Raw genomic sequence first — 57671 nt, 5'->3', positions numbered from 1 at the left:
TCGGCGGTGGCGCCCGGCGGATTGGTGCTCAGCGCGTACAACTGGCCGAGCCCGCCGGTGGCCAGCAACACAGCGGGTGCGTGCACGACCCCGAAACCTCGGTCCGACAGCGCGACCACGCCCCGCACACCGTTCGGCCCCGTGACGATCTCGCCGACGGCCGCGCCGAACAGCACCGGCAAGCCGGCTTCGTTCAGCGCCCGCTGCACCTCGGCGCCGGTGGCGTCGCCCCCGGCGTGGATGATCCGGCGGGTGCTGTGGCCGCCCTCGCGGGTCCGCGAGATCTGGCCGTCGCGGCCGAGGTCGAACACCGCGCCCAGGTCGGTCAGCGCGGCCACCGCGTCCTGCCCGCCCTCGACGATGGAGCGCACGGCGTCCACGTCGCACAGGCCGACGCCCGCCTCCACCGTGTCGTGCACGTGTGACTCGACCGAGTCACCGTGCGGCGCCACGACGGCGATGCCGCCCTGGGCGTACTGGGTGGACGTATCCGTCGGCCCGCCCTTGCTGAGCGTGAGCACCCGCAGCCCGCGCAGTGACGCGGTGCGCGCCGCGGTCAGTCCCGCGACGCCACCGCCGATCACGACCAGATCGGCCTCGGCCTCCCAGTCGATGGAAACCCGGGTTGTCATCGCCCCGCGCCTCTCTGTCTTCCGATCCGCGAACGTTCTGCGGCGCGGGCGCTGTGGTCAGCGCGTTGCGCCGGAGAGCGACCCGCCGCCGCGAGGGCAGCGGTCGGACTCATTCACCGCCGCCGGGATTGCCGATCGCGATCATCCGCTGCACCGAGTTGCGGCCCAGCGCGGCGGTTTCCGGATCGACGTGGACCTCGTCACGACCCTCGACCAGGCAGCGAAGCAGGGCCGCCGGAGTGATCATCTTCATGTACTTGCACGACGCCCGGTCGTTCACGGCCTGGAAGTCGATGCCGGGGGCGGCCTTGCGCAGCTGGTGCAGCATGCCGACCTCGGTGGCCACGAGCACCTGATTCGACTTCGCCGCCTTGGCCGCGTCGATCATGCCTCCGGTGGACAGGATGTGCACCCGATCGGCCGGGAACGCGCCCTCGCCCGCGAGGTACAGCGCCGAGGTGGCGCACCCGCATTCGGGGTGCACGAACAGTTCCGCGTCCGGGTGGGTACGCGCCTGCTCGGTGAGCTCGTCGCCGTTGATGCCCGCGTGCACGTGGCACTCGCCCGCCCAGATGTGCATGTTCGTGCGGCCGGTGACCCGCTTGACGTGCGCGCCGAGGAACTGGTCCGGCAGGAACAGCACCTCGCGGTCCGGGTCGATCGAGGCGACCACGTCCACCGCGTTGGAGGAGGTGCAGCAGATGTCGGTGAGCGCCTTCACCTCCGCCGTGGTGTTCACGTAGGAGACGACCACCGCGTTCGGGTGCTCGGCTTTCCAGGCGCGCAGTTCGTCGGCGCTGATCGAATCCGCGAGCGAACATCCCGCACGCTGATCGGGGATGAGCACGGTCTTCACCGGGCTCAGGATCTTGGCGGTCTCGGCCATGAAGTGCACGCCGCAGAACACGATGGTGTCCTCGGGCGCCTCGGCCGCGATCCGCGACAGCGCCAGCGAGTCGCCGACGTGGTCGGCCACGTCCTGGATCTCCGGCAGCTGATAGTTGTGCGCCAGGATCGTCGCGTTGCGCTCCCTGGCCAGACGCTTGACTTCCTGCGCCCACTCCGGCGTCGCCTCGACACCCGCGAACCCGGAGGGTCCGTCGAACACCTGCCCCATCAGCGGGGGCGCCAGTTTCGCACCCGTCGTCGCCATGGATGGCTCCCTTCCTCGTGCGGTCGGCTACACCGCCGATTCGCACCAAACCAGGTTTTCGACTTATAATCGAAAACGTGGCCCATAGTAGCACCATCCACGAATCGCTCACCGCGGTGTTCCAGGTTCGTCGCTTCCCCCGGGACATCGCCGCAGGTCACGCCCCCGCCGACCGGGCAGAAGGCATGCCGCTACGTTGCCCGCCCGACCAGCGGACCGAACTCGCGGTGTTGTTGTGGGAACGCGCACTCGACCCGCAGAAGGGCACCTGGTCGCTCCCCGGCGGACGTCTCGGCGACGACGAGGACCTCGACGCCTCCGCGCGCCGCCAGCTCGCCGAGAAGGTCGACGTGCGCGAGCTGAGTCATCTGGAACAGCTCTCCGTGTTCAGCGCCCCCGACCGGGTGCCGAGCCCGCGCCGCATCGCCTCGGCCTACCTCGGGCTGGTCCCGCTGACCGCCGACCCGCAGCTGCCCCCGGACACCGCCTGGCACCCGGTCTCGGCACTGCCGGACATGTCCTTCGACCACCGCACGGTAGTCGACCACGCCCGCACTCGGCTGGCGGCGAAACTGTCCTACACCAACATCGCCTTCGCTCTCGCGCCGGACCGGTTCACCATGTCGACACTGCGCGAAATCTATTGCGCCGCACTCGGTTACGACGTGGACACGACGAACCTTCAGCGAGTTCTGTCCCGCCGCAAGGTGATCACCCCCACCGGAGCCACCGCCGCCCCCGGCCGCGCGGGCGGCCGCCCCGCCGCGGTGTACCGCTTCACCGACTCCGGCCTGCGCGTGACAGACGAATTCGCGGCGCTGCGCCCACCCGGCCCTTCGTAACCGGCCGGAAAGCCGGCGATATCGGCGGGTACGCCAGATGCCGGCCGCGGAAGCGGCGGTCAGGCATTGCTCAGCCTTCTGCCGCAGTCTTGCGATGCTTGTCCCGGCGACGGTACTGCCGTTTGCTCGGAATGGGCCGCGCCGCATTACCGCGCCGCAGCGCATCCCGCCGCCGCCACGCCGCCAGATCGGCCCGTTCGCCCCGCGCAGAAGCCGCCCCGTCCTCCACCGCGTGCGCGGTCTTCACCACCCAGCCCCTTTCCGACAACCCTCGGCCACTCCGGCCGCCCACCATATCCTCGCGCCCACGTCGGCTCCAACGGGTTTTCAAGATCAGCGGCACATGGTTGCGGCATTTCGCGAGAAGGCCCTCCGTCGTGTGCCGTTGATCATGAGGAGGCGTCGAGGAAGGCGACGATCGCCGGGATGTCGGGGCGGTAGGCGGAGGTGGTGTCGACCTCGAGTGTCGGCGCGTCGAGGGAGATGCGCTGGAAGGCGGCGGGTGCGGGGTGGTCTGGATCGTCGTGGGCGCGGCGGAGCGGATTCGAACGGTGGCGCTGGTGGATTCGCTGTGTCGCGAGAGCTGGATCGATCGTGCAGTGCACGATGCGGAGCTGGGCGTGGGCGCGCAGCGGTGTGAGGCCGGGACGCCACAGCCGGTCTTGGAAGGCGGCTTCGGCCACCACCGTGACACCGGCCCGCAGGAGCAGTTCCAGCGTCTGGAAGAACACCGGCAGCGTGCGGAGGTTCAGCTCGTTCGAGCGGCTCGGGGCGTAGTTGTCCGTCGCGTGGACCATGCCCTCCTTGATCTCGTCCCGGCAGATGGCTGGGCAGCCGATCGCCCGGGCGAGAGCGTGCGCGAGCGTCGTCTTGCCCGACCCCGGCGGGCCACTGACGACGACGAGGGTGGGGAGCCTGGGCGATCCGTCGCTCATATCGGCACCGTAACTCGTGCGCCGCTGCGGCAGCCGAGAACTCGTCCGCGCCGGTGGCGGGTTGCCCGCGCGGATCCGGCGACCCGGCCGGGCTCGCCGGCGCGAGGCTCGCCAGCAGCGCGCACGAAGTTCGCACCGAGACCCCAGGTCGGTCAGGCGGTCTTCATCTGCGGACCGGGCGGCGGAGCTTCGGTCCGCTGCGTTAGGCGCGACCCGGCCCAGAAGGCCAACTCCACCAACCAGAACAACAGGAGGAACACCGTCACCACGGTCGCGGGAACGGCGAGGAAGAACACCGAAGGGACCGCGACGACGACGAACCGGGCGACGTCGCCCGCACTCGCGCCGCGTAACCGGTGAGCGGCGCGCACGGCCGCCCACATCATCCAGCGGCGCGGCAGCGAGACCCTGAGTTCGTGCAGGCTACGGCGGAAGATGCCGTCGGCGTCGGCCACGCTCACCGCGTTCGAGCTGAGCAGGTAGTCGTGCAGGATCGCGGCTCGGGTGTAGACGCCGTAACGCGGAATCAGCCAGATCAGCGCCCGCGGCACCGAGGCGAAATCGGTACGGAAACCAGCTGGGACCACGAATTCCTCACTCGCACCGTGATAGACCAGTGGTTCGGTCACCCGCCAGAACTTGGCGTCGAGCTCTTCGACGACCGGACCGCCACCCACGAAGGCCACGTCCCATTCCTTCCCAGCACGCTACGAGTTCCCGACCCCGAAGTGGTTCGGAAAGCCTTCCCCGTCGCGGCGACGTGCCGGACGACGCGTCAGCGGCGCTGGCGATATTCGGGCAGCGAATATCCCTCTGGGGCAGGCTGGTAGCCACCATAGGGCAGCTCTGCGCTGCTCGCAGCGTCACCATAGGGCATGAAGGCGCCCTGGCCGTCGTAGGAGGCTTCCTCCTTCCGGGCGGCGCGGCGGCCACTGCCGAGATCCGCCGAGGTACTCAGCGCCGCGAGGAACAGCATGACGAACGACGCGATCAGCGGCTGCACGATCAGCGCGAGGTCGCTGCCGAGTTCGATCGGCAAGGTGACGATCTGGCCCACCGGCGGGTCGTGCGGGCGCGGATGCGACCACTCGGCCACCTGCTCCCCTACACCGGCCATCACGACCGCACCCAGGCCGGAACCGATCAGCAGGCCCAGCTGCAACAGCGGCCCACGCGCCGAGCGCCAGCGCCACACGGCCAGTGCGCACAGCAATCCGAGCACCGCCCCCGCGAGGACGAACAACGCCAGCGCGTCGAACTGATGCGCACTCTCCCCGGTCAGTCCGACACCGCGACCCGGTTCGACCACGAGCAGCCGCTCGGTCGGCGCGAGCAGGCCCCAGCCGACACCGGCGAGCGCGCTCACCACCACCACGGCGACGGCGACCACAGCCGCCGCCCGCACCTCACCCCGCAACGACGACGCCACTAGCGGCGTTCCAGTTCGGCCGAGTCGACGACGCCGTGCCGGGAGCACTTGGCCCACCAGCCGTCCGGGCTCACCTGCACGATCATGCGGCGTCCGCACTGTTCGCAGAAGCGCGGCGGCTCCAGGCCCAGCGCGGCGGCGGCCGGGATCGCGTCGTCGAGGCCCGGCACGATTCGCTTGCCGGTGAACGGGTTGTAGCGCTCGTCCATGTCCATGACAGTACTCATGCTCGCTCGCCTCTTCGTCGCAACCGAGCCGGTCAGAGCGTTTCGTTGAGCGCCTTGATCGGCATCTTCAGCTCGCCGAGCAGGTCCAGGTCCTGTTCGGCCGGGCGGCCGAGGGTGGTCAGGTAGTTGCCGACGATGACGGCGTTGATGCCGCCCAGGATGCCCTGCTTGGCGCCGAGGTCACCGAGGGTGATCTCCCGGCCGCCCGCGAAGCGCAGCATGGTGCGCGGCAGCGCGAGCCGGAACGCGGCAACGGCCCGCAGCGCGTCGGACGCGGGCAGCACCTCCAGGTCGCCGAAGGGCGTACCCGGACGCGGGTTGAGGAAGTTCAGCGGCACCTCGTCGGGCTCGAGTTGGGCCAGGTTCGCGGCGAACTCGGCGCGTTGCTCCAGCGTCTCGCCCATGCCGAGGATGCCGCCGCAGCAGACCTCCATGCCCGCTTCGCGGACCATGCGCAGGGTGTCCCAGCGCTCCTCCCAGGTGTGCGTGGTCACCACGTTCGGGAAGTAGGACCGCGAGGTCTCCAGGTTGTGGTTGTAGCGGTGCACACCCATGGCGGCCAGCTGGTCCACCTGCTCCTGGGTGAGCATGCCCAGCGAGCAGGCGACCTGGATGTCCACCTCGTTGCGGATCGCCTCGACACCGGCGGCCACCTGGGCCATCAGGCGCTCGTCGGGACCGCGCACGGCCGCCACGATGCAGAACTCGGTGGCGCCGGTCTTCGCGGTCTGCTTGGCGGCTTCCACCAGGCTGGGAATGTCCAGCCACGCGGCGCGCACCGGCGACTGGAACAGGCCCGACTGCGAGCAGAAGTGGCAGTCCTCCGGGCAACCGCCGGTCTTGAGGCTGATGATGCCCTCGACCTCGACCTCGGGGCCGCACCACTTCATGCGCACCTCGTGCGCCAGGGCGAGCAACTCCTCCAGCCGGTCGTCACCGAGCCGTAGCACCTCCAGGGTCTGTTCCTGGGTCAGTCCCACCCCGCGCTCGAGCACCTGCTCGCGGGCGATCGACAAGATTTCGGTGTCTACAGGTGCCTGGGTCACTGCACGAATCCCTTCGTCCGGCCGAGGTGGCCGTGCAACTTGAACGGTGTTCAGGCTAGGGTAGCGGTAGGAGTGAGTCAAAGCACGACGGGAAGGGCATCGAGTGCAGCTGCACCGGGCGGACGTGGTCGACGGAGCCATCGCGATTCTGGACCGATACGGCCTGGCCGACCTCACCATGCGCAGGTTGGCCGGCTCACTCCAGGTGCAGCCCGGCGCGTTGTATTGGCACTTTCCGAACAAGCAGGCGCTGCTCGGCGCGGTCGCGGACAAGATCCTCGCGCCCATGGAGGACCCGATCGCGGCCGAGGAATGGTCCGGGCAGATCACCGAACTGGCGCACCGGCTGCGCGACTGCCTGCTGGCCTATCGCGACGGCGCCGAATTGGTGTCGGCGACCTACGCGTCCCGGCTCACCACGAGCAAAGGGCGAGAACGGCTGGTGAGCGCCGCCATCCGCGCGGGCATGCCGCGCCAGGAGGCCGAACTCGCGGCGTTCACGCTGCTCTACTACGTCCTCGGCGAGACCGTGGACGAGCAGTCCAGGATGCAGATGGACTCGGCGGGCGCCCTGCCCGAGGGCGCCTCGCCGTTGGAGGAGACCACCGACCCCACCGCCCGTTTCGACTTCGGCCTGCAATTGTTCGTCGCGGGCGTGCGGCACTTGCTCGGCACCCGCGTCCGCTGATGCCGGGCGGGTGACCACGCCGTTCCGAACCTCAGCGCAGGTGCGTGTTCAGGAAGGCCAACGCGTCCGGGAGCGATGCCAGGAACGCGCCGCTGTGGTCCTGGCCGGGGTACTGCTGGACCGTCACCCGTATTCCGGGGTTCAGCTCTTGCAGTTTCTTCCCGTAGTTCGCGGTGTCGGTCGGAGGCACATCGATGTCCGCGGTGCCGTAGCCGATCAGGAGATCGCTGGTGAACCGGTCTTCCGGATATCCCGTCAGGGCGGCGATGTCTTCGGCGAAGGTGGGCGTCGGCCGGTCGGGGTCGGCGACGAGCGCCGAAGGTCGGCGGCCGTCGGCGCGCTCGACCAGATGCGAAAGGCATTCGTGGGCGGCCTTTTCCACGAAGTCCTTGCCGAAATCGGACAGGTACGGGGTGACGCTGCCGGGGTTCAGTTCCTCCAGCGAGGCCAGGTAGTACGCGGCGTAGGCGATCTGGTTCTTGGAGCCGGTCGAGTCCGCCCGGAACATCTCCGGCAGGCTCTTGCTCGGGTCGGTGCGCAGCCCGGTGGCCACCACTCCGCTCAACCCCGTAGCGGAACCGCCTTTCTCGGCATACAGACCGGCCGCGCTCATCACCGCGTGCGCTCCCTCCGACTGACCGACCAAGACCCATCTGCTCGATAGCGGAACCGGAGTCGTGCGCATCGCCGCGACCGCGTCGATTATCGACATCCCCTCGACGTTCGTGTTGTAGTAGCTGAACTGCCCGCGGGTGCCGAGGCCTTGATAGTCGGGAGCCAGTACCGCGTACCCGTTCTCCAGGATCTGGTCGAAATAGGTGATGTTCCGCTCGGACTGCGGGCGGCGCGACGGCGCGCAGGCATCGCCGATGCCCGCGGTTCCGTGTGCCCACACCACCAGCGGCCATCCTCCCTGCGGCGGCAGGCCCGGGGGCAGATAGAACGCACCGGATGCCTGCGCCGGTGCGCCGTGCTGATCGGTCGTGGTGTAACCGATCCCGAACGACACCGCGGCCTTGGGAAAAGTCCACGCGGGATCGAGCAGCTCGATCCCGCTCAATTGCCCGGTCGTCGGGCTTTCCGCTGTCGCAGGGGCCACCCCGAGCGTGACCGCGACGCACATGCTTATCGAGGCGGCGACCAGGCCGGATCGCCGAAGGAACGATAGGGACATGCCGCAGCACCATACCGACGCACGCCGATGACCAGACCCTAGCGACACGTGCCACCAGTGGAAATTCTCGAATCCCGCGCAACGTCGGCGAGGCCGAGCGCCTACCCGGTCTGGGCCGACCGCCGCCCTGGCGCCCCGACCACGCCCGGAAACCAGCGATGCATCGTGTAGGCGCCCGCCGCGGCGGTGAGCGCGAGCGCGATGGCCGCTCCGCCGAGCACGGTCACGGCGCTGATCGCGCCGACCGCCACCGGTCCGACGAACATGCCGATGTCGTGGGTGAGCCGCCAGGCCCCGAGGAACTCCGCCCGCTGCCCGTCGGGCGCGACATCAGCGCCGACCGTCATGATCAGCCCGTTGCTCATGCCGTTGGCCAGCCCGAGCAGCACGGCGGCGCAACCGAGCCCGAGCACCGAGGAAGTGCACGGCAGCACACCGAAACCGGCGGCGAACAGGACCATCGACGGCACGCCGGTCGCCCGCCTGCCGTAGCGATCCAGCCACACGCCCGCCGGATACGACATCAGCACGTCCACCGCGCCCGCCAGGCCGAACACCAAACTGGTGGTCGACGCGCTCAGTCCGATGTGCGCGGCCCACAACGGAAGCAGCGCCAGCCGGGCCGCACGCGCGGCCCCGACCAGCAGCGCGGCCAGGCCGAGTGTGCCGAGGGTCCTGCGGTGCTCGACCACGATCGCCGTCAGCGCGTGCCCCGCGCCCGCCTCGCCCGATCCCTCCGGCGATCGGATCGCCGCCATGGCCGCGCCGGACACCACCGTGGTCACCAACTGCAACCACAACGCGCCGTTGGGACCGAGCGAATGCACCACGGCCGCACCGAGGAACGGTCCGCAGAAGAACCCCAGCCGCATGGAACCGGCCAGCGTCGACATCGCGCGGCCGAGGTCGTTCGGGGGCACCACGGCAACCAGATAGGACTGGCGAGCCAGGCCCCACACCGCGCCCGCCGCGCCGTTGAGCAGCATGCCCAGCGCGAGCACGCCGACATTCGGCGCGACGATCGCCGCGAGCACGCCGATCGCACCGAGCACCGAACCCACCGCAAGCGCACCGCGTTCCCCGATGGTCGCGACGACCCGCCCCGCGGGCAGGTCGGTGAGCACCATGCCCAACCCGGACAGCGCGACGATGATCCCCGCCAGCCCGGCCGACGCGCCCAGGTCGAGCGCGCGCAGCGCGTACATCGGCGCCGCCGCGCCGGACCCGATGCCGTACACCACCATCGGCACGAACACCGTCCAGGTCAGCGACCGCAACCGCACCGCGCCGACGATGTCGCCCGCTACGACGGACCGCTCGCTCATCGCATCGCCGATCGATGCCGCGAGGCCGCGCTCCGCCCGATCACATCCGGCCCGAAGCCGCTGCCCGAGGCGAACCGCACAACCGGCGTGGTGGAGGCAACCCGCGACAAGACAGCACGAGACTCGGAACCGGCCGCCCACCAGTGTCCGGAGCGCACCTGGCTCGCATTGCCCTGGAACCCGACTCGCTGGTTCGAGTCGACCAGCACAGCGTGTGGATCGAAGACGCGCACGCTAGCGTGCGCGACCGACTTCGAATGCCCGACCCGTGAGCGGGGCACGGCGTCGGCCGGCCCCGCACCGAACGCGCGGGGCCGACCCATCGCACGCACCGGTGCCGTCCTGTGGCGGACAGCCCGGCGCCCAGGCGGACAGTCGCTTTCGTCGGCGCCGCTCACCGGGCCAGCGCGGGCTGCGGGGCGAAACGGCTGTCGGGGCGGGGCAGGCCGAAGTGGTCGCGCAGGGTGGTGCCGGTGTACTCGGTGCGGAACAGGCCGCGTTCCTGCAGGATCGGCACGACCGTCTCGGCGAAGATCTCCAGTCCGCCCGGGTAATACGGCGGCATGACGTTGAACCCGTCGGCCGCGCCGTTGCGGAACCATTCCTCGATGGTGTCGGCGACCTGCTCGGGGGTTCCGGCGAACACCCGGTGACCGCGCGCACCGGCGAGGCGGTGCAGCAGGCCGCGCACGGTCGGCCGTTCGCGTTGCACGATGCCCGCCACGACCTGCAAGCGGCTCTTCCCGTTGTCGGTCACATCGCCCGCCGCCTCGAACAAATCGACTGGGACCGGCTCGTCCAGCGGCAGGTGCCGCAGGCTGATCCCGACGATGCCCTCCAACTGGGCGAGGCCGTATTCCGGCACGGTGAGCTCGTTGAACTCCTGCTCCAATTTCTTGGCCGCCGCCTCGGTGTCGGCGATGAACGGGCTGATCCCCGGCAGGATCTTGATGTGCTCGGGGTCGCGGCCGAAGCCACGGGCCCGCTCCTTGATGTCGGCGTAGAACGCCTGGGCGTCGCTGAGCCGCTGATGCGCGGTGAAGATCGCCTCGGCGTACTTGCCCGCGAACGCCCGCCCGTCGTTCGACGCGCCCGCCTGCACCAGCACCGGGTGGCCCTGCGGCGTGCGCGGCGCGTTGAACGGTCCACGCACCCGCAGATATTCGCCAGCGAAGTCGATCTGGTGGATCTTCTCCCGGTCGGCGTACACTCCTGAGGCTTGGTCCAGGACGATGGCGTCGTCCTCCCAGCTGTCCCACAGCGCCACCACGGCGTCGACGAATTCCCGAGCACGGGCGTACCGTTCGGCGTGGTCGGGATGCTTGTCCAGACCGAAGTTCGCCGCGGCGAGATCGGTGCCGGTGGTGACGATGTTCCAGCCCGCCCGGCCGCGGGAGATGTGGTCCAGCGTGGAGAACAGCCTGGCCAGGTTGTAGGGCTCGTAGTACGTGGTCGACGCGGTGGCGATGAGGCCGAGATGCGTCGTCGCGGTGGCGATCGCGGTGAGCAGGGTGATCGGTTCCAGGCCGGAGGTCGCGTTGTGCTTCACGTTGTTGTGCAGGGCGGGTCCGTCGGCGAAGAACACCGCGTCCAGTTTCGCCGCTTCGGCGGTGCGTCCGATCTCCTGGTAATAGGCGACGTCGTAGATCCGTTCGGGGCTGCTCCACGGATGCCGCCAGGCCGCCTCGTGGTGGCCGGAGGGGTAGATGAAGGCGTTGAGGCTGAGTTGGCGCGGTGCGGTCATGAGGCTTTCTTCTCGTCGGTGGGCGTGTCGACGACGTCGACGCCCAGGCTGGCCAGCAGGAGGGAACGGTGCCGCAGGAAGGCGGGATCGCCGTGGCGGCGGGGGCGTTCCAGGTCGATGCGCTGGTCCACCGCGATGCGCCCGTCGTCGAGCACCAGGACACGGTCGGCCAGCAGCACCGCCTCGTCCACATCGTGGGTGACCAGCAGCACGGCGGGCCGGTGCTCGGCGCACAGGTCCTGCAGCAGTGCGTGCATCTTGATCCGGGTCAGCGCGTCCAGCGCGCCGAACGGTTCGTCCGCCAGCAGCAGCTCGGGTTCGCGCACCAGCGAACGCGCCAAGGCGACACGCTGTTGCTCACCACCGGAAAGCTCCTTGGGCCAGGCCTTCTCCCGGCCCGCGAGCCCGACCTCGGCCAGTGCCGCGCGACCGCGACCGGCGGCGTCCGTACCGCCGAGACCGAGGGTCACGTTGTCGAGCACCCGAACCCAGGGCAGCAACCGGGAGTCCTGGAACACCACCGAACGCTCGCTGGGCACGCTCAATTCGCCGGAACCCGGCACGTCGTAGTCCAATTCGGCGAGCGCCCGCAGCAGCGTGCTCTTGCCCGAACCGCTGCGGCCGAGCAGCGCGACGAACTCGCCGCGCGCGATGTCGATGTCGATGTCGCGCAGCACCACCCGGTCGCCGAAGCCACGGCGCAGCCGCCGGGCGCGGACGACGTTCAGTCCCCGAGTGTCTGCCGCCATGACAGCGCCTTCCTTTCCACCGCGCGCACCAGGATGTCGCCGAACAGGCCGAGCAGGCCGTAGATCACCAGGCCGACCACGATGATGTCGATCTGGCCGTAGGTGCGGGCCTGGGTCATCAGGTAACCGATGCCGCTGGTGGCGTTGACCTGTTCCACCACGACCAACGCCAGCCAGGAGATGGTGACGGCCAGCCGCAGGCCGGTGAAGAAGCCGGGCAGCGATCCCGGCAGCGCGATCCGGCGGACGAATCCCCACCGCGACAGGCCGACGGTTTGGGCGAGTTCCACATACCTGGCGTCGACGCTGCGCAGGTGAGCGTGCGTATTCAGGTAGATCGGGATCGCCACGCTGGTGGTGATCACCACCAGCTTCATTTCCTCGCCGATGCCGAACCACACGATGAACAGTGGGATCAGCGCGAGCGTCGGAATGGCGCGCTTGATCTGGATCGGCCCGTCCACCAACGCTTCACCGACCCGGCTCAGCCCGGCCAGCAGCGCCAGCACCAGGCCGATCGCGACACCGAGCCCGAGCCCGATCACGGCGCGCTGCACCGAGGTCAGCAGATTGCTCTGTAAACGGCCGTCGGCGAGCAGGTCACCGGCGGTCTCGGCGACCGTCCACGGCGCGGGCAGGGTCTCCGGATCCAAAGCGCCCGTGGCCGAACCGGCCACCCAGGCGGCGATCAGCAACGCCGGTCCCACCGCGATGCCGAACGGGATGGGGCGGCCAGGGCCGAGGCGCGGCCGGGTCGGTTTGCGTTTCGCCAGTATCGGTTCCGCCGTGGAGCGGCCGAGGCCGAAGCGGCGCAGCACCCCGGCGTCGAGGGTCGCCATCAGCGTGCCTTCGGTTCGAACGACGCGCCACTCTCAGTCACCGCTTGCGTGATCGCGGCGTCGAAGCGCAGGTCGAAGCCGTTGGACGCCTGCACCTTCTTGGGCAGTTCGCCCGCCTTGGCGATGGCGTCGATGGTGGCCTGCTGCCGGTCGACCAACTGCTGGTCCAGATGCGGGAAGACGTAGGTGCCCAGCGAGTCCACGATGCGCTTGGCGTCGTCGGCGCTCACCTTCTGGTTGTCCACGTAGTAGCGGCGCGCCCAGTCCTCCGGGTGGGTGTTGGCCCACTGGTAGGCGCGGACGAACGCGCCGACCAGCGCCCGGGTGGCGGCTGCCTTCGCCGGGTCCCGCACGACGGCGCGGCGGGCGTACAGGTAGGCGAGACCGCCGTAGATGCCCGCGGTCTCGGAGTCGGGGACCAGCGAGGTGCCCGGCGTGCGCAGGAACCGGGTGACGTTCGGCTCGATCAGCGGCGCGACGTCGACCTGGCCGGTGCGCACGGCATCGAGGAACTCGGCCAGTTGCAGCCGGACCAGCTGCACGTCGGAGGTGGTGAGCCCGGCCTTGTCGATGGCGCGCAGCACGGCGGCCTGCTGTGCCGTGCCCTCCGCGTAAGCGATCTTCTTGCCCTTCAGATCGGCGAGCTTCGTCACCGACTTGCCCGGCGCCACCGCGAGTTTCAAGGCCGTGGTGCTGGTCTGGTAGGACGCGATGATCGGGACGTCCTGCCCGGCCACCAAGGCGTGGATCGGCGGGACGTCGCCGACCTGGGCGACGTCGGCGGCGCCCGCCCGGAACGCCTCCAGGATGGCGGGACCGCCGACGAAGTTGGCGAACTCCACCTTGAACGGAAGCTTGTCGAGCTCGCCGGAGATGCGCAGCACCGATTGCAGGCGCTCGGATTGGTCGGCGACCACGAGGGTGGTGCCTGCGGGAACCTCGGTCGGCAGTGGTCCTTCGGCGGTGGGACCGACCGGCTTGTCGTCCTTCGCGCAGCCGGTGAGTCCGAGGGTCGCAACGGTCGCCACGGCGAGCAATGCGGCGGTCGCGCGGCCACGGAGGCCGGACCGGAACGTACTTGGTCGGAACATAAGGCGAATTAGAACAAGACGAAACCGGCGCGAAAACGGTTTGTCTCAGCCTGGTTCGAACCCCTCAGCGGGGCGGCGCTGCCACCGTCGTCGACCGGACCTGCTGCTGGTAGCGCTGCACGAACGGCAGAATCTGCTGCTCGATCACCGTGTTGTATTCCCGGGGCCGCTGCATCGGATTCGCGTGCCCGGTGTTTCGCGCCAGCACCACCAGCAGCGTGCCGTCCACTCCGCCGGACCGCTCGATCAGCACCCGATGGGAGTACTCGACGTCGACCACGCGGTCGGCGCTCGCGTCGCGCGGCCGGATGAAGACGATGGCGGGCCGTGGCTTGTCGGCCACGGGCTGGGCGAGGGCGCGCAGGTCGTCCATCGCGCCACCGGCCACGATTGCGGTGAACTGGGATTCGATCAGACCGTTGCTCGCCGCGTCGCGCGAGACGATCTTCTCCCGCATCACTTCCGCCAGCACCTGGCCCAGTTGGCCGAACCGGATGCCGGGCAGCCCGTCGCCCCGGTCGACGAAACGGTCCCGGCGAGCGTAGGTCTCCACGGCCAGCCGGAGCATGCGGCTTTCCCGCGCACCGGGCAGCCAGCCCATCCACCGCAGCATGTCCTCACCGCGCCCGCGACTCTCCGGACGGACCGCGTTCAGGTCGACCGGCGTGCAGTCCAGGATCACCCCGACCAGTCTGCGGTCGCTGTCCCGGTGGATGTGCTCGGCGACCTCCAGTGCGATCACGCCGCCCATGCTGTGGCCGACGAGCACGATGTTGCGCAGGCCCGACAGTTCGGCGGCGCGCACGACGAGGTCGGCGATCACCTTGGTGTCGATACCTTGATTGTCGTAGCGGATCGCCCACACCATGCCCATCCTGCGCAGAGCGGGCAGCGCGGCGGCGGTGTCACTGGCGTCGAGCCCGCCGAGCCCGACCAGATCCACCACGACGGTGTCCCAGTTCTGCGGGTCCACCGGCGGGGCGACGGGCAGGATGGCGGGCTCGGTGCGCGCCAGTCGCGCCTGTTCCGGCGCGACGTCGTACTTCCAGTACTGCGCGAACACCACGAGCCCGGCCAGCAGCAGTGCGGCCACCCGAAGCAGCGTCACCCTGGTGCGGCGCAACGTCTTCCACCCGTGCCCCAGGCTCGTGTCCCGCAGCCGAGATCGGCGTCGCGCGTCGTCCCAGTCGGAGACGGTGGACGGGTGCCTCTCGTCCATCGGCGACATTCATCCCACTGTAGGCACGGGTGCGGGCGGTCGCCATGAGCCCGCTATCGTTCAGCGTGCCGCCTCGGCCATGGCCGCGAGTTTGCCCAGCGAGTTCCGGCGGCCGAGTTCGTTGTCGTCGAGCGCGATTCAGCTCGACAGACCGTCGGGTACCTCCTGCACGTCGGTGCCGCCCTCGGCATAACGCAAGGTAGCTGATAGTGTGCTCCTCGTCACCGACGGATCGCAGGTCGTGAATTCGATGATCTGCACCACGTGCTCGTGCGGGCCGCGCGAAATGCTGTGCGCGGTGGCCTTGCCGCTACCGTGGGCGCGGTAGCCTTGCCGCTACCGTGGGCTCGTCGCGCAAGCGAGCGTGATTCGGAACACGCCGACCTCCCCGGGCATCGAATTCGCGCACGTGTCCGGTCCTGCCGTCTGGCACCATCCACTGCCGCACCGCTTCCACGCGCAGATGCCACCGAACACCGGTCGCGCGTCCGCACTCAGCGGGGTCACCGACAGGTTCGGGGAGACTCGCGTCGCGGAAACGCCATCGATCAGCGGAAAGGCGACCAGGCGGGCTCGAACCACCCCGGGGCGGCGGCGATGAATCGCGCACGCTCCCAGCCGCCCGCGCCTTGCGGCACCGAACCCACCAGGTCGACGCCGCTGACGCGCGGCAGGTCGATGCGATTGCATTCGGCGGCGAGATCCGGTTCGGCGGGCCAAGAGCCGATCACCAGGCCTTGGCACCGCACGCCCGCCGATTGCAGTGCGCGGGTGGTCAGTTCGGTGTGGTTGAGCGTCCCCAGCCCGGCCGCGGTGACCAGCAGGACGGGCGCGCCGAGTTTCTGGGCGAGGTCGAGCAGGGTGAAATCGCCTAGGCGCACCAGCAATCCGCCCGCGCCCTCGACCAGGACGAGGTCGGCGTCGGTCAGGGAATCGACGGCGGCGGCGGTCTCGGCGAGTGTCAGCTCCGGCAGCCCGGCCCGGCGGGCGGCGGTGTCGGGCGCCAGCGGGTCCGGGTAGCGGGCGAGTTCGAGCGTGCGGGTGACGCCGGACAATCGTTGGATCTCCGCGAGGTCTCCGGGTTCGCCCACCGCGACACCGGTCTGGCCCGGCTTGCACACCGCCACCGAACGGCCGTTCGCCATCGCCGCGGCGGCGACGGCCGCGGTGACGACGGTCTTGCCGACATCGGTGGAGGTTCCGGTGATCAGCAGGACGGTCATGCCGGCACCGCCTCTCGCGCCTGCGCCAGCACTTCGCCGAGCACCGTCGCGATGGAGTCGAGTTCGGCCGGAGTGAGATTCGCCCGCGCGGTCAAGCGCAGTCGCGACGTGCCTTCCGGAACCGTCGGCGGACGGAAGCAGCCAACGTCCAGCCCGTGCGCTCGGCACGCCTGCGCGGCGTCGAAGGCCACTTGCGCCGGACCGAGCACGACCGACACCACCGCCGAAGGCGGCGCGGGCACACCGGCGATCCCGGCGATGTCCGCGGCGCGCGCCAGCACCCGCTCGGCCAGCTCCGGCTGGGCGCGCAGCACCCGCAACGCGGCCCGCGCGGCGCCGACGGCGGCGGGCGCGAGACCGGTGTCGAAGATGAACGTGCGCGCGGCGTCGATCAGGTGGGCGCGCACCCGGCCACTGCTCAGCACCACACCGCCCTGCGCGGCAAGGGATTTCGACAGCGTCGCGGTGATCACCAGATCCGGCGCCCCCGCCAGGCCCGACTCGTGCGCCAACCCGCGTCCGCCCGCCCCGCGCACACCGATGCCGTGTGCCTCGTCCACCACGAGCACCGCCCCGTTGGCCCTGGTCACCCGGTGCAGTTCGGTCAACGGCGCGAGATCGCCGTCGGCGCTGAACACCGAATCCGTGAGCACCAGCGCACGTTCCTCGACGCGCTCCGACAGCAGCCGCTCCACGGCCGCGACGTCGCGATGCGGCGCGATCTCCACCCTGGCGCGGGAGAGCCTGCACGCGTCCACCAGCGAGGCGTGGCTGCCCGCGTCGGAGATCACCAGCGAACCGCGCCCGGCCAGCGCGGTCACCGCGCCGAGGTTGGCCGCGTATCCGGAGGCGAACACGAGTCCCGCTTCGGCGCCGACGAATTCGGCCAACTCGGTCTCCAGCAGTTCGTGCTCGGTGGTGGTGCCGGTGACCAGCCGCGACCCGGTCGACCCCGCACCCCAGCGGCGCACCGCCTCGATCGCGCCTTCGATCACCTCGGGGTGGCGCACCAGGCCGAGATAGTCGTTGGAGGCGAGATCGATCGACGGCGCCTGCGGGGCGCGCGGCCGCAGCTCGCGGCGCAGTCCCGCGGCCACGCGCGCGGAAGCGCGTTCGTCCAACCAGCTCAACGGATCGGTAGTCACAGCTCCGAAGCATACTTGAACACCGTTCAGGGCACTCTCCCGCAGGTCCGCTGGTACCGTTGAGCCCATCGTTGGTGGTGTCACCGGCCCGCGGTGACAAGCTGCACCGGGAGGTACACGGCCGGATGCCGCGGTGGGCGATAGTCGTCGAGGAAACAACGGGCTCGGGCGATCACAAGCGCTGGTCACCCCGAATCCTGACGGAAGTGGTCGGCACGCGCGCACAAGCGCTGGCGAAACTGGCCGGAGTGCTGCCCACCTACACCCCGGAGCATCCCAAGCTGCGCGGTCGCCGCGTCGTGCTCCGCGACGGTGACACCTATCTACTGATGGTGCGCGGCTGGTCGGACGACTACCACTGCATCTTCCGGGTGTGGGAGATGCTGTCCGACAGCGATCGTCCCGACCTCGCCGACGGCCGCCCTAATTCGTCCGATCGGCTCACGGACCGGTGAACCAGTTCGGCGTATCCAGCCGGAACACCTCGCCGGGCGTCAGCGAGCGCAGGTCGCGCTCCAGTTCGGCCAGCCGATCCGCGCCGAGCAGTTCCGCCCAGCGATCGTGGATCCGGTCGAACGTTCGCGCCGATCGGGTCAGCACGTCATCGGCGCGTTCGGTGAGCGTGTAGACCTTGCGCCGCGCGTCGGACGGATCGTGCCCGCGGCGAAGGTAGCCCAGCCGCTCCAACGCCTCGATATGCTTGCCCGCGGCCTGTTTCGAGACACCGAGCGCGCGCCCCAGGTCGGCGGCCGTGCAACCGTGCGGCCCGCCCGCGCGGCCGATCGCCTGGAAGACGAAGCCGTGCATCGGCCGCAACTCGGCGTGACCGTGCTCGGCCAGATCCGCGTGCACCTCGTCGATCACAGCCCGGAAGCCGAGCAGCATGCGCAGCGGCAGCTCATAGCCACCCCTGTCACTTGACATGATGGACAACCTCGTTGACTATATGGACAACCATGTTGTCTATTATAGAGGTGGTAGCCAGATGACCGTCATCCGACACTCCGACACCCGCCGCACCGAAACCCCTGGCGGTGTCATGACTACGCTCGCCTCCCCCACCCAGGGCGGCTCCGGACTCGCGTTGTGGCGGGTCGAGGTGCCCGCCGACACCGCGGGACCGCTGCACTTCATCGACGCCGAGCAGATCTGGACCGTCCTCGCCGGACGGCTCGACGTCACGCTCGACGGCACGGAACTCACTGCGACCGAGGGGGATACGGTGATCCTCCCGCCGAACACGCTGCGACAGGTGCACACCGGCGACGGCTTCACCGCCATCGTCACCGCGCCCGCGGGGGCGCGGGCAGGCACACCGGACAGCGACGGCACCATCGTCCCGCCCTGGATCGCCTGACCGGTCACCGACCGATCTGTGCGGCGACCGCGGCGCGCATGCCGGCGGTGATCGTGGCGATGTCGCCGGACGTGCTGATGAACGGCGGCATGGTGTAGACGAGGTTGCGGAACGGACGCAGCCACACCCCGGCCGCCACCGCGGCGTCGGTCGCGGCGCGCATGTCGACCGGGTGGTCCAGCTCGATCACACCGATCGCACCGAGCACACGCGCCTCGATCACGCCCGGCAGCTCGCGCGCCGGGGCCAGGCCCGCAGCCAGCTCCGCTTCGATCCGGGTCACCTCGCCGCGCCAGTCGCGCGAGCGCAGCAACTCGATCGACGCGACGGCGACCGCGCAGGCCAGCGGGTTGCCCATGAACGTGGGGCCGTGCATCAGCCCGCCGTGCGCCGCGCTGATCGTCTCGGCGATCCGCGTGGTGCACAGCGCGGCGGCCAGGGTGAGGTAACCGCCGGTCAGCGCCTTGCCCACGCACATCACATCCGGGCTCACCCCGGCCAGGTCGGCCGCGAAAAGCGTTCCGGTGCGGCCGAATCCGGTCGCGATCTCGTCGAAGACGAGCAGCACCCCGTGCTCGTCGCACAACCTGCGCAGGTCGGCGAGATAGCCGGGATGATGCCAGCGCATCCCGCCCGCCCCTTGGACGATCGGCTCCACGATGACCGCCGCGAGTTCGCCCGCGTGCGCGGCGATCATGCGCTCCAGTTCCGCCGCGTATTCCGGGTGGTACTCGCTCGGCGGCACCGGCGCGAACAGCTGATTCGCCAGGATGTCGGTCCACAGCGAGTGCATGCCGCCCTCGGGGTCGCACACGCTCATCGGGGTGAAGGTGTCGCCGTGGTAGCCGCCGCGCCAGGTGAGCAGCCGCCGCTTCTCCGGCTTGCCCAGCGAACGCCAGTACTGCAGGCACATCTTCACGGCGACCTCGACCGACACCGAGCCCGAGTCGCACAGGAACACCTTGTCCAGCCCGGCCGGAGTCGATTCGACCAGCAGCTCGGCCAGCCGGGCCGCCGGCTCGTGGGTGAGCCCGCCGAACATCACATGACTCATCCGCCGCGACTGGTCGACCAGCGCGGCGTCGAGCACCGGGTGCCGGTAACCGTGGATGGCGGCCCACCAGGAACTCATGCCGTCGACCAGCTCGCGTCCGTCGGCCAGGGTCAGCCTGGTCCCGGCGGCGGCGGCCACCACCAGCGGTTCGGTCGTCGCGGGGAAGCCGCCGTACGGATGCCAGACGTGCTCGGCGTCGAGGGCGGTGATCTGGTCGGGGGTCAGTGCCACAGGAATCCTCGCGTCACGGCCCGGGTCGCCCCGGAGCGGCTTGAACACCGTTCAAGTTAGCACCCGAGCTGGCCGGGTTCGCAAGGGTGGGCCGAGTTCGGCCGTTTCCCAGCCCGGTAGCGACGCGGCGGAATATTCTTTGACAAAGTCAAAGATTGGAGCCGCCGTGACCGCTGCCGCCCCCGCCGACATCGCCGCCGTCCGCGAGTTCAACCGCCACTACACGCGCGTGATCGGCGTGCTGCGCGAAGGACTGCACGACAGCCGCTACTCGCTCACCGAGGCGCGGATACTGTTCGAGCTGGCCGCGTCCGACGCCACCGAAGTGGTCGCGCTACGCCACGCCCTCGACCTCGACGCGGGCTACCTCAGCCGCATTTTGGCCCGGTTCGAACAGTCCGGCCTGGTGCGGCGCAACCGCTCCGGCAGCGACGGCCGCCGCCAGGAGGTCCGGCTGACCGATCGGGGCAGGGAGATCTTCGCGACGCTCGATCAGCGCTCCAGCGACGAAGTGGGCGCGCTGCTCGACGCGCAGCCGCAAGCGACCCGCGCGCGCCTGATCACGGCGATGCGAACCATTCAGCAGATTTTGGACCGGCCCACCGACGCACCTGCTTTCTCGCTGCGACGCCCGCGCTCCGGTGATTACGGCTGGGTGATCCAGCGTCATGCGGAGCTCTACGCGAACGAATACGGCTGGGACGCGACCTACGAGGAACTGATCGTGCGCATCGTGGCCGACTATCTGACTTCCCGCGACGAGCAGCGCGAGCGCGCCTGGATCGCGGAATCCGACGGCCGCCCGGTGGGCAGCGTCTTCTGCGTTCGCGAGGACGACGCCACCGCGCGCCTGCGGTTGCTCCTGGTCGAGCCGACCGTCCGCGGTCTCGGCGTCGGCTCGGCGCTGGTGGACGAATGCCTGCGCTTCGCCACGGCCGCGGGCTACCGGGAGATCGTGCTGTGGACCAACGACGTGCTCACCGCCGCGCGGCGCGTCTACCAGCGCGCGGGATTCGAGCTCGTCGACCAGAGCCTGCATCACAGCTGGGGGCACGACCTGGTCGGCCAGACCTGGCGGCGGTCGCTCACGCCCGCGACGTGAGCCTCGCGCCCGCTCACGACCCGCCGGGTCGCATGCGCTTCCGCTATGTCGAACACCACACGGCCCGTCGCTGTCAGTGGCCCGTATCGATGCACCGCGCGCCGCAGCACCTCGGACGCGTCCGGCGAGGGCTCGCGTCACCGCAACCGCCGCTACGGATGAGCTCGCGACCACCGCGCCCGCTCGAGGCAAGGCCGACGCGGCGTTGGGTCCGTTCGCCCGTGCTGTGCCGCGAGACTGCGCGGCGTTGCCACCGCGGGCCGTGCTCGGTGCTCGCACCATTCCCCGATGGCGCGAAAAATGCCTCCGACCTCGTCCGATCCGGTCACCCACAACCACCCGCACCGCTGGACGCCCGGCTGACGCTACTGTCGTTGCCATGGCTCAGCCCGACGCAGCGCCCGGTGACGCGGCACCTCTGGGTGTCTGGCCCGGCACCGCCTATCCCCTCGGGGCCACCTACGACGGCGCAGGCACCAATTTCTCGGTGTTCTCCGAGGTTGCCGACGCGGTCGAACTCTGCCTGATCGACGCCGACGGAGTCGAGAACCGGATCGCGCTCGACGAGGTGGACGGGTACGTCTGGCATGCCTACCTGCCCGGAATCGACCCTGGTCAGCGCTATGGATTCCGCGTGCACGGCCCATACGACCCCGACCGGGGGTTGCGCTGCGACCCGAGCAAGTTGCTGCTCGATCCGTACGGCAAGGCTTTCGACGGCGACTTCGACGATCACCCCTCGCTCTACACCCACGGGCTCGACTCGCTCGGCCACACCATGACCGGCGTGGTGATCAACCCGTACTTCGACTGGGGCGCCGACCGGCCGCCCAACCGGCCGTACCACGAGACGGTGATCTACGAGGCGCACGTCAAGGGCATGACGATGACGCATCCCGAGGTGCCCGAGGAATTGCGCGGCACCTATTCCGGCATCGCGCACCCGGCGGTCGTCGACCATCTGAAGGGGTTGGGGGTCACCGCGATCGAACTGATGCCGGTGCACCAGTTCCTGCAGGACCGCGTGCTGCTGGATCAGGGACTGCGGAACTACTGGGGCTACAACAGCTTCGGCTACCTCGCGCCGCACAGCGAGTACGCGACGATGGATCGCGCCGGGTCGGCGGTCACCGAATTCAAGGCGATGGTGCGCGCGCTGCACGCCGAGGGCATCGAGGTGATCCTCGACGTCGTCTACAACCACACCGCCGAGGGCAACCACAACGGCCCCACGATCTGCTTCCGCGGCATCGACAATGCCGCCTACTACCGCTTGGTCGACGACGATCCGTCGCACTACATGGATTACACGGGCACCGGAAACAGTCTCAACGTGCGCCACCCGCACACCTTGCAGCTGATCATGGACTCCCTGCGCTACTGGATCCTGGAGATGCACGTCGACGGCTTCCGCTTCGATCTGGCCGCGACGCTGGCGCGGGAACTGCACGACGTGGACCGGCTGTCGACGTTCTTCGACCTGGTGCAGCAGGATCCGGTGGTGAGCCAGGTCAAACTCATCGCCGAACCGTGGGACGTCGGCGAGGGCGGCTACCAGGTGGGCAATTTCCCTGGCCTGTGGACGGAGTGGAACGGCAAGTACCGCGACACCGTGCGGGACTACTGGCGCGGCGAACCGGCGACGCTGGGCGAGTTCGCCTCTCGGCTCACCGGTTCCTCTGACCTGTACGAGGCCACCGGCCGCAGGCCGAGCGCGAGCATCAACTTCGTCACCGCGCACGACGGGTTCACGCTGCGGGATCTGGTGTCCTACAACGAGAAACACAACGCGGCCAACGGCGAGGACAACCGCGACGGCGAGAGCTGGAACCGCTCCTGGAACTGCGGTGTCGAAGGCCCGACCGACGACCAGGACATCCTCGCCCTGCGCGACCGGCAGAGCCGCAACCTGCTGGCCACGCTCATGCTCAGCCAGGGTGTGCCGATGCTGGCGCACGGCGACGAGATGGGCCGCACCCAGCACGGCAACAACAACGTCTACTGCCAGGACTCGCCGCTGGCCTGGATGGACTGGTCGCTGCGGGAGAAGAACGCCGATCTGCTGGAGTTCACCCGCGCGGTGGTCGCGTTGCGCACCCGGCACCCCGTCTTCCGGCGCCGTCGCTTCTTCGCGGGCGGCCCGGTCCGTTCGGCGGACAACGCCCGCGACATCGCCTGGCTCACCCCGTCCGGCGAGGAGATGACCGGGGCGGACTGGGACAGCGGATTCGGCAAGTCGCTGGCGGTCTACCTCAACGGCGAGGCGATCCCCGAGCCGGGCCCGCGAGGCGAGCGGATCACCGACGACTCGTTCCTGTTGTGTTTCAACGCCCACGACGCGGCTATCGACTTCGTGCTACCGAGCACCGGCGACGGCGCGGAATGGTCGGTGGCGCTGGATTGCTCGACCCCGACCGGCATGACCGACGCCGGATATCCCGGCGGCGCTGCCGTCACCGTCGAAGCTCGCTGTCTCCTCGTCCTCCGCCAGGCCGCCTGACCCGAATGCCGATGAACGCACCCGATCCCACCGAGATGCACGTGACCGACCCGGTGTCCCTCCGACGCAAGCCCGCCCGCCAGACGACGATCCGCAGCGCCTACCGGCTACAGCTGCGACCGGACGCATTGACCTTCGCCGAGGCCCGCGCCATCGCGGAATACCTTCAGCAGCTGGGCATCTCGCACCTGTACCTGTCGCCGATCCTGACCGCGGCGCACGGCTCGACGCACGGTTACGACGTCACCGACCCGACCACGGTCTCCGCCGCCCTCGGCGGGCCGACGGGGCTCAAGGCACTCGCCGACGAGGTGCGCAGCCGCGGCATGGGACTGATCGTCGACCTGGTGCCCAATCACGTCGGCGTCGCCGATCCGCGACAGAACGCCTGGTGGTGGGACGTGCTGCGGAACGGCCAGGAGTCGCGGTTCGCGCCGTATTTCGACATCGACTGGAGCCCCGGCAACGGCGCGGGCGGCAGGCTGGCGCTGCCGGTGTTGCAGAGCGAGAACGACCCTGCCGCCCTGACCGTGGACCGCACCGGCGCCGAGCCGATGCTCGCGCTGCACGATCTGCGTTTCCCGATCGCGCCCGGCACCGACGGCGACAACGCCCTGCGCATCCACGACAAACAGCACTACCGGTTGGTGAGCTGGAAGGCCGGGCTGTGCACCTATCGGCGTTTCTTCGCGGTGAGCAGCCTGGCCGCGATCCGTCAGGAGAACCCGGAGGTCTTCGAGCTCACCCACCGCGAGCTCGCCGCGTGGTGCGAGCACGACCTGATCGACGGCGTGCGGGTCGACCATCCGGACGGTCTGGCCGATCCCGCCGGTTACCTCACCCGGCTGCGCAGGCTGATCGGCCCGCACCGGCTGTTGCTGGTGGAGAAAATCTTGGCCAACCGCGAGCCGCTGGACGCGACGCTGCCCATCGACGGCACCACCGGCTACGAGGCGCTGGCCGACTTCGGCGGCGTGCTGATCGATCCGCGCGGCGAGCACGCGCTCACCGAACTCTCGCGCCGGGTGGCCGGGCACGGCAGCGACCGGGCCTGGATCGGCGAGACCGAACACCGGATCAAGCGCGCGGTCGCGGAAACCATTCTGACGCCGGAGGTCCGGCGGCTGGTGGCCGCGATCAAACAGGACGCGAACGCCGAGAGTTTCGACACCATGGCGCTGACCAACGCCACCATCGAGGTGCTGGCGTTCATGCCGGTCTACCGGGCCGACTACGCGCCGCTGTCCGGGATGACGGGCGCGGTGATCGCCGAGGTGGAGAAGCGCAACAGCGAACTCACCGCGCCGCTGGCGGTCCTGGTGGCGGCGCTGGCGGCCGACGGGGCCGCGGCGATGCGCTTCAGCCAGGTCTGCGGCGCGGTGACCGCGAAGGCGGTCGAGGACACCATGTTCTATCAGGCCGCGCGGCTGGTCTCCTTGCAGGAGGTCGGCGGCAACCCGGCGCGCTTCGGCCACTCGCTCAACGAGTTCCACCTGTCCAACAGCCAGCGCGCGCAACGCTGGCCCGCCACTCTGACGACGCTGTCCACGCACGACACCAAGCGCGGGGAGGACGTGCGCGCCCGCATCGGCGTGCTGTCCCAGGCCGCGGAGACCTGGGCGCGCAACGTCGACTCCTGGCTGGAGACCGCCCCCGCGCCGGACGGTGCGACGGCGTTGTTCCTGCTGCAGAACATGTTCGGGGTGTGGCCCGCGGACGGGCGACCGGCCGCATCGGTGCCCGGCCTGCGTGAGCGTGTGCACGCGTTCGCCGAGAAGGCGATGCGGGAGGCGAACAGCAAAACCTCCTGGGAGGAGCCGGACGCCGAGTTCGAGGCCGCGGTGCACGCGTGGCTGGACACGGTGATCGATGGCCCGGTGGGCTCCGAACTCGGCGACCTGGTGCACGAACTGGCCCCGCACGCCTGGTCGGACGCCTTGTCGCAGAAGCTCTTACAGCTGTGCGGGCCGGGCATCCCGGACGTCTACCAGGGCTGCGAGCTGTGGGAGGACTCCCTCGTCGACCCGGACAACCGCAGGCCGGTGGACTTCGCCGCCCGTGCGGGCATGCTGCAATCGCTCACCGGCACGCCCGCGCTGGACACCACCGGCGCGGCGAAGATGTGGATCGTCGCCTACGCGCTGTGGTTGCGCCGCGAACGTCCCGAATGCTTCGTCGGCGGCACGTACCGGCCGCTGTTCGCCACCGGCGACCACGCGTCGAAGGTGGTGTCCTACGCCCGCGGCCGCGCGGGCGAGGCCCCCGAGGTCATCGTCGCCGCCACCCGCCACAGCGTGAGCCTGGCCGAGACCGGCTGGAGCGACACGTTCATCGACCTACCCGCCGGCAGCTGGACCGACCGGCTGACCGGCCACACATTCCAGGGCCGGGCCAGGCTCGAGAAGATGTTCGCCAGGCTGCCGGTCGCGCTGCTGGTGCGCTGACGGCTCGGGCACGGGCGCGCCCGCCTGCTCGAGTTTCTTGGAGAACACCCCGCGGATCTGCTCGAAAGCCGCTTCCGGGATGACACCGCCCAGTTCTTCGCGCCAGCGTCGCAGATTCGCGGGATGGTAGTCCAGCGCGTCCTGCGCGCTCGCGGACAACCGCACGCCCTGATCGGTGGGCATGGACATCCGGCGCCAGGAATCCCAGTGGAACCGGCGACTGCGCGGATTACGCAGCGTCCGAACCACGTTCAGGACGCGGTAGCCGATGCTCAGGGAATCGTGCAGCCGCATGTGGTCGCCGTCGGTGTGGTCGCAGCGCTTCGACAGCGCCGCCAGCCGGTCCCGGTCGAAGGCCAGCCCGACCGACTCCGCCTCGCGGACCATCCACTGCAGCGTGATGTCGGACAGGCCGCATTCGGTGTAGCCGCCACCGATGTCGCTGTGCACGCCGGGGAACCACACCTGCTTGACTCGCTCGAAGCCGCGCCGGTACTTCACCGTCGGTTCGACCGGCACCTCCCACACGGCCGGTTCGAAGTTGCGCCGCCGCTCGTCGATGGCCAGCGCCTGGCGGGCGCAGTGCACGTGCCGGGAGAGTTTGACGTCGTGGAAGCGGTGCCGCAGGGAGGAGATGCCAGGGACGCCGAGCGCGCCGACGGTGTCGAACACGCCGAGGAAATCGATCTTCGCTCGGTGACAATGCTTCCGGCGGAATTCCTGCCACTGCTCGGGCTCGGCCGGATCGGGGTTCTCCCGCGTCGGCGCGGGCGGTCGCTGCCGATAGATGTTCAGGGCGTCGGGGTACCTGCCTTCGATCATCGCTTCGGGGGTCATGATCCCGACACGGTTGATCAGGCCGGCCAGGCTGCGGGCGGTGAAGGCGCCGCGGCTGAAGCCGAAGATGTAGATCTCGTCGCCCTTCTCCCAGTTCAAGGCCAGATGCCAGTAGGCGGACGACAGGTTCGCCTCGAGTCCGAGTCCGAAGGCGCCGCCCATCAGGCGATCGCTGAGGAATCCGCGGGCACCTGGGCCGGAGACGTAGGTGACCCACTGCTGGATCGTCTCCCCCGCCGGTCCGGGCGCATCGAACCGGATCGTCTGCGCGATCTTGACTATGTTCGAAACCGTGCTGCTCGATTCGGCCTTCCAGGTGCCGTCGCAACACACAACCAGACGTTTCATGCGCTGATCCTCCCGCCGGCATCCCACCGGAACCCGCGTATTCGACTACTCGAATTCATCGCCTGCGGCGGGGAAGCGTTAATGCGGGGCGCGCTACGGCGTGCCGCCGGGCCCCTCGCCGAGACCCGCGACCGCCATGCCGATCAGCCACCGCGCCGCGCCGAGCGCTGCCGCGACGAGTACCGCGAGTTGCAGCGATCCGGTGATCAGGGCCAGGACGAGGCAGGTCACCAAGCCGACGACCAGTGCGTCGAGCTTGTATACCGGCCACGCGCTACCCGCGATGTCGATCGTGGTGCCGCGCGCCGAAGAGTGAACGACCGCCATCTCCTCAGGGTAGTCGGAATTGGAAGTTCGGGCCAGCGAACTTTTTGTCGCCGGGAACACAAGTAATCGCCGCGGCGTTGCCGCAGATATGCCACTGACAGGTGAATACGAACCGAGTACATCCGACTGGGCCCGCGAACAGGCCGAGAAGTACGAGAACTCCGGCGGCACCGAGGGCGCGACCTTGCAAGGTGTGCCGATCATCCTGCTCACCACCAAGGGCGCGAAGAGCGGCAAGTTGCGCAAGACGCCGCTGATGCGGGTGGAGCACGACGGCGAGTACGCCGTGGTGGCCTCGCTGGGCGGCGCGCCGAAGCATCCCGTCTGGTACCACAACATCAAGGCCGAACCGCACGTCGAACTGCGCGACGGCACGGTCAACAAGGACTACACCGCCCGCGAGGTGTTCGGCGACGAGAAGGCGCAGTGGTGGGAGCGCGCGGTCGAGGTGTGGCCGGATTACGCGAACTACCAGACCAAGACCGATCGTCAGATCCCCGTCTTCGTTCTCACCCCGCAGTAGCTTCTGCGCAGGTAGCCCGCGTGTCACCGCCACCCGCCGCAGCTCGCCGCCGCGGCGGGTGGCAGCATATTCGGGGTGTCCGATCCGCTTGATGTCCTCGACGCACTGACCGCTTCTCGTCCCGCCCTCACCGCGGACGAGATCGATGCTGCCGCCAAGCGAATTGCCGACGTCATTGATCCGACCCCGCTGCAGCGCAGCGAGCGGCTGTCCAAGCTGACCGGGGCGAACGTTTATCTGAAGCGCGAAGATCTCAGCGCGGTCCGCTCCTACAAGCTGCGCGGCGCCTACAACCTCGTGGTCCAGCTGACCGAGCGGGAACGCGCTGCCGGCGTGGTCGCGGCCAGCGCGGGCAACCACGCGCAGGGCGTCGCGTTCGCCTGCCAGGCGATGGGGATCAAGGGCCGCATCTACGTGCCGACCACGACGCCGAAGCAGAAGCGTGACCGCATCCGGGTGCACGGCGGGGAGTTCGTCGAGCTCATCGCGGTCGGCGAGACCTACGACGCCGCCGCCGCGGCCGCCGCCGCCGACGTGGAGCGCACCGGCGCGACCATGGTGCCGCCGTTCGACGACACCCGCACCGCGGCCGGTCAGGGCACCATCGCCGCGGAGATCCTGGAACAGCTCCCCACCACCCCTGACCTGGTGATCGTGCCCGTGGGCGGCGGCGGCTGCCTGGCGGGCATCGGCACCTACCTGCGCGCCCGATCCCCGCGCACCGCCATCCTCGGCGTGGAGCCCGCGGGCGCTGCCTCGATGACCGCGGCTCTGGTGGCGGGCGGCCCGGTCACGCTGCCGGAGATCGATCCGTTCGTCGACGGCGCCGCGGTCCGCCGGGTGGGCGCCGTGCCGTACGCGGCGGTGTCCGGATTCGGCGGGCGCGTGGTTTCGCACGCCTCGCTGCCGTTGCTGACCACCACCGAATCCCCCAGGGGCGCGGGCACTTTCCAGATGATGCAGGTCGACGAAGGCGCGATCTGCACGACCATGCTCGACCTGTACCAGAGCGAGGGCATCATCGCCGAGCCCGCGGGCGCGCTCACCACGACGGCGCTGGCGGAGATCACCGTGGAGCCGGGCTCCACGGTGGTGTGCCTGGTGTCCGGCGGCAACAACGACGTCTCCCGCTACGGCGAGATCATCGAGCGCTCGCTCGTGCACAGCGGGCTCAAGCACTACTTCCTGGTGGACTTCCCGCAGGAACCCGGCGCGCTGCGCCGCTTCCTCAACGAGGTGCTCGGCCCGGAAGACGACATCACGCTGTTCGAGTACGTCAAGCGCAACAACCGGGAGACGGGCGCGGCGCTGGTCGGCATCGAACTGGGCGCCCCCGACGGGCTGGCGCCGCTGCTGGAACGGATGCACCACTCCCCGATCCAGTGCGAGCGCCTCGAGCCCGATTCACCGGCCTACCGCTACCTGACCTGAGCGCGGCTCCGGCGGTCAGGCGGCCTCGGGCGTCTGACCGACCGGTATCCGACTGCCACGCAGCCTGGGGCCTCCGCGCGACCGCAATCCGACATGCCACGCTCGGCCCTCCGCGCAGCCGGGATCCGACGCGTTACGTGGCCTTGGGCGGCCTCGGGCCTCTGCGCGGCCGGGATCCGACGTGCCACGCAGCCTCGGGCGTCCGCGCGACCGCAATCCGACATGCCACGCTCGAGCCTCCACGCAGCCGGGATCCGACGTGTCACGGGGCCTTAGGCGTCTGCGCAACCGAAATCCGACGCGTCACGCAGCCTCGGACGTCTGCGCAGCCAGCATCCGACATGCCACGCAGCTCGAGCCTCCGCGCAGCCGAAATCCGACGTGCCACGCAGCCTCGGGCCTCCACGCGACCGCAATCCGACATGCCACGCAGCCTCGGGCCTCCGCGCAGCCGGGATCCGACGTGCCACGTGGCCTTACGCGTCTGCGCAGCCGAAATCCGACGCGTCATGCAGTCTCGGGCCTCTGCGCGGCCGGGATCCGAGGTGACACGCAGCCTCGGGCCTCCGTGCGACCGCAATCCGAGATGTCACGCTCGAGCCTCCGGGCAGCCGGGATCCGACGTGTCCCGTGGCCTAAGGCGTCTGCGCAGCCGAAACTCGACGCGTCACGCGGCCTTGGGCGTCTGCGCGGCCGGGATCCGGCGGCGGGACGAACGCAGGCAGTTCAGCATGAGCGGCAGCAACCAGAACGCCGCCGACTGGTCGTAGCTGAGCTGCGCGACGGAGAGCCGGTTGTGCACGAAGCCGACCGACAGGCCCAGCCGGGGTTCGGCCCAGCCGAAGGAGCCGCCGAGGCCGATGTGCCCGAACCCGGCGTGGGCGCCCGGCATCGGCAGCGAGTGGTAACCCAGACGCCACATCATCGGCAGGTAGAACAGCGCGCGATCGGGCTGGTAGGTCTCGACGCGGCGCAGCGCCTTCATGGTGCGGCGGCCGAGGTACCTGTGGTCGGCCACGGTGCCGTCGCCCGCGAGCGCGCCGTACATCGTGGCCAGTGCCGGCGCGGTGGCCACACCGTTGCCCGCCCCGAGTTCGGTGTCCAGGATCGGCGGGCTGACGCCCTCGAGGATGCCTTCCAGACCGGGCAGGAACAGGCAGCGGGTGGCGGCCCCCAGCGCGCCGGGAATCCGGTGGCTACGGCCGAGAACCGCAGCGCCGAGCGGCTTTCCGAGCGCACTCAGCTGGGTGCCCGCCAGCGGGGCGTAGGTGATCGGCGCACCGGCGGGCGGCCTGCCCAGGTGCAGCCCCTCGATGCCGAGCGGCTCGGCGACCTCGGTGCGGATCAGCTCGGCCAGGCCGGTGCCGGTGATCGCGCGCGTCAAGCCTCCGACCAGCCAGCCGAAGGTGAGCGCGTGGTAGGTGGGCACGCCGAGCAGGCGGTCGGGCTTGGCCGCGGCCAGGCGCTGTTCCATGAGTTCGTGGTCCAGCACGTCGGCCAGGCCGCCGGTGGCGATCGGGGCCAGCGCGGACAGTCCCGCCCGGTGGGTGAGCAGATGACGAATGGTGATCTTGTGCTTGCCGTTGGCGCCGAACTCCGGCCAGTACTCCGCGACCGGAGCGGAGTAATCGAGCAACCCGCGGTCGGCGAGACGGTGCACGACGGTGGCCGCGATCCCCTTGGTGGCCGAGAAGATGATCGTGCCGGTGTCCCTGGTCCACGGAACGTCACCGCCGGAGCCGACCCAGATGTCCACCAGCGGCTCTCCGTGCCGGTGCAGCGTGAACGCCGCCCCCGCGCCCCGGCGATTGCCGAACGCCCGTGCGAAAGCGCGCACGAACGGTGCGAATTCGGCGGCAGCGCTGCCACCCATCCCCGGGGGAAGAACCGCAAAGTCCCCGGAAGCGACGTTGCTCATCTCTCCACGGTAATGGTATGGGACGATTCCGGCAAAGTACCTGTCTCGGACAGTTGTACGCCCGTTACCGGGCGAGTGCCCGAAAGGCCGCCGCGAGCTGGGGTTCCACGCGCTCAGCGCGGGCCGGGCGGCGCCGTCTCCAGCAGGGTGAACGAGTGGCCGGGAACGGTTGTGGCGGAACGGCCGATCGTCGGGGATTCCCAGGACAGCAGCGGAAGGCCCGCGATCGGCACCGCGACCTGGTCCTCGCCGAGGTTGCACACCAGGGCCAGTGTGCCCCGGCGCACGACGATCCACCGCGCGGACTCGTCGTAGTCCACCGAAACGTGGGTCAACCAGGGATCGCTGAGCTCCGCACGAGCGCGGCGCAGGGCGAGCAGGGCGCGATAGCACGACAGCAGCCGGGCGTGGCCCGGCTCGTCGGCTTCCGTCCAATCGAGTTTGGAGCGCAGGAACGTTTTCACATCCTGCGGGTCGGGCACCTCGCCCTCGGGCCAGCCGTGCTGGGCGAACTCCTTCTTGCGCCCGGATGCGGTGGCGGCGGCGACATCCGGGTCGGTGTGCGAGGTGAAGAACTGGAACGGTGTGCGGGCGCCCCACTCCTCCCCCATGAACAGCATCGGCGTGAACGGTCCGCACAGCACCAGGGCGGCCTTGATCGCGAGCTGGCCGTCGGTGAGATAGGCGCTCGGGCGCTCGCCAAGCGCCCGGTTGCCGATCTGGTCGTGATCGCAGGTGTAGGCCAGCAGCGCGCTGCCCGGGATCAGGCTGCGATCGATCGGGCGGCCGTGCGTGCGGCCACGGAAACTGGAATACGTTGCGGCGTGGAAGAACCCGTGCTTCAACGTGTGGGCCAGGCAGCGCAGGGAACCGAAGTCCGCGTAATAGCCCTGCCGCTCACCGGAGACCGCGGTGTGCACGGCGTGGTGCAGGTCGTCGTTCCACTGCGCGGTCAGGCCGTAGCCGCCCGCCGCGCGCGGGGTGATCAGCTTCGGATCGTTGAGATCGCTCTCCGCGATGAGCGTCAGCGGCCTGCGGACGTGGGTGGCCAGGCGCTCGGTCGCGACGGCGAGTTCGGCCAGCAGGTGGGTGGCGGTGCGGTCGACCAGGGCGTGCACCGCGTCCAAGCGCAGCGCGTCGATGTGGAAGTCGCGCAGCCAGCGCACCGCGTTGTCGATGACGTACCCGCGCACGTGATCGGACTGCGGGCCGTCGAGATTGAGGCTTTGCCCCCAGGTGTTGCGGCCCTCGGTCAGGTAGGGCGCGAAGCGCGGCAGGTAGTTCCCGGACGGGCCGAGGTGGTTGTAGACGACGTCGAGGCAGACCGCGAGCCCGCGGGCATGACAGGCGTTCACGAACCGTTGCAGGCCGTCGGGCCCGCCGTAGCTCTCCTGCACCGCGTACCAGAGCACGCCGTCGTAGCCCCAGTTGTGCGGGCCGTCGAAGGCGTTCACCGGCATCACTTCGACCACGGTGACGCCCAGCCCGACCAGGTGGTCGAGCCGTTCGATCGCGGCGTCGAAGGTGCCTTCCGGGGTGAAGGTCCCGATGTGCAGTTCGTAGTAGACCGCCCCGGCCTGCGGCCGACCGGTCCACGCCGCATCGGTCCACCCCGCCGGATCGAGGGTGTGCAGCGCCGAGCGGGCGTGCACGCCGTCGGGCTGGCGCGGCGAGCGGGGATCGGGCAGCACGGTCGGATCGTCGTCGAGCAGGAAGCCGTACCTGGCGCCGTTCGCGGCGGGCACGTCGGCGCGCCACCACCCATCCGGCGACCGCGTCATCGAATGGACGACACCCTCCAGATCCAGTCGCACCGACTCCGGCCGCGGTGCCCAGACTTCGAACACAGTCACCGCGCCAGCATCCCACGGGCACGCCCGGTCCGCCCGATACGGACACCAGTCCCAGGCGCAGCGGCGCGTGCGGTCCCGGCTTCCTGACCGGCTGGCCGGAGCCGCCTCCCTCGGTCCCGTGCAGCCACTGGGGCCGGGTCGAGCAGAGGACCGCGAAGGCGCGCAAATCTGTCGGGCTGGGGTTGTGTAGCCCTGGCCGCAATGGGCGATGCCTGTCAGAGTGAAGGCGTGGGTGTCTATGCCGAGCATGTGCTGCCGCGGATCGTCAACCGGTCCTGCGGGTTGCGGGAATTGGCTCCGCTGCGCGAGCGGGTGTGTGCCGGACTGCACGGACAGGTCGTGGAACTCGGATTCGGTTCGGGACTGAACGTCCCGTTCTACCCGGCGGGGATCGCGTCGGTGCGCGCGGTCGAGCCCGCCGATCTCGGCTGGCGGCTGGCGAGCGAACGCGTCGCCGCCGCCACCGTGCCGGTCGAGCGGGCCGGGCTGGACGGGCAGGCGCTGCCCTTCCCGGACGACGCCTTCGACTGCGCGCTGTCGACCTGGACGATGTGCACCATCCCCGACATCGCCGCCGCGCTCACCGAGGTGCGCCGGGTGCTCGTCCCCGGCGGGACCTTGCATTTCGTCGAGCATGGGCTTGCGCCCGACGAGAAGGTGCGGGCGTGGCAGAACCGGCTGAACCCGGTCCAGAAACGACTGTTCGGCGGCTGCCACCTCAACCGCGACATTCGCGGCCTGGTGACAGACGCCGGTTTCGAGATCCGCGACGCCGAGTCGTTCTACGGGGAGCGCGCTCCCCGCTTCCTGGTCGCCCAGACGCTCGGTGTCGCGGTGTCGCCCTGAGGACTCAGACGATGCGCACCGACAAGGTGTAGGTCGCGTTGCCCCGGCTCGCCGCTACCGAGATCGTGTAGTAACCGTTCTGCGGCAAGGTGATCCGGCTCCCGGTCTCCTCGGCGCACAGCACGCGTCCGTCCGGGGCGGTGGCGCTGAACCGCGCATTGCCCTCGACCGAGGTGAGTTCGGTGGTCAGGGTCTGCCCCGCCCGCGCCTCGAGCACGTAGGTGTCGGCGTCGCCGCGCACGACCGCTCCGCCGACCGACGCGTGATCGCTTCCCGGCGCGAACTCGATCAGCTCGACCGCGCCCGCGTTCGCGGCGCCCGCGCCGACCGTCGCGACGGCGAACGCGGGCACGAACAGCGTGACGCCGAGAACGAGCAGGCGCAGGGTGCGCAGGATGGCTTGCATGATGATCCTCGTTTCCTGGAGTGGACTCGCTCAGAACTATCCGTGAGCCCGCCTATCGGACGCTTAACAGCCGCTTGGACTCCGGAACAACGCTGGCCAGAAGGCCCTTCGAAATATATTGGAACGAGCTGTTCAAAACTGTGCTAGCGTAAACCCATGCCACGACCCAGAACCTTCGACGAGGACCGCGCGGTGGACGCGGCGATGCACGCGTTCTGGCGCGCGGGATACGAGGCGACCTCCACCGAAGACCTCTGCGCCGCGACCGGCCTTGGCCGCAGCAGCATCTACAACACCTTCACCAGCAAGCGGGACCTGTTCGGCCGCGCCCTGCGCCGCTACATGGCGACCAAGAACGCCGCGACGTTCGACCTGCTCGACAGCGAGACGGAGGTGCGCGCCAAGATCCGCACCCTGCTGTGGCAGATCGTCGAGGCCCCGGAGGAGGACCCACTCGGCTGCCTCGTGGTCAACTCGACGATCGAACTGGCCCCGCGCGACCCCGAACTGGCCGCCGTTCTCGCCACCGATTACCAGCGACGACTCGCCGTGCTGACGGACGTGTTCGAGACGGCCAGGCGCGCCGGTGAGATCGCGCCGGACAAACACCCGACCGCCTTGGCGCACTTCGTGATCGCCACGATCGGAGGGATGCGGGTGGCCGCACGCGGCGGCGCGGACCGCGGAACACTGGCCGCCATCGCGACCACCGCCCTCGACGCCCTCTGAGACTTGCGGGCTTCGGCGACGCCCTTGCCGCGGCCTAATTTTGGATAGATCAGTACAAAATAAGGAGGTACCGATGCCCGTGGCGATCTACGTCCTGGGTCTGTCGATCTTCGCCCAGGGCACCTCGGAGCTGATGCTCGCGGGCCTGCTCACCGAGATGGCCGCAGACCTGGGCGTCTCCGTGCCGCGCGCGGGCCTGCTCATCTCCGGCTTCGCACTGGGCATGCTGGTGGGCGCGCCGGTACTGGCGGTGGCGACACTGCGCTGGTCGCGGCGCACCGCACTGCTCACCTTCCTCGCGGTGTTCGTCGGCACTCATGTCGTCGGAGCGCTCACCTCGGAGTACTGGGTGCTGTTCGCCACGCGGGTCGTCGGCGCGTTCGTCTACGCCGGGTTCTGGGCGGTTGCCGCGACAACGGCGATCGGTCTCGTCCCGCCCACGGCGCGCGGCAAGGCGATGAGCATCGTCGCGGGCGGGCTCACTTTGGCCATCATCATCGGGCTTCCGGCGGGCACCGTGATCGGACAACAACTCGGCTGGCGCGCGGCGTTCTGGGCGGTCGCGCTGCTGTCGGCGGCGGCCGGGATCGGCGTGCTGGCGAAGATCCCCGGCGGACGGACCGACGCGCCGCTACGCCTGAGCACCGAACTGCGCACGATGATGCGCCCCGCGCTCTGGCTTTCCTATGCCACCACCGCGCTCGCGATCGCCGCCCTGATGGTCACCTTCGCCTACCTCGGCGCTCTGCTGTCCCGCACCACCGGCATGGCGGACGGCTGGATTCCGGCGGTACTCGGCATCTACGGACTCGGCGCGTTCCTCGGCATCGTCATCGGTGGGCGCACCGCCGACAATCACCCGCTGACCAGCCTGTACGTCGGCATTACCGGCGGCGTGCTCACCTCGGCGCTACTCGCCCTCACAATGGAGCACACCATGCCCGTCGTACTGCTGTCGTTCCTATTGGGCGCCTTCGGTTTCGGCATCAACCCGACCCTGAACAGCCGCGTCTTCACCCTCGCGGGCGACGCGCCCACCCTGGCAGGAGCCACCAACATCTCCTCGTTCAACGTGGGCATCACCGCAGGTCCCTGGCTCGGCGGGCTCGCCATCAGCGCGGGCCTCGACTACCCGGCGGTGGCCTGGATCGGCGTGATTCTCGGACTCGCCGCCCTCGCCGTCGTCGGATGCAGCCACGCGCTGCACCGCAAGGAGGTTTCACGCGCGTCGGTCGACACACCGGCCCCGGCCCTGGCGGAGGTGAACTGATAGCCCCTTCGCCGACGTCAGCGGCCCTAGCCCGACCACGTGTTGATCGGGTGCGGGGCCGCTGTTGTTCGGGGCGAGAATCCAGTTCAGGCCGATCGGTCGAACTTCCCGTCACGGATGCCGGAGGCAAAGACATCCCACTGGCCCGGCGCGAAGATCAGCGCCGGTCCGGTTGGGTTCTTCGAATCGCGAACACCGACATGATTCGCCTCGAGCCACGCGACTTCGACGCATTCGTGTGCCGAAGTGCTACGCGATGACTTGAACCACTGTGCGTTAGTTAGGTCGATGGTCACTGTTCGTATCTCCTTGCCACTTGCCTGAGCAGATCTCTCGACGTCTTCTCGTCGAGCGCGGCGCGCTGAAGGGCCCCATGAATCTCGCGATATCGTTTCACATCAATACTGTCCTCGAAAAACATCGATCCTGTGAAGGTTTCGGCGTAGACCACAGGTGGCTCCGTCCCAAACTCTCGGCTGCTCAACGGAAAGTTGAGGATGATGTACGGCTGGACCGGGCCCTCATCCACGGGAAAACCAGCCGAGAACGGCAGTATTCGCAACGTAACATTGGGTAGCGTGCTCATGTCAGCCATATGTCGTGCTTGCGCAGACATGACCGCATTCGATCCCACGACTGTGTGCAGAACACTCTCGTGCACAACGAAATCGGCTGCGACCGGGCTGTACTTCCGGGTCAGAATCGTCGCTCGACGCAATCGCAGCAGCACGCGACGTTCGAGTTCTTCTTGCGTGTCATCCGCGTAATACGGCCGCTCGATACACCTCGCGTAGTCACCTACTTGCAGCAGGCCGGGAATAATCATCGACTGGTAGACCGACAGATCTGATACGCCGGATTCGAGCCCAAGATATGTTTTGAATACAGGCGCAATCAGGTGATGCGATGCGTGCCACCACCCCTTTGTAGCAGTTTGCTGTGCAAGCGTTTTCAGCTCCTCGATCCGCTCCGAGCCCAGTCCGTACAACTTGCCGAACGCCTCCACGTCGCGCAGCTTGACCTTGTCGTTCTGCCCCTTCTCGATTCTGCCGACCGAGGTCTTGCCCATCTCCATGAGCTGGGCGGCCCGCTCGAGCGTGAACCCGGCACCTTCGCGCGCCTCCCGCAGCGCCCGGCCGAGCTGCCGACGCGGCAGTGTCGAACCAGGCTGATCATCCTTCCCCATCGCTCCCCTTTTCCCTACTCGGTCCGAAACGGCACAAATGTCGGTCCGTTTCGGACGTCTGACTACCTGTAGACCGGTCCGGGCTCTGGGCGGATGGCCGACTTCTTCGGACCGTCCGCTTTAGCCATTTGAATGCTGTTCGCGTGCTGCAACATAGCCGCATGGCCCAGCAACACGGAAGCCTCTCCGCCGCGCAAGTCCGAATCCTGCGGGTGCTGAGCTACGGAGGGATGCTCACCGCATATCAGATCAAAGTGTCGGCCAGTCTCACCGAATGGAAGACCCGCCAAGCCCTGGCGAACCTCGTCAGCCAAGAACTCATCGTGACCGGACCCCGAATCAACCGTTACGAAATCACCCACCGCGGCCGAAACACCCTGGCGACGCAAGCACCCGTCAACCACCAGCCGGGACGGCCCCGAGATTCAAGATCAGCGGCACATGATGGAGAGCCCACTCGCGAAATGCCGCAGCCATGTGCCACTCGCGACGTCACCAGCCCGGGTGGGCAGGAAGGGATAGGAAAGATCTTGCGTAATCAGAAGGAAGGCGGCGTGGTGGTCGCGCCGCCGAGAATATGCGGCTCGGCCGAGGTCGAGTTGGCGCACCGGCTTATGCGGCGGCACCGGGGATGCCGGGTCGATCGGTGCGCGTGGAAGTGGGTCGCCTTCTACACCTTGGTACGGCGCGGCCGGATCGTGCCACAGGAGTCGAGCCCGCGCGAACGCGCTCACCGGCGCGGTATCGCGTTCCCCACCGACCACACCGACCACCAGCCGTACGCCGACACCGCGCCGGAACCCTGGACCTTCCAGCAGGTTCTGGACGGACTGCACAAGCTTGCCGAGGACCTGCGCGCCGGTTCCGGCGACGGCTGCCAGCGGTGAGCCGGGTGGGGATATGGGCCCTGCTGTCGAGCATCGTGACGGTATTCGCCGGATGTGGCGCGGTGCTGCTCGGCGTCGGGTGCGTGTGGCCGACCGACCAGCCGCGCCGATTCACTCCTCGGCGCAAACCGCCTCGCTCGCAGAGTCATTCGCGCCCGGTCCGGTGGCCGGAAGCGTGGACATGCGCTGCACCCGCCCAGCCGCTGACCGTCGCCGCAGCACACCACGCCATGCAGTTACACCGCGATCACGGCTGCGCCAGAAAGCGCGCCGCATTCGCCGCGTTGGTCGCCGCCGGGCGCATCACGCCGGATTCCGCACGACAACACCGCCCATGGAGCAATCCCTCATGAATCGAACCGCAGCGGCCGCACCGGATCCGAACTCCAAGCGATTCCGCGACCTCACCGACCGCGCCACGCGAGCGGGCTACTTTCTGGTGCGCGATCCGGTGTCACCGCACGACTGGAAGCTGCTGGACGCCGAAAACGGTGACGTCGTCATCTCCGCCGCGAATCTGGAGCAGATCGAGCAGTGGCTCCATTCCTGACCGCGCACGACCCGCCGCGTCGACCCGGGCTGGGCAGCGCCTCGAAGTCGCCGCCAACGCAGCGGCCGGTGCGCACAGCACCTCGATGCCACCGGTGTGCGCTCCCAGCCGCGCCGCGGCCTGTGGCATTCGAGCCGTTCTGCCTCGGCGAGGCCCTGGGCGGCCACTGCGCGAGGTCGATGGCGTCGGCCGGATTGATCGAAAGGCTTCGAGCGCCGGTCAGCCGATCGGGCGTCAGCGCCGGGCGGCAGCAGCACAGGAACAGGACCGCGCGCAGTGTCAGCGCGATGACGGCGGCGGCGACCGGCTCGCTAGCGCTTCGGATCGGACAGGTCGGCTGGGCCCAGCGCCTTGCGTAGCGCCCCGGCCAGAGCTCGGAGTTCGTCCGGGCTGAGGCCGCTGAACCGGCGTTCGATCCCGGCCAGATAGTGCGGAGCCGCCTCCCGCAGCCGCTGCCGACCAGCCTCGGTGATGCTCACGAACGCTGAACGCCCGTCGTCCGGATTGGGCTCACGGCGCACCAAGCCGTGCGACTCCAGTTCGCCGACCAGGCGACTCACCCGCGTCCGGCTGAGCACGACCCGTTCGCCGAGATCGCTTACCCGCAGCCCCTGCGGTCCGTCGAGTTCCAGAAGGACGTCGTACCAGGTCAGTGGCAGCGCGGTGGCGCGACGCAGTTCCGCGTCCAGTTCCGGCACCAGCTTGGCGTGTACCTGGAGCAGCGCGGACCACGCGCGGACGGCCGGGTGGGAACGGTTCACGGAATTCGGCACGAATCGAAGCATAACCAGTTGCGTGCACACGCACACATGTAATAGCGTGCGCACGCACATAAATTTCCGCCTGAAGGAGGCACTGCCATGACCGAACTGATCACGCGCCAGGAACTCGCCGAGCAGATCGAGGCGGGTTCGGTGACCGTCATCGACGCGCTCGGCGCCGAGTACTACGCCAAAGCGCATCTTCCCGGCGCGCTCAACCTGGTCGAAGCCGACGTGGAAACCAAAGCCCCGCAACTCCTTCCGGCAAAGGACGCCGCGATCGTCACCTACTGCTCGAATGCCGCCTGCGCCAACAGCCAGCACGTGGCCACCAAGCTGGAGGCTCTCGGCTACACCAACGTCCGGAAGTACCGTGAAGGCATCCAGGATTGGACCGATGCCGGACTTCCGGTCGAGAGCTGAACGCATCCGAGGGTGTCCGGCGGACGGATCCTTTCGGGCCGCCGGGCATCCGGTAGTCGGACCGCACGGATGGAACGCGGGCCTGACCGAGCGTAGAGCCGGACCGCGCTGCCGAGGGGTGGCTGGACAATGGACGGGGTCGGTTCCATTGCCGCCGAGTTCATGTGGTGATCCGCTCGGATGCGGATTCCCCGCACCGGAGGCGCTGGGATCGAACTCCGTTACCTGGGCCTGGCGCGCCAACTGGTGAAAACCGTTCAACCGGCAGAGCAGAGAGAACAACCATGACCGACCGCGTTCGTCCCTACCGGATCGATATCCCCGAGGCTGATCTGCGTGACCTACGCGAACGGCTCCGTCGCACCCGGTGGCCGGAGCGTGAGCCGGTCACCGACTGGTCCCAAGGTGTGCCGCTGTCGTATCTGCGAGAGTTGTGCCGGTACTGGGCCGACGAATACGACTGGTCGGCCACCGAAGCGCGGCTGAACCGAATCCCGCAGATCGTCACCGAGATCGACAGCGTGCCGATACACGCGCTCCACGTCCGTTCTCCCTATCCGGAAGCCGTCCCGCTCGTCCTCACTCACGGCTGGCCCGGCTCGTTCCTGGAGTTCGAGCAAGTCCTCGGCCCGCTCACCGATCCGGCAGCGTACGGCGGCGATCCCGCCGACGCGTTCCACGTCGTCGCGCCGTCCCTGCCGGGCTACGGTTTCAGCGGTCGTCCCACCGAGCCGGGCTGGGGCATCCACCGCATCGCACATGCCTGGGCCGAGTTGACGACCCGGCTCGGCTACCAGAAGTTCATAGCCGCAGGCAGCGACTGGGGCAGCAGCATCTCCACCAGCATCGCGTTGCAGCAACCGCACAGGCTGCTCGGCCTGCACCTCATCCCACCGCTGGCCGCACCCGAGCACAACGAAGCGCACCTCACCGAGGCCGAACGGCGGGCCCTCAGCGATCTCGAGGAACGCACCCGCACCGGATCCGCCTACTCGGCGGTCCACGCCACGCGCCCGCAAACTCTGGGTTATGGGTTACTGGACTCACCGGCCGCGCTGTGCGCGTGGATCATGGAAAAGGTCTGGACCTGGAGCGACCACGAAGATGACCTCGACACCGTCTTGGACCGCGACCGGGTATTGGACAACGTGATGCTCTACTGGGTGACCGCGACCGGCGCTTCCTCTACTCGCCTCTACTGGGAGAGCATCACCGAAGTCACCGAGTGGTTCACCACCGCGGTCGGCGACCAGATCAGAGTGCCGACCGCCGGCAGCGTGTTCCCCGCCGAGGTGCCCCGCCCGTCACAGCGCTGGGCAGCCAAGCGCTTCACCAACATCGTGCACTGGGGACAGCCCGCGCGCGGTGGTCATTTCGCCGCGTGGGAACAACCAGAACTGTTCGTCGCCGAGGCCCGCGCCGCTCGACGAGCTTGCCTTGCCGCTCAACGGTGATCGCTCACAGCGGGAGCGGTGACCATTCGCCCTGACGGGTGCCGTTCCGTCTCCGCGCCGCGGCGAAGCGCACGCGAGGCCGGCACGCGGCCGATCGGCGATACAGGCGGCTGATCGAGGCCGGGCTGGATCCGGCGGAGTCCGTGGTGTCGGCGCATCGGCGGATGCGCCGACACTGTTGCTTTCGGATTGCGGCGACATCGCGGCCGTCGGGTCGATCGCACCGGCCCCACGCCGCCCGACGACGGCGCGAGCGGGTGCGGCAGCGCTGCGGGTCACACAACCGCCGGACAGCCCGACCGCCGACCCGAACCCGACGGTGCGGAATCCGCCGATCAGCTCGCCAGGCAGCCCGGGCCGAGCAGCGCCTTCAGGTCACCCATCAGTGCCGACGACGGTGCGACGCGTAGGCGTTCATCGAGTTTCAGCAGTGTGGTCTTGTGCCGGGCGCCGACGTGCCGGATATGGACATCCGACGTGCCGGGATGCCTGGACAATTCGTGACCGCGCACCCCGCCGGTCCACTCAGGCTCAGCAGCACCTTGAAGCCGCCATCAACGCCGAGTCCGCGCGGTCGTCCCGATGGGCTGCCAGCAGGTGTGTGACCTGGGGCGTGACGGTGAACCGCGCGTGGTCGACAGCACCGGCGACATCGAGCAGACCCCCGTGTCCGGCGTCAGCTCGTAGTCGACCGCAACCCCGGAGCCCATCGTCGCGTCGAGCGACAGCACGATCCGGGCGGTGGGTTTGGAAGATCGTCTATCGATGGAGGGCGAATTTCGTGGTCAGCTCGGTAAGGAAACGGACGGATTCGACCTTGTCGGCGTCAGTCAGGTGCAGGGAGCCGTCAGCTGTTCGAATCTCGCTGTCCCGGATTTCCAGAACGGCGTTCCATTCATTGACGCGAGTAGCAAACCGCACTCTGTTCGAGTGATTCCCTTCGTCTGCTCGCAGGTCAAACACCCACACCGCATCACCCAGATCCGGCTTCTTCTCGTACCCACGGAGGCCCAATGTCGGGTCTGGCTCGTTCGGCGCCTGCTCCACGGTGTAGTAGCCGGCCGGGTTCTGCCCCTGAACGACTTCGCACACCCCACCGTGGGGTAGCGTTCTATCTTTGGAGAAGGAGACCGGCTCGGCCTGTACTTCAACGGCGCGCAACTGGGTTGTGAAGAAGTTGATCAGCGCATCGCACAGCTCTCCCTCTGTCATGGCCGGTCGAGCCTGAGTCGAAGTAGAAGACGAAGGCGACGATGGCGACGACGAACATCCGGCCACTACATTCACCGCGACAGCGGCGACCACGGCCGCCAAGGCAATCCTCATTGACCCACCGTCCAGTCGGACTTGTCGCCGTCCTTGGCCGACGCATCGCCTATCGCTTCCCGAATTCCGCCGATTCCCGCACCATAGGATGCCTTGACGCCACTCGGCCACTTGCCGTCAGGCAAACCCTTTTGAATCCCCACTATCTGCGAGATCTTGTTGCCCTCGATCATATTGGTTTTGGCGGCATCCGCCAAACTCTTCACAATGCCGATAATGAAAGTCCTTGCAGCCTCCACCGCCGTCACAAGATTCTTCATGAGCGAGACGGCACCCCCGACCGATACCTTGACAACATCCAGCGAGTCCTTGACGCTGCTAAACGCGGCATCTTCAACCTTAACGATCAGGTCCTGCGTCTTGGTGGCGAGCTCGCCGTAGAGGGCCAATTCAGACGAGGCAATGCCTTCGAGGCTCGATGCGATTTTGTCGAATTCGATCGCTAAGCTGTCCAACGCATCTTGTTGCCTGGTGCGCATTTCGCCGTACCTGATGGCTGCGTCACCTTGCCATTCGGCGGTACTGAGGACAGTGTCGGCGAAGTCGTTCCTTGCCGCAAGAATGTTCCCCCTCAGGGTGCGCCACTCGTTCGCGACATCGATGAACTTGACTGGAACCTCGAGGTCCGGAGCGAGCATCTCGAGCTTATCCCAAGTTTCGCCGATGGCCTTGTTCGCTTTGTCCCGTTCGCTCCAGATCTGGTCGACGGTATCTTCCACTGTAATCGCCGGACCTAAATTTCCGGTTAAAGCGCCGCCATAGGCCTGCGAGCGGACAATCTCAACAAGATGGCCAGCGTATGTGTTCACCTTTTCCGGAAGATCACCGATTTCGTCCTTCTTCTTTCTGAGAAACTCAACCTTCTCGAGCAGACTTTGACGGTTGTCCACAGGGCTTGTCATATATCCCCCTCGAGCTTGGCCAGCCTTCCTTTATTAGCAAGGTCTTCGGCTTCGTATGTATCGTGCGCATACTTGAGTACGCTGGCAATATCTCGAAAAATGGTGACACCTTCGGCCAGTCTGTCGCGGAAGTAGCCAGGGGCGGGCTGATACTTCGCCAGAGCTTCCGCGAACGTGCCCGCTTCCGAAGCAGTGATTTCGAGCTTTTGGGTCGTTCGAATCCCCGCTTCGAGGCCTTCGGCAGCTTCATTCCAATTGGTAACGGCCAATTTCATGGCGCCCAAACTAAGTGTCAGCTTGTCGGCCATCATGCCATCCTTTCATTGAGGAGTCGCAGTCGGTGGCGGTCCAGCTCGTTTTCGAGGTCAGCATCTGAATAGCGTGAGTAGTCGCCCCGTGCGGTGAATTTCGGGCGCATTGCACGTATCCCTTCTGCACACCACAAAATTTCGTCGCCGATCTGATCGGGATGCGCGGTCGCCGCCCAGTCACTCCAGACAGCAATTGACCGCAAATGTGTGCGGTCGGCGGTCATGGTGACGGGATGGCGTCCGTGAATCGAAACTCGGCCCGATGCTTGATACTCGCCGCTGTCGATCATGCTGCTGGACACACTGCTGTATTGTTCCCAGGTCTGCGTCTCGAGCAACACCATCAGGATCGTCCGGTGATCCGGTGTCGCCGCATCTGAGATTTCCTGCGGACTCGGCCAACGACCACCGGCGCACAGCTGCTCCGTGCGCTTCGCCACGGCAGCTCTGTATGCCGCCATGAGTTCATCGCCAACCTCATGGGGCTCGACATAGCGACTCCACCGCGGGCTCATCGAGATACGGACTGGAAGACATCCGCCGCCGAGTTCCATTGAGACGAACGTTGATCCGACACGGGGTTGACTCGAGGACAGCTCAGACAGCTGGAGGCTTTCCCCAACCTGCGATGGTGGCTGCCGCTGGCGTAGGGGAGGTTCCGGCATGGGAGGGGGCGGCACCGAAACAGGCTGAGCGACGTTGGGCCTCTTCGGCACAAGCGGCTCGTCGTCCCAGAATTCGTTGGGATCGTCGTAGTGGTTGTAGAACCCACCAACAGTCATAGTGGAACCTCACCTGATTCGTGCTGGAGTAAGGCGTCGCCCCCTGGATGAAGATCGACTTGCCGCCCCACTCGCATCTCCCTGCCGGTTCCCTACCCTGTCTGAACCCAACCGTCATGTCAAACGGGCATTCCACGTCGATGCGGTGGCGAAATGCCAAGCGAGACTCGCCATCTCGGGACAACCATCTCCTCACCTGGGGGAGTGTCACTGCCTGTCCCATTTCAGCGCTGTCCCATTTCCGGTGGTAGCGGATCCTGGACTACACAGCAGGGATTCGGTGCCGGAGTAGAGCAGATCCCGCGCGGTCGTATATCTGCCGTTTTGACGAGCTTCGTTTCGTATTGACGCCTTCGCAGGGTCCGTCGCTGTAAGGCAGGGTCGAACCGGCGACGGCAGCATCGTGGTCTTGGCCGAGACCGGTCAGGAACGGGTTGAATTCGGTCAGGCCCGCTTCGTGAACCGCCGGTCAGCTGGCCAGGCAGCCCGGGCCGAGCAACGCCTTGAGGTCACCCATCAGTGCCGACGACGGTGAGACGCGCAGGCGCTCATCGAGTTTCAGCAGTGTGGTCTTGTCCCGGGCGCCGACGTGCCGGATATGGACATCCGACGTGCCGGGGTGCCTGGACAAGACGCGCTTGAGTTCGCCGATCTTGTCCGGTGTGCACATGCGGGTGGTGACGGTGACCGCGAGTGGCTTGGCCACGCCGACGGCGGAGAGGTCGGGTACGGCGAGATCGTTGGCGATCAACGAGATTCGGTCGTCGCGGACCGAGACGCGCGCCTTGACCAGCACCACGGCGTCCTCGACGACGTCCATCCCGTACACCGAGTACGACTGCGGGAAGAACAGCACCTCGATGCCACCGGTGAGGTCTTCCAGCTGCGCCGAGGCCCAGGCCAGACCGTTCTTGTTGATGCGCCGGTTCACCGAGGCCAGGATGCCGCCGACGGTCACCTGAGTGCCGTCCTTGATGTCGCCTTCCAGGATGGCGGGAATCTGCGTGTCGGCCTGCGCGGCGAGCACGTGCTCGACGCCGTTGAGCGGATGCCCGGATACGTACAGCCCGAGCATCTCCCGCTCCAGCGCGAGCCGGTGCTTGGACTCCCACTCGTCCTCGGGCACCTTCACGTTGAACACCGAGGTCACCGACTCGTCCGCGTCCAAGCCGCCGAACAGGTCGAATTGACCCATCGCCTCGGCTTTCTTGGTGGCCATCACGGCATCGATGGCGTCCGAGTGGATCAGCATCAGACCCTTGCGCGGATGCCCGAGGGAGTCGAAACCGCCCGCCTTGATGAGCGATTCGGTGACCTTCTTGCTCGCGGCGATCGCGTCGATCTTGTTCAGGTAGTCGGAGAAGTCGGTGAACTTCGACTTCTCCTTGCGCGCCTGGATGATCGAGGCGACGACGTTCGCGCCGACGTTGCGCACCGCGCCGAGACCGAAGCGGATGTCCTTGCCGACCGAGGCGAAGTTCTGCTCGGACTCGTTGACGTCCGGCGGCAGCACGGTGATGCCGAGACGGCGGCAGTCGGACAGGTAGACCGCGGCCTTGTCCTTGTCGTCACCGACGGAGGTGAGCAGGCCCGCCATGTACTCGGCCGGGTAGTTGGCCTTGAGGTAGGCGGTCCAGAACGAGACGAGGCCGTAGCCCGCGGCATGCGACTTGTTGAACGCGTAGCCGGCGAACGGAAGGATGGTGTCCCACAGCGCCTTCACCGCGGCCTCGGAGAAGCCGTTCGTGGTCATGCCCTCGTGGAAGCCCTTGTATTCGGCCTCGAGCACCTCGAGTTTCTTCTTACCCATGGCCTTGCGCAGCGCGTCGGCCTTGCCCATCGAGTAGGAGGCGACCTTCTGCGCGATGAACATGATCTGCTCTTGGTAGACGATCAGGCCGTAGGTCTCGGCGAGGATGTCCTTGAGCGGCTCCTCCAGCTCCGGATGGATCGGCTTGATCGGCTGCCGCCCGTTCTTGCGGTCGGCGTAGTCGTTGTGCGCGTTCATGCCCATCGGGCCGGGCCGGTACAGCGCGAGCACGGCGACGATGTCGTTGAAGCCGGTCGGCTGCATGCGGCGCAGCAGGTCGCGCATGGGGCCGCCGTCGAGCTGGAAGACGCCGAGCGTGTCACCGCGCGAGAGCAATTCGTAGGTCGCGGGATCGTCCAGCGGCAGGTTGTCCATGTCCAGGTCGATGCCGCGGTTGGCCTTGATGTTGTCCAGCGCGTCACCGATGACGGTGAGGTTGCGCAGGCCGAGGAAGTCCATCTTCAGCAGGCCGATGGCCTCGCAGGACGGGTAGTCCCAGCCGGTGATGATCGCCCCGTCCTGGGGCCGCTTCCACACCGGGATCGCGTCCATCAACGGCTCGGAGGACATGATCACCGCGCAGGCGTGCACACCGGCGTTGCGGATCAGGCCCTCCAGACCGCGCGCGGTCTCGTAGATCTTGGCCACATCCGGGTTGCTGCCGATGAGCTCGCGGACCTCGGCTGCCTCCTTGTACCGCTCGTGATCGGGGTCCATGATGCCCGACAGCGGGATGTCCTTGGCCATGATCGGCGGCGGCAGCGCCTTGGAGATCTGGTCGGCGATGGCGAAACCGGGCTGGCCGAACTGGACGCGCGCGGAGTCCTTGATCGCGGCCTTGGTTTTAATCGTGCCGAAGGTGATCACCTGGGCGACCCGGTCGGTGCCCCACTTCTCGGTGGCGTAGCGGACCATCTCACCGCGGCGGCGATCGTCGAAGTCGATATCGATATCGGGCGCGGACGGGCGCTCCGGGTTCAGGAACCGCTCGAACAGCAGGCCGTGCGGCAGCGGGTCGATATTGGTGATGCCGAGCGCGTAGGCCACCAGCGAACCGGCCGCCGAACCACGGCCGGGACCGACCCGGATGCCGACCTCCCGCGCGTGCTTGACGAGGTCGCCGACGACGAGGAAGTAGGCGGGGAAGCCCTTCTGCTTGATGACGTCGAGTTCGAAGTAGGCGCGGGTGTAGTACTCCTCGGGCACGCCGCCGGGGAACCGGCGCGCCAGGCCACGGTCGACCTCTTTGCGCAACCAGGAATCCTGGTCCTCGCCCTCGGGCACCGGGAAGACCGGCATGCGGTCCTTGAAGGCCCACACGTCGTCGTAGGACTGGACCCGTTCGCCGATCAGCACCGTGTTGTCGCACGCGCCGGGCACCTCGGCTTCCCAGAGCGCGCGCATCTCCTCGGCGGACTTCAGGTAGTAGCCGTCACCGTCGAATTTGAACCGGGTGGGGTCCGACAGCGTCTTGCCGGTCTGCACACACAGCAACGCCTCGTGGTTGCTCGACTGGTCCTTGGTGACGTAGTGGCAGTCGTTCGTGGCCAGCGGCGGAATGCCCAGCTGCTTGCCGACGTTCAGCAACCCCTCGCGCACCCGGCGCTCGATGGACAGGCCGTGGTCCATGACCTCGAGGAAGAAATTGTCCTTGCCGAAGATCTCCTGCCACTTCGCGGCGGCCTCCAGCGCCTCACGGTCGTGGCCGAGACGCAGACGGGTCTGCACCTCGCCGGAGGGGCAGCCGGTCGTGGCGATGATGCCCTCGGCGTACTGGGCGATGATCTCCGCGTCCATGCGCGCCCACTTGCCGAGCTGCCCCTCGATGGAGGCCAGCGAGGAGAGCTTGAACAGGTTGCGCAGGCCGGTCGCGTTCTCGGCGACCATGGTCATGTGCGTGTAGGCGCCGGAGCCGGAGACGTCGTCGCCCTTCTGGCTCGGATCGCCCCACTGCACGCGCTTGGTGTCGAACCGCGAGGCGGGCGCGATGTAGGCCTCGATGCCGATGATCGGCTTGATGTCGTGCTTCTTGGCCGAGTTGTAGAACTCCGAGGCGCCGTACATGTTGCCGTGGTCGGTCATCCCGACCGCGTTCATCCCCAGCCGTTTCGCCTCCGTGAACAGTGGCGAGATCTTCGCCGCCCCATCGAGCATGGAGTACTCGGTGTGGTTGTGCAGATGGACGAACGATCCGGACGAGGCGGCCAAGACGGTCCTTCCTCCCAAGGTCTCGACGGGGGTTGGCTGGACCGATTCTAGGCGGGCGCACCGACTGGTTCGGAACGGCTCGCGGGCGCTCCTCGGGCACCCGGCGTGTCGGTGGGGAAGATCACCGGCGCGTCCTGGCGACTCGCCGTCTGAGCGGCCGATTTCCGCGAGTGTCGCGATCGTGCCGAATGCCGGAACACCCCGATGACTCGGCCCGTTCGGGCGACCGCCGTGTCGATCGGCTGTCGCGAGCGCCCGCGCTCGGTGGCCCGCCCGTATTCACGCCCACGGCCGCCACCATGCCGCACACGATCTCCCGGCAAGCGGCACTGCGCCCCCGTTGCCGGAATCGGCCCGTTCGCGCAGGCGCTGTCTGGATCGGATGCGCACCCACGCCCGCACCACATGGCCGCCACCTGCCGCACGCGATCGGAGCACCGCGATAATCGGCCCATGAAGTCCCCGCGCCGCTGCCCGCCATGACCACCGCGCTGGCCGTCGTGGCCGCGGCCGCGTTGATCGCCGGTGCGTTGCTGATCTGGTCGCGCACCCGCAGAGTGGTGACCACCCCCGCCGAGCGGGCGGTGCATTCGGCGCTGCACACCGCGTCGCTGGCGGCGGTTCCGCTGCGGCGCGGGCTGACCGAGGAGTCCGCGCGGGAAGCCGCGCCCCATCTGCGCGCGCTCACCGGCGCCGAGGCGCTCGCGCTGGCCGACGCCGACGGCACGGTGCTCGCCTGGGACGGGCCGCACGCCGAACTGGCCGAGTACTTCGGCGAAGCCGCCGAACGCGCCGTCGCGGGCGAGCGTCCGGTGCTCGTGGCCGGACCCGGCCGCGGCGAACACGCCGGGCGCACGCTGATCGCGCAACCGTTGCTGATCGAATCGAACGGCGTGGCCGGTGTGCTGGGCGTCGTGAATACCGGGCAGCCGGGGCCGGGGCGGCTGGGTGCGGTCGCCGAAGTGGCGCGGTACGCCTGCGGGCAGCTCGAATTGGCCGAACTGGACGCGTCGCGGGCCCGGCTGGACCGGGCCGAGGTGCGCGCGCTGCGGGCGCAGATCAGCCCGCACTTCATCTACAACGCGCTGAACACCATCGCCTCGTTCGTCCGCACCGATCCGGCGCGGGCCCGCGAGCTGATCCTCGAGTTCGCCGACTTCACCCGCTACTCCTTCCGCGCCGCGGGCGAGTTCACGGTGCTGTCGGACGAGCTGCGCAACATCGAGCGCTACCTCGCGTTGGAACGCGCCCGCTTCGGCGACGCCCTCCAGGTCCGGCTGCGGATCGCGCCCGAGGTGCTCGGCGTGGTCCTCCCCTTCCTAGCGCTCCAGCCGCTGGTGGAGAACGCGGTGCGGCACGGACTGGCGGGCGCCGCCCACGGCGGCACCGTCAGCATCGTCGCCACCGACGCGGGCACCGACTGTGTGATCAGCGTCGAGGACGACGGCGTCGGCATGGACCCGGATCTTCTGCGCTCCGGCGCGCTGGACGCCGTCGACACCGGGACGGGCCCGGCGGGCTCCGGGGAGGCCGCGCACGTCGGCCTGGCCAACGTCGACGACCGATTGCGCGCGGCCTTCGGCGACGACTACGGCTTGGTCGTGGAGACCGCGCCGGGCGCGGGCACGAAGGTCAGCCTGCGGGTTCCCAAATTCCGCGCGGGCATCCGGCCGTGAAGCCGGCGCGCGACGCGCCCTAAGCAGGACAGCTCGCGCCCACAACGCACATCGGGCCCGCACCAGCTCGTCGGTTCGACCGCTGACCGCTGCGGCCAGGAATTCCTCCAACAACGCGAATCGGTGTCGATCGCCATGCTCACGCTCATGGAACGGTCACCGCCAAGGAACGCGTGGTGTACGTACTGCGTGAGGCCTTCGGCTACCCGCACCCACGAAACCGGCACACGCAACGCCCGGACGCAGGCACGAGACCACCCATGCAACGCCCAGAAGCACGGGCCCGTGCCCACCAGGCATCCCGGCTCGAACGCGGACGCACAAGAGTAGGCAGCCTCACGCCGACGGCACCGGCTCGGCGGCCCAGCGCGGGCCCTTACGATGGAGCGATTGTGACCCGCGTTACCGGCAAGCCGGCGGGCGCGCTGCGCGTGCTCGCCGTGGACGACGAGAAGCCCGCTCTGGACGAGCTGGTGTATCTGCTGCGCGCACGGGCCGAGATCGGGGAGATCCGCGCGGCGGGCGATGCCACCAGCGCGTTGCGGGTGCTGCGCGCTCATCCCGTGGACGCGGTGTTTTTGGACATCAACATGCCCGGCCTGGACGGTATGGAGCTGGCGGGCATCCTGTCGGAGTTCGCCAATCCGCCCGCCGTGGTGTTCGTGACCGCCCACGACGACCGGGCGATCGCAGCATTCGATCTGGGTGCGGTCGACTATCTGCTCAAGCCGCTGCGCGAGGCGCGGCTCGCCGAGGCGGTGCGGCGGATCGCGGCGTCCCGCAGCGCGCCGCACCGGCCTGCCGCCGACGAGCGCGCCGATCCGAGCGAGGTCATCCCGGTGGAACTGGGCGGAGTGACCACGCTGGTACCGAGGTCGAGCGTGAGCTGGGTGGAAGCCGACGGGGATTACGCCCGGCTGCACACGAGCGCCGGATCGCATCTCGTGCGGATCCCGTTGTCGGCGTTGGAAGCACGCTGGCACGACGCGGGATTCCTGCGGGTGCACCGCTCGTATCTGGTGGCGTTGCGGCTGGTCACCGGGCTGCGCACGATAGGTTCCGGCACGGTGGTGTGCCTGCGGGCCGAGGGCGACGCGCAAGCGGTCGAACTGCCGGTGAGCCGAAGGCAGGTGCGTGAACTGAAACAGCGGCTGGTGCACAGGCCCCGGCAACACTGGGGCAATCAGTGACCGCGCCGCAGCGTCCGGCGCGCGAGCGCGTGGTGCTCTCCGAACGACGCGGCGCGCGGCGAGTGCGCACGAGAGTCGAGGTCGCCGAGCAGACGGAGTTCGGCGAGGCGCTCATCGGCGGCCTGATCCGCGCGCAACTCGGGCTCGCGCTGCGCGTCGGCCTGGTGACGATCGCGCTGCTGTGCGCGCTGCCCATACTGTTCGGCATCGGTTCGATCGGATCGTTCACGGTGCTCGGCATCCGGCTGCCCTGGCTGCTGCTCGGCGGCGCCGTGTACCCGCTGCTGTTCCTGATCGGCCGGACCTACGTGCGCCTGGCCGAACGCAACGAACAGGACTTCCTCGAACTGGCCGAGGACTGACGGTGCGACCGGCCCGAATGCCTGCCGCGGCGCGGACCACGGTATCGATGCGCTCCGGTCCGACGGGCTTCGTTCGTCGCTCGGCGTATCGGTGCACCTGGTCCGAGAACACGCGCGCCGCGTTCGAGATCGGGATACAGCGGGATCGACCCGTGCGCCACCATGGGACCAGCTCGGCCCGCGTGGACGCGGCGCGTGATCATGCGTGTCCTCCGAGCGGCGCACCCGTCGCGGGTACCCGGCTGTCGCTGGTGCGTCCGGCGACCGCGGCGATCTTCTTCGGGTGCGGGCGCTTCCCTGACGCGAGACTCGGCGCGCGGGTAGCCGTTTCACTCGCCCGTCGGCCGAGCGGTCGCGGAGACCGGGTATCGCGCGAATCCGGCCGACCCACCCGGACGTACTCCTCCGCGTCGACCACGCCCGCGACCCGGAACGCGGCGCGCACCGAACCGCTCCGCTCACCCGGTCGAGGTGTCACGACGACCGGATGCCGCGCGAATCCGGCCGACCCACCCGGAGGTATGTCATGACCTCCGCCACGGCCCCCGCGCTGACGGTCGCGGCGCTGATCCTCGCGGCCCTCGCGACCGTCGCGATCGGCGCGTACGGCGTGCGGCTGGCGCGCACTACCTCCGATTTCCTCGTCGCCTCGCGCAGCGTGGGGCCGCGCTGGAACGCGGCCGCGATCTCCGGCGAATACCTCTCGGCCGCCTCGTTTCTCGGGGTCGCCGGGTTGATCGCGAAATACGGCGCGGACGCGCTGTGGTACCCGGTCGGCTTCACCGCCGGATACCTGGCGCTGCTGCTGTTCGTCGCCGCCCCGCTGCGCCGCTCCGGCGCGTACACGGTGCCCGACTTCGCCGAATTCCGGCTGGACTCAGTGCGTTTGCGCAGGCTCGCGGCCACCGTCGTGGTGCTCATCTGCGCGGTGTACCTGATCCCGCAATTCCAGGGAGCGGGACTCACGCTGCACATCCTGCTCGGGGTGCCGGACTGGGTGGGCGCGGTGGCGGTCGGCGCGATCGTGATCGCCAACGTGGTCGGCGGCGGGATGCGCTCGATCACCTTGGTCCAGGCGTTCCAGTACTGGTTGAAGCTGACCGCGGTGGCACTGCCCGCGCTGGTGCTGCTCGGGCATTTCCTCGCCGACCAACGGGAGCTCGGCGCGCCCGCACCGCCGGTGGTGTCCGAACGCACGACCGTCGACGTGACCACCGACGTGGTGGTGCGGGTCGGTGCACCGCAACAGGTCTCGATCACGGGAACCATCGACGAGCACGCCGTCGACGGCACGGTGCCGCTGACGCCCGGCACGCACGAACTGGCGGCGGGGACGCGATTGGTGCTCGAGGCCGGAGCGGCGGTGCCGGTGGTGGCCGGCGCCCCCGCCGACGGCGCGGGCTGGCTGACGCCGGGCGGCGGACTCGGCGGTCCGCATCCCAGCTACCAGGTCTATTCGTTGATCCTGGCGACCTTCCTCGGCACCATGGGCCTGCCGCACGTGCTGGTGCGCTTCTACACCAACCCCGACGGGCGGGCCGCGCGCACGACCGCGCTCGCGGTGATCGGCCTGGTCGGCCTCTTCTATCTGTTCCCCGTCCTGCTCGGCGTTTTCGCCCGGCTGTACGTGCCGCAACTGCTGATCACCGGAACCTCCGACGCCGCGGTGGTGCTGCTGCCCGGGTCGGTGGTCGCGGGGCTGCCTGGTCAGCTGCTCGCGGCGCTGGCCGCGGCGGGCGCGATCGCCGCGTTCCTGTCCACCTCGTCGGGGCTGCTGGTGAGCATCGCGGGCGTGCTCAGCACCGACATGCTGCGCGGGCGCATCCGGGACTTCCGCACGGCCGCACTGGTCGCGGGCTCGGTACCGCTGGCGCTGTCGCTGACGGTGGTGTCGCTGGATCTGTCCCGCACCGTCGGCCTGGCCTTCGCCGTGGCCGCCTCCACGCTGTGCCCGCTGCTGGTCCTTGGCATCTGGTGGCGCGGGCTGACCGCGACGGGCGCGGCGGCCGGTCTGGTCGCGGGCGGGCTCGCGGCGGGCGCCGCGACCGCCGTCTCGGTCACCGGCGGCTTCTCCGACGACGTGGCGGGCGGCTGGCCCGCCGCGTTGCTGAGCTATCCCGCGGCGATCAGCGTGCCGCTGGCGTTCGCCACCATGGTGCTGGTGAGTTCGTTCACCCGTGGGCTCGGCGCGAGGACGGTGAGCCGGATCTTCGTCCGGATGCACGCGCCGGAGCGCTTGGGCATGGGCGCTGACCGCGAGCGCAGCCTGCGTTCGGACTGAGCGGTCACGCGCCGACCGTTCGTCGCGCCGTATCGACCGCTCACCGCAGATTCGGACACCTTCACGGAGTGACCCACACCACAGCCTACTGGTGGCCCCTATCCCTGGCTTACCGTCCTCGAGAAGTAAGCCACGTCACTTGGTAGGACCATCATGACCAGTACCGAACTCGACGACACCGCAGGGCGGCGAGCGCCGAGCGCAGCAGAATTCGCCGAAGTCCAGGCGAGCCCCCAATTCCAGGAACTGCGAACGCGATTGCGCCGCTTCGTATTTCCGATGACCGCGCTGTTCCTGCTCTGGTACCTCGGTTATGTCCTGCTCGGCGCCTACGCGCACGACTTCATGAGCCGCCCCGTCTTCGGCGAGATCAACGCCGGATTGCTGCTCGGCCTCGGCCAATTCGTCTCCACCTTCGCCATCACCGCGCTGTACGTCCGGTTCGCCAACCGGGAACTGGATCCGCGCGCAGCGAAAATCCGCGGCTACCTCGAGGGAGACCGGGCATGAACACCGTGCACACCTACGCCGCGGCGGCGACGGTCGGCAACCCGGTCGCCAATATCGCCATCTTCGGCGTCTTCGTCGCGATCACGATGATCGTGGTGATCCGCGCCAGCCGGAACAACGCCACCGCCGCCGACTACTTCACCGGCGGGCGCGGCTTCTCCGGTCCGCAGAACGGCGTCGCCATCGCGGGCGACTACCTCTCGGCCGCCAGCTTCCTCGGCATCGCGGGCGCCATCGCGGTCTACGGCTACGACGGATTCCTCTATTCGATCGGATTCCTGGTCGCCTGGCTGGTCGCGCTGCTGCTGGTCGCCGAGATGCTCCGCAACACCGGCAAATTCACCATGGCCGACGTGCTGAGCTTCCGGCTGAAGGAAGGCCCGGTGCGCACCGCCGCGGCCCTGTCCACGCTGACGGTGTCGCTGTTCTACCTGCTCGCGCAGATGGCGGGCGCGGGCGGGCTGGTCGCGCTGCTGCTGGATGTCACCGACAAGACCGGGCAGTCCATCGTGATCGCCGTCGTCGGCGTGCTGATGATCGTGTACGTCCTGGTCGGCGGCATGAAGGGCACCACTTGGGTGCAGATCATCAAGGCCGTGCTGCTGATCGTGGGCGCGGCGCTGATGACCGTCATGGTCTTCGCCAAGTTCGGTTTCGACTTCTCCGAGATCCTCGGCTCCGCGCAGAAAGCGGTCTCCGGTTCGGCGAACAAGGCCGTCGCCGCACGCGACGTGCTCGCACCCGGCGCGCAGTACGGCGGCAGCGAGACCTCGAAGCTCAACTTCCTCTCGCTGGGCCTGGCGTTGGTGCTCGGCACCGCGGGCCTGCCGCACGTGCTGATGCGCTTCTACACCGTGCCCACCGCCAAAGAGGCGCGACGCTCGGTGGTCTGGGCCATCGGCCTGATCGGCGCGTTCTACCTGTTCACCCTGGTCCTGGGTTACGGCGCGGCGGCGATCGTCGGGCCCGATCGCATCCTCGCGGCCGCGGGCGGGCAGAACTCGGCCGCGCCGCTGCTGGCCTTCGAACTCGGCGGCGTGGTGCTGCTCGGGGTGATCTCCGCGGTCGCCTTCGCCACCATCCTCGCGGTGGTCGCGGGCCTGACCATCACGGCGTCGGCGTCGTTCGCCCACGACATCTACGCGAATGTCATCAAGCGCGGGAAAGCCGGTGAGCGCGAACAGGTCCGGGTCTCCCGGATCACCGCCGTGGTGATCGGCATACTGGCCATCGCGCTGGGCATCCTGGCCAACGGCCAGAACGTCGCCTTCCTGGTGGCGCTGGCGTTCGCGGTCGCGGCGTCGGCGAACCTGCCGACCATCCTGTACTCGCTGTTCTGGCGGCGGTTCAACACCACCGGCGCGCTGTGGAGCATGTACGGCGGCCTGATCTCGACGATCGTGCTGATCGTGTTCTCCCCGGCGGTATCCGGCAGCAAGACCGCCATGCTGCCCGGTTCGGACTTCGACTGGTTCCCGCTGTCCAACCCGGGCATCGTTTCCATCCCGTTGGCGTTCCTGCTCGGCATCATCGGCACCTTCGTGGGAGGCAAGACCGAGGACCCGGCCAAGGCCGCGGAGATGGAAGTCCGCTCGCTCACCGGCGTCGGCGCCGAGAAGGCGGTGGTGCACTGAGCACTGCCCGGCATTCCTCGTCCCCTCTGTTCTTTCGTTAGGAGATCTCGCGTGACCAGCGCAACCACCGATGACCGCGACACCACCGCCTACCCGCCCGCCGCGGACTTCGCCGCCCAGGCGAACGCGAGCGAGGCGCTGTACGACCGGGCGCGGTCCGATCGGCTGGAGTTCTGGGCCGAACAGGCTCGCAGGCTGCACTGGGAGCAGCCGTGGACCCAGGTGCTGGACTGGAGCGGGGCTCCGGTGGCGAAATGGTTCGTCGGCGGAAAGCTCAACGTCGCCTACAACTGCGTGGACCGCCACGTCCTGGACGGACACGGCGACCAGGTCGCCATCCACTGGGAAGGCGAACCAGGCGACTCGCGCGCCATCACCTATGAACAGTTGCGGGACGAGGTCTGCCGGGCCGCCAACGCGTTCACCGAACTGGGCCTGGTCGCGGGCGACCGGGTGGCGATCTACATGCCGATGGTGCCGGAAGCCATCGTGTCCATGCTCGCCTGCGCTCGCCTCGGGCTGACCCACTCCGTCGTCTTCGCCGGATTCTCCCCCACCGCGTTGCGCCAGCGCGTCGACGACGCCGGGGCGCGCCTGGTGATCACCACCGACGGGCAGTGGCGGCGCGGCACGGCAGCGCCGCTCAAGGCCGGGGTGGACGAGGCATTGGGTGACGGGCCATCGACCGTCGAGCATGTGCTGGTGGTGCGCCGCACCGGCATCGAAGTCCCCTGGACCGAAGGCCGCGACCTGTGGTGGCACGACACCGTCACCACCGCCG

General features: G+C 68.6%; 55 protein-coding genes (1 of these 55 running past the window's edge). 23 read left to right on the top strand and 32 right to left on the bottom strand.

Translation table 11 applies throughout. From position 1 onward, the window contains the following. Both ABZ824_RS32285 and nadA read right to left on the bottom strand, forming a co-directional pair. Positions 1 to 632 carry the beginning of an L-aspartate oxidase gene (locus ABZ824_RS32285; protein ID WP_356967770.1) on the bottom strand. Its footprint begins 934 nt before the window's first position, so only the first 632 of its 1566 coding nucleotides appear in the window; it begins with the start codon at positions 630 to 632; the stop codon falls past the left edge of the window. Between the two features lie 109 nt (positions 633 to 741). Beyond that, complete coding sequence (gene nadA / locus ABZ824_RS32280) at positions 742 to 1785, bottom strand: quinolinate synthase NadA (RefSeq protein WP_356967768.1); 1044 nt, start codon at positions 1783 to 1785, stop codon at positions 742 to 744. 77 nt (positions 1786 to 1862) lie between these two features. Between nadA and ABZ824_RS32275 the strand changes: the two genes are divergently transcribed. Continuing rightward, positions 1863 to 2627 (top strand): NUDIX domain-containing protein, encoded by a 765-nt coding sequence (locus tag ABZ824_RS32275; protein WP_356967766.1) that lies wholly within the window; start codon positions 1863 to 1865, stop codon positions 2625 to 2627. Positions 2628 to 3016: 389 nt separating this feature from the next. On the opposite strand, the gene ABZ824_RS32270 is transcribed toward ABZ824_RS32275, so the two are convergent. The 5 genes from ABZ824_RS32270 to bioB form a co-directional block, all read right to left on the bottom strand. Further along, on the bottom strand, positions 3017 to 3562 hold the full coding sequence (locus tag ABZ824_RS32270; RefSeq protein WP_356967764.1) for an ATP-binding protein: 546 nt from the start codon (positions 3560 to 3562) through the stop codon (positions 3017 to 3019). A 152-nt stretch (positions 3563 to 3714) separates the two neighbouring features. Then, a complete protein-coding gene (locus ABZ824_RS32265; protein WP_356967762.1) occupies positions 3715 to 4248 on the bottom strand; it encodes a DUF1353 domain-containing protein in 534 nt (177 codons plus the stop codon). A gap of 89 nt (positions 4249 to 4337) precedes the next feature. Beyond that, the gene (locus ABZ824_RS32260; RefSeq protein ID WP_356967760.1) at positions 4338 to 4991 is read right to left on the bottom strand and encodes a DUF2567 domain-containing protein; all 654 of its coding nucleotides are present in this window, start codon (positions 4989 to 4991) and stop codon (positions 4338 to 4340) included. After that, positions 4991 to 5218: a hypothetical protein gene (locus tag ABZ824_RS32255; protein WP_355078290.1), complete on the bottom strand. Its 228-nt coding sequence runs from the start codon at positions 5216 to 5218 to the stop codon at positions 4991 to 4993. Before ABZ824_RS32255 ends, ABZ824_RS32260 begins: the two co-directional genes overlap by 1 nt. A 32-nt stretch (positions 5219 to 5250) precedes the next feature. Then, positions 5251 to 6264, bottom strand: a complete 1014-nt coding sequence (bioB, locus tag ABZ824_RS32250) for a biotin synthase BioB (RefSeq protein WP_355078291.1) — start codon at positions 6262 to 6264, stop codon at positions 5251 to 5253. Positions 6265 to 6367: 103 nt separating this feature from the next. Between bioB and ABZ824_RS32245 the strand changes: the two genes are divergently transcribed. Then, entirely contained in the window at positions 6368 to 6952 is a 585-nt protein-coding gene (locus ABZ824_RS32245; protein WP_355078292.1) for a TetR/AcrR family transcriptional regulator C-terminal domain-containing protein, read from the top strand. Positions 6953 to 6983: 31 nt separating this feature from the next. On the opposite strand, the gene ABZ824_RS32240 is transcribed toward ABZ824_RS32245, so the two are convergent. From ABZ824_RS32240 to ABZ824_RS32200, 9 genes are all read right to left on the bottom strand, one after another. Next, positions 6984 to 8126 carry a lipase family protein gene (locus ABZ824_RS32240; protein WP_356967757.1) on the bottom strand — a complete coding sequence of 381 codons (1143 nt, stop codon included), beginning with the start codon at positions 8124 to 8126 and terminating at the stop codon, positions 6984 to 6986. 101 nt (positions 8127 to 8227) lie between these two features. Next, on the bottom strand, positions 8228 to 9451 hold the full coding sequence (locus ABZ824_RS32235) for an MFS transporter (RefSeq protein ID WP_356967755.1): 1224 nt from the start codon (positions 9449 to 9451) through the stop codon (positions 8228 to 8230). Positions 9452 to 9845: 394 nt separating this feature from the next. Next, positions 9846 to 11195: an LLM class flavin-dependent oxidoreductase gene (locus tag ABZ824_RS32230; protein ID WP_356967753.1), complete on the bottom strand. Its 1350-nt coding sequence runs from the start codon at positions 11193 to 11195 to the stop codon at positions 9846 to 9848. Then, positions 11192 to 11944 (bottom strand): ABC transporter ATP-binding protein, encoded by a 753-nt coding sequence (locus tag ABZ824_RS32225; protein ID WP_356967751.1) that lies wholly within the window; start codon positions 11942 to 11944, stop codon positions 11192 to 11194. Before ABZ824_RS32225 ends, ABZ824_RS32230 begins: the two co-directional genes overlap by 4 nt. Continuing rightward, the gene (locus ABZ824_RS32220; protein WP_355078297.1) at positions 11920 to 12783 is read right to left on the bottom strand and encodes an ABC transporter permease; all 864 of its coding nucleotides are present in this window, start codon (positions 12781 to 12783) and stop codon (positions 11920 to 11922) included. The genes ABZ824_RS32225 and ABZ824_RS32220 overlap by 25 nt, the downstream gene beginning before the upstream one ends. Continuing rightward, the gene (locus ABZ824_RS32215) at positions 12783 to 13874 is read right to left on the bottom strand and encodes an ABC transporter substrate-binding protein (RefSeq protein WP_356967749.1); all 1092 of its coding nucleotides are present in this window, start codon (positions 13872 to 13874) and stop codon (positions 12783 to 12785) included. Before ABZ824_RS32215 ends, ABZ824_RS32220 begins: the two co-directional genes overlap by 1 nt. A gap of 64 nt (positions 13875 to 13938) precedes the next feature. Then, positions 13939 to 15102, bottom strand: a complete 1164-nt coding sequence (locus tag ABZ824_RS32210; protein ID WP_356967747.1) for an alpha/beta hydrolase — start codon at positions 15100 to 15102, stop codon at positions 13939 to 13941. A gap of 539 nt (positions 15103 to 15641) precedes the next feature. Further along, entirely contained in the window at positions 15642 to 16316 is a 675-nt protein-coding gene (bioD, locus tag ABZ824_RS32205) for a dethiobiotin synthase (protein WP_355078301.1), read from the bottom strand. Next, positions 16313 to 17461: an 8-amino-7-oxononanoate synthase gene (locus ABZ824_RS32200; RefSeq protein WP_356967745.1), complete on the bottom strand. Its 1149-nt coding sequence runs from the start codon at positions 17459 to 17461 to the stop codon at positions 16313 to 16315. Before ABZ824_RS32200 ends, bioD begins: the two co-directional genes overlap by 4 nt. 59 nt (positions 17462 to 17520) lie before the next feature. Between ABZ824_RS32200 and ABZ824_RS32195 the strand changes: the two genes are divergently transcribed. After that, positions 17521 to 17916: a hypothetical protein gene (locus tag ABZ824_RS32195; RefSeq protein ID WP_355078303.1), complete on the top strand. Its 396-nt coding sequence runs from the start codon at positions 17521 to 17523 to the stop codon at positions 17914 to 17916. Here ABZ824_RS32195 and ABZ824_RS32190 read toward each other — a convergent pair. Next, a complete protein-coding gene (locus ABZ824_RS32190; RefSeq protein WP_356967743.1) occupies positions 17903 to 18385 on the bottom strand; it encodes a MarR family winged helix-turn-helix transcriptional regulator in 483 nt (160 codons plus the stop codon). The two genes, ABZ824_RS32195 and ABZ824_RS32190, sit on opposite strands and share 14 nt — an antisense overlap. A 61-nt stretch (positions 18386 to 18446) precedes the next feature. Between ABZ824_RS32190 and ABZ824_RS32185 the strand changes: the two genes are divergently transcribed. Then, positions 18447 to 18818, top strand: a complete 372-nt coding sequence (locus ABZ824_RS32185; protein ID WP_356967741.1) for a cupin domain-containing protein — start codon at positions 18447 to 18449, stop codon at positions 18816 to 18818. A gap of 4 nt (positions 18819 to 18822) precedes the next feature. Here ABZ824_RS32185 and ABZ824_RS32180 read toward each other — a convergent pair whose 3' ends face one another. Next, a complete protein-coding gene (locus ABZ824_RS32180) occupies positions 18823 to 20103 on the bottom strand; it encodes an adenosylmethionine--8-amino-7-oxononanoate transaminase (RefSeq protein ID WP_356967739.1) in 1281 nt (426 codons plus the stop codon). Between the two features lie 166 nt (positions 20104 to 20269). Here ABZ824_RS32180 and ABZ824_RS32175 point away from each other — a divergent pair, with 166 nt between their 5' ends. The 3 genes from ABZ824_RS32175 (at position 20270) to treY (ending at position 26149) form a co-directional block, all read left to right on the top strand. Beyond that, positions 20270 to 21205 carry a helix-turn-helix domain-containing GNAT family N-acetyltransferase gene (locus ABZ824_RS32175; RefSeq protein WP_356967737.1) on the top strand — a complete coding sequence of 312 codons (936 nt, stop codon included), beginning with the start codon at positions 20270 to 20272 and terminating at the stop codon, positions 21203 to 21205. A 379-nt stretch (positions 21206 to 21584) separates the two neighbouring features. Continuing rightward, entirely contained in the window at positions 21585 to 23705 is a 2121-nt protein-coding gene (glgX, locus tag ABZ824_RS32170) for a glycogen debranching protein GlgX (protein WP_356967735.1), read from the top strand. Positions 23706 to 23740: 35 nt separating this feature from the next. After that, positions 23741 to 26149: a malto-oligosyltrehalose synthase gene (treY, locus tag ABZ824_RS32165; RefSeq protein WP_356967888.1), complete on the top strand. Its 2409-nt coding sequence runs from the start codon at positions 23741 to 23743 to the stop codon at positions 26147 to 26149. Here the strand turns inward: treY and ABZ824_RS32160 are convergent. Together ABZ824_RS32160 and ABZ824_RS32155 are read right to left on the bottom strand one after the other, a co-directional pair. Next, positions 26042 to 27334 (bottom strand): DUF2235 domain-containing protein, encoded by a 1293-nt coding sequence (locus ABZ824_RS32160; protein ID WP_356967733.1) that lies wholly within the window; start codon positions 27332 to 27334, stop codon positions 26042 to 26044. The two genes, treY and ABZ824_RS32160, sit on opposite strands and share 108 nt — an antisense overlap. A 93-nt stretch (positions 27335 to 27427) precedes the next feature. After that, positions 27428 to 27661 (bottom strand): hypothetical protein, encoded by a 234-nt coding sequence (locus ABZ824_RS32155; protein WP_355078310.1) that lies wholly within the window; start codon positions 27659 to 27661, stop codon positions 27428 to 27430. A gap of 88 nt (positions 27662 to 27749) precedes the next feature. Between ABZ824_RS32155 and ABZ824_RS32150 the strand changes: the two genes are divergently transcribed. Both ABZ824_RS32150 and ilvA read left to right on the top strand, forming a co-directional pair. Beyond that, positions 27750 to 28184, top strand: coding sequence for a nitroreductase family deazaflavin-dependent oxidoreductase (locus tag ABZ824_RS32150; RefSeq protein ID WP_355078311.1), 435 nt, complete (start codon positions 27750 to 27752; stop codon positions 28182 to 28184). Between the two features lie 75 nt (positions 28185 to 28259). Beyond that, positions 28260 to 29615, top strand: coding sequence for a threonine ammonia-lyase IlvA (ilvA, locus tag ABZ824_RS32145; protein WP_355078312.1), 1356 nt, complete (start codon positions 28260 to 28262; stop codon positions 29613 to 29615). 667 nt (positions 29616 to 30282) lie between these two features. Here ilvA and ABZ824_RS32140 read toward each other — a convergent pair. Together ABZ824_RS32140 and treZ are read right to left on the bottom strand one after the other, a co-directional pair. Further along, on the bottom strand, positions 30283 to 31533 hold the full coding sequence (locus ABZ824_RS32140; RefSeq protein WP_355078313.1) for a serine hydrolase domain-containing protein: 1251 nt from the start codon (positions 31531 to 31533) through the stop codon (positions 30283 to 30285). A 113-nt stretch (positions 31534 to 31646) separates the two neighbouring features. Further along, positions 31647 to 33386 carry a malto-oligosyltrehalose trehalohydrolase gene (gene treZ, locus ABZ824_RS32135; protein ID WP_356967730.1) on the bottom strand — a complete coding sequence of 580 codons (1740 nt, stop codon included), beginning with the start codon at positions 33384 to 33386 and terminating at the stop codon, positions 31647 to 31649. 228 nt (positions 33387 to 33614) lie between these two features. Here treZ and ABZ824_RS32130 point away from each other — a divergent pair, with 228 nt between their 5' ends. Next, entirely contained in the window at positions 33615 to 34232 is a 618-nt protein-coding gene (locus ABZ824_RS32130; RefSeq protein WP_356967728.1) for a class I SAM-dependent methyltransferase, read from the top strand. A 4-nt stretch (positions 34233 to 34236) separates the two neighbouring features. Here the strand turns inward: ABZ824_RS32130 and ABZ824_RS32125 are convergent, their stop codons facing one another. Next, on the bottom strand, positions 34237 to 34638 hold the full coding sequence (locus ABZ824_RS32125) for a hypothetical protein (protein WP_356967726.1): 402 nt from the start codon (positions 34636 to 34638) through the stop codon (positions 34237 to 34239). Between the two features lie 156 nt (positions 34639 to 34794). Here ABZ824_RS32125 and ABZ824_RS32120 point away from each other — a divergent pair, with 156 nt between their 5' ends. Continuing rightward, positions 34795 to 35367, top strand: coding sequence for a TetR/AcrR family transcriptional regulator (locus ABZ824_RS32120; protein ID WP_356967724.1), 573 nt, complete (start codon positions 34795 to 34797; stop codon positions 35365 to 35367). Positions 35368 to 35440: 73 nt separating this feature from the next. Further along, positions 35441 to 36637 carry a Cmx/CmrA family chloramphenicol efflux MFS transporter gene (locus ABZ824_RS32115; RefSeq protein WP_356967722.1) on the top strand — a complete coding sequence of 399 codons (1197 nt, stop codon included), beginning with the start codon at positions 35441 to 35443 and terminating at the stop codon, positions 36635 to 36637. A gap of 86 nt (positions 36638 to 36723) precedes the next feature. On the opposite strand, the gene ABZ824_RS32110 is transcribed toward ABZ824_RS32115, so the two are convergent. Further along, positions 36724 to 36933 (bottom strand): DUF397 domain-containing protein, encoded by a 210-nt coding sequence (locus tag ABZ824_RS32110; protein WP_356967720.1) that lies wholly within the window; start codon positions 36931 to 36933, stop codon positions 36724 to 36726. Beyond that, entirely contained in the window at positions 36930 to 37823 is an 894-nt protein-coding gene (locus tag ABZ824_RS32105; protein ID WP_356967719.1) for a helix-turn-helix transcriptional regulator, read from the bottom strand. Before ABZ824_RS32105 ends, ABZ824_RS32110 begins: the two co-directional genes overlap by 4 nt. A gap of 530 nt (positions 37824 to 38353) precedes the next feature. Here ABZ824_RS32105 and ABZ824_RS32100 point away from each other — a divergent pair. Then, positions 38354 to 38710: a hypothetical protein gene (locus ABZ824_RS32100; RefSeq protein WP_356967717.1), complete on the top strand. Its 357-nt coding sequence runs from the start codon at positions 38354 to 38356 to the stop codon at positions 38708 to 38710. A 349-nt stretch (positions 38711 to 39059) separates the two neighbouring features. Continuing rightward, positions 39060 to 39260: a hypothetical protein gene (locus tag ABZ824_RS32095; protein WP_356967715.1), complete on the top strand. Its 201-nt coding sequence runs from the start codon at positions 39060 to 39062 to the stop codon at positions 39258 to 39260. A gap of 311 nt (positions 39261 to 39571) precedes the next feature. Here the strand turns inward: ABZ824_RS32095 and ABZ824_RS32090 are convergent, their stop codons facing one another. Then, complete coding sequence (locus tag ABZ824_RS32090; protein ID WP_356967713.1) at positions 39572 to 40033, bottom strand: MarR family transcriptional regulator; 462 nt, start codon at positions 40031 to 40033, stop codon at positions 39572 to 39574. Positions 40034 to 40120: 87 nt separating this feature from the next. Here ABZ824_RS32090 and ABZ824_RS32085 point away from each other — a divergent pair, with 87 nt between their 5' ends. Then, positions 40121 to 40444 carry a rhodanese-like domain-containing protein gene (locus tag ABZ824_RS32085; protein WP_356967711.1) on the top strand — a complete coding sequence of 108 codons (324 nt, stop codon included), beginning with the start codon at positions 40121 to 40123 and terminating at the stop codon, positions 40442 to 40444. A 284-nt stretch (positions 40445 to 40728) separates the two neighbouring features. Continuing rightward, positions 40729 to 41898 carry an epoxide hydrolase family protein gene (locus tag ABZ824_RS32080; protein WP_356967709.1) on the top strand — a complete coding sequence of 390 codons (1170 nt, stop codon included), beginning with the start codon at positions 40729 to 40731 and terminating at the stop codon, positions 41896 to 41898. Between the two features lie 335 nt (positions 41899 to 42233). On the opposite strand, the gene ABZ824_RS32075 is transcribed toward ABZ824_RS32080, so the two are convergent. From ABZ824_RS32075 to dnaE, 6 genes are all read right to left on the bottom strand, one after another. Beyond that, positions 42234 to 42410 (bottom strand): hypothetical protein, encoded by a 177-nt coding sequence (locus ABZ824_RS32075; protein WP_356967707.1) that lies wholly within the window; start codon positions 42408 to 42410, stop codon positions 42234 to 42236. Between the two features lie 247 nt (positions 42411 to 42657). Next, the gene (locus tag ABZ824_RS32070) at positions 42658 to 43110 is read right to left on the bottom strand and encodes a hypothetical protein (RefSeq protein WP_356967705.1); all 453 of its coding nucleotides are present in this window, start codon (positions 43108 to 43110) and stop codon (positions 42658 to 42660) included. A gap of 110 nt (positions 43111 to 43220) precedes the next feature. Continuing rightward, positions 43221 to 44114, bottom strand: coding sequence for a hypothetical protein (locus ABZ824_RS32065; RefSeq protein ID WP_356967703.1), 894 nt, complete (start codon positions 44112 to 44114; stop codon positions 43221 to 43223). An 8-nt stretch (positions 44115 to 44122) separates the two neighbouring features. Continuing rightward, positions 44123 to 44434, bottom strand: a complete 312-nt coding sequence (locus ABZ824_RS32060; RefSeq protein ID WP_356967701.1) for a hypothetical protein — start codon at positions 44432 to 44434, stop codon at positions 44123 to 44125. Further along, positions 44434 to 44877: a hypothetical protein gene (locus ABZ824_RS32055; RefSeq protein ID WP_356967699.1), complete on the bottom strand. Its 444-nt coding sequence runs from the start codon at positions 44875 to 44877 to the stop codon at positions 44434 to 44436. Before ABZ824_RS32055 ends, ABZ824_RS32060 begins: the two co-directional genes overlap by 1 nt. Before the next feature lie 811 nt (positions 44878 to 45688). Further along, positions 45689 to 49237 (bottom strand): DNA polymerase III subunit alpha, encoded by a 3549-nt coding sequence (gene dnaE, locus ABZ824_RS32050; protein WP_356967697.1) that lies wholly within the window; start codon positions 49235 to 49237, stop codon positions 45689 to 45691. A 479-nt stretch (positions 49238 to 49716) separates the two neighbouring features. On the opposite strand from dnaE, the gene ABZ824_RS32045 reads away from it, so the two are divergent. The 7 genes from ABZ824_RS32045 to ABZ824_RS32015 form a co-directional block, all read left to right on the top strand. Then, a complete protein-coding gene (locus ABZ824_RS32045; RefSeq protein WP_356967695.1) occupies positions 49717 to 50913 on the top strand; it encodes a histidine kinase in 1197 nt (398 codons plus the stop codon). 392 nt (positions 50914 to 51305) lie between these two features. Next, a complete protein-coding gene (locus ABZ824_RS32040; protein ID WP_356967693.1) occupies positions 51306 to 52103 on the top strand; it encodes a LytTR family DNA-binding domain-containing protein in 798 nt (265 codons plus the stop codon). Further along, complete coding sequence (locus ABZ824_RS32035; RefSeq protein ID WP_355078335.1) at positions 52100 to 52465, top strand: hypothetical protein; 366 nt, start codon at positions 52100 to 52102, stop codon at positions 52463 to 52465. Before ABZ824_RS32040 ends, ABZ824_RS32035 begins: the two co-directional genes overlap by 4 nt. 526 nt (positions 52466 to 52991) lie before the next feature. Beyond that, positions 52992 to 54746 carry a cation acetate symporter gene (locus ABZ824_RS32030; protein WP_356967691.1) on the top strand — a complete coding sequence of 585 codons (1755 nt, stop codon included), beginning with the start codon at positions 52992 to 52994 and terminating at the stop codon, positions 54744 to 54746. Positions 54747 to 54899: 153 nt separating this feature from the next. After that, positions 54900 to 55256 carry a DUF485 domain-containing protein gene (locus ABZ824_RS32025; RefSeq protein WP_355078337.1) on the top strand — a complete coding sequence of 119 codons (357 nt, stop codon included), beginning with the start codon at positions 54900 to 54902 and terminating at the stop codon, positions 55254 to 55256. Then, entirely contained in the window at positions 55253 to 56890 is a 1638-nt protein-coding gene (locus ABZ824_RS32020; RefSeq protein WP_355078338.1) for a cation acetate symporter, read from the top strand. The genes ABZ824_RS32025 and ABZ824_RS32020 overlap by 4 nt, the downstream gene beginning before the upstream one ends. A gap of 51 nt (positions 56891 to 56941) precedes the next feature. After that, positions 56942 to 57671 (top strand): AMP-binding protein (locus ABZ824_RS32015; RefSeq protein WP_356967688.1); only part of this gene is annotated, 730 nt, incomplete at its 3' end.

Origin of the sequence: Nocardia sp. NPDC047038 (assembly GCF_040644075.1) — a bacterium.
GTDB classification, from domain to species: domain Bacteria; phylum Actinomycetota; class Actinomycetes; order Mycobacteriales; family Mycobacteriaceae; genus Nocardia; species Nocardia sichangensis.
The sequence above is the reverse complement of the archived record's forward strand: the minus strand, read 5'-3'. Positions and strand labels throughout refer to the sequence as shown.

Coding starts and splice junctions, on each gene's coding strand:
- nadA (WP_356967768.1), bottom strand. CDS start 1,785: ATGGCGACGACGGGTGCGAAACTGGCGCCCCCGCTGATGGGGCAGGTG.
- ABZ824_RS32270 (WP_356967764.1), bottom strand. CDS start 3,562: ATGAGCGACGGATCGCCCAGGCTCCCCACCCTCGTCGTCGTCAGTGGC.
- ABZ824_RS32255 (WP_355078290.1), bottom strand. CDS start 5,218: ATGAGTACTGTCATGGACATGGACGAGCGCTACAACCCGTTCACCGGC.
- ABZ824_RS32240 (WP_356967757.1), bottom strand. CDS start 8,126: ATGTCCCTATCGTTCCTTCGGCGATCCGGCCTGGTCGCCGCCTCGATA.
- ABZ824_RS32235 (WP_356967755.1), bottom strand. CDS start 9,451: ATGAGCGAGCGGTCCGTCGTAGCGGGCGACATCGTCGGCGCGGTGCGG.
- ABZ824_RS32230 (WP_356967753.1), bottom strand. CDS start 11,195: ATGACCGCACCGCGCCAACTCAGCCTCAACGCCTTCATCTACCCCTCC.
- ABZ824_RS32225 (WP_356967751.1), bottom strand. CDS start 11,944: ATGGCGGCAGACACTCGGGGACTGAACGTCGTCCGCGCCCGGCGGCTG.
- ABZ824_RS32220 (WP_355078297.1), bottom strand. CDS start 12,783: ATGGCGACCCTCGACGCCGGGGTGCTGCGCCGCTTCGGCCTCGGCCGC.
- ABZ824_RS32215 (WP_356967749.1), bottom strand. CDS start 13,874: ATGTTCCGACCAAGTACGTTCCGGTCCGGCCTCCGTGGCCGCGCGACC.
- ABZ824_RS32210 (WP_356967747.1), bottom strand. CDS start 15,102: ATGTCGCCGATGGACGAGAGGCACCCGTCCACCGTCTCCGACTGGGAC.
- bioD (WP_355078301.1), bottom strand. CDS start 16,316: ATGACCGTCCTGCTGATCACCGGAACCTCCACCGATGTCGGCAAGACC.
- ABZ824_RS32190 (WP_356967743.1), bottom strand. CDS start 18,385: ATGTCAAGTGACAGGGGTGGCTATGAGCTGCCGCTGCGCATGCTGCTC.
- ABZ824_RS32185 (WP_356967741.1), top strand. CDS start 18,447: ATGACCGTCATCCGACACTCCGACACCCGCCGCACCGAAACCCCTGGC.
- glgX (WP_356967735.1), top strand. CDS start 21,585: ATGGCTCAGCCCGACGCAGCGCCCGGTGACGCGGCACCTCTGGGTGTC.
- treY (WP_356967888.1), top strand. CDS start 23,741: ATGCACGTGACCGACCCGGTGTCCCTCCGACGCAAGCCCGCCCGCCAG.
- ABZ824_RS32160 (WP_356967733.1), bottom strand. CDS start 27,334: ATGAAACGTCTGGTTGTGTGTTGCGACGGCACCTGGAAGGCCGAATCG.
- ABZ824_RS32155 (WP_355078310.1), bottom strand. CDS start 27,661: ATGGCGGTCGTTCACTCTTCGGCGCGCGGCACCACGATCGACATCGCG.
- ABZ824_RS32150 (WP_355078311.1), top strand. CDS start 27,750: ATGCCACTGACAGGTGAATACGAACCGAGTACATCCGACTGGGCCCGC.
- ABZ824_RS32140 (WP_355078313.1), bottom strand. CDS start 31,533: ATGAGCAACGTCGCTTCCGGGGACTTTGCGGTTCTTCCCCCGGGGATG.
- ABZ824_RS32125 (WP_356967726.1), bottom strand. CDS start 34,638: ATGCAAGCCATCCTGCGCACCCTGCGCCTGCTCGTTCTCGGCGTCACG.
- ABZ824_RS32120 (WP_356967724.1), top strand. CDS start 34,795: ATGCCACGACCCAGAACCTTCGACGAGGACCGCGCGGTGGACGCGGCG.
- ABZ824_RS32115 (WP_356967722.1), top strand. CDS start 35,441: ATGCCCGTGGCGATCTACGTCCTGGGTCTGTCGATCTTCGCCCAGGGC.
- ABZ824_RS32105 (WP_356967719.1), bottom strand. CDS start 37,823: ATGGGGAAGGATGATCAGCCTGGTTCGACACTGCCGCGTCGGCAGCTC.
- ABZ824_RS32095 (WP_356967715.1), top strand. CDS start 39,060: ATGAATCGAACCGCAGCGGCCGCACCGGATCCGAACTCCAAGCGATTC.
- ABZ824_RS32085 (WP_356967711.1), top strand. CDS start 40,121: ATGACCGAACTGATCACGCGCCAGGAACTCGCCGAGCAGATCGAGGCG.
- ABZ824_RS32080 (WP_356967709.1), top strand. CDS start 40,729: ATGACCGACCGCGTTCGTCCCTACCGGATCGATATCCCCGAGGCTGAT.
- ABZ824_RS32070 (WP_356967705.1), bottom strand. CDS start 43,110: ATGACAGAGGGAGAGCTGTGCGATGCGCTGATCAACTTCTTCACAACC.
- ABZ824_RS32060 (WP_356967701.1), bottom strand. CDS start 44,434: ATGGCCGACAAGCTGACACTTAGTTTGGGCGCCATGAAATTGGCCGTT.
- ABZ824_RS32045 (WP_356967695.1), top strand. CDS start 49,717: ATGACCACCGCGCTGGCCGTCGTGGCCGCGGCCGCGTTGATCGCCGGT.
- ABZ824_RS32030 (WP_356967691.1), top strand. CDS start 52,992: ATGACCTCCGCCACGGCCCCCGCGCTGACGGTCGCGGCGCTGATCCTC.
- ABZ824_RS32025 (WP_355078337.1), top strand. CDS start 54,900: ATGACCAGTACCGAACTCGACGACACCGCAGGGCGGCGAGCGCCGAGC.
- ABZ824_RS32020 (WP_355078338.1), top strand. CDS start 55,253: ATGAACACCGTGCACACCTACGCCGCGGCGGCGACGGTCGGCAACCCG.